Below are 54,317 nucleotides of genomic sequence, written 5' to 3' on the forward strand. Positions count from 1 at the left end.
TCGCCAGCGCCCGGCCCGGGGTGTCCTCGGGCAGGGTGTCGAGCTGGATCCAGAGGCATTCGGCCAGGTCGCGCGCGCCCACGCCCACCGGATCCATGCGCTGGATCTGGCGCAGCACCGCGAGGATCTCGTCGTCGTCCGGCGCGTCGGCCTGCAGTGCGGCGGCGATCTCCGAGAACGGCGCCCGCAGGTAGCCGTCGTCCTCGATCGCGTCGACCAGGACCGCGCCGATGCGCAGGTCGCGCGGCGACAGGTGCGACAGGTGCAGCTGCCAGGACAGGTGGTCGCGCAGGGTTTCGGACTGGACCATGCGGGTGGTCGGGTCGCCGCCGTCGTCCTCGCCGCCGCGGCCGCCGGCGCCGCCGGCGCTGGGGTAGTCGAGGCCGGCGTCGTCCGCCCAGGCGTCGGCGCCCGCGTCCCATTCGCGTTCGTCGCCGGCCGGCGGGTCCTCGCCGGCGGCGCCGGCCTCACCGGTCGCCGGTTCGCCCGGCAGGCCCTGCGACTCCTCGGCCCAGTCGAGCAGGGGATTGCTTTCGACCGCGGCCGAGATCTCGGCTTCCAGTTCCACCGCGGGCAGCTGCAGAAGGTGCAACGCCTGGCGCAGCTGTGGCGTCAGGACTAGGTGTTGGCCCAGCGATGTCTGGAGGCGTGGCTTCATCGTCCCGCGGTGTCCCCTGGACGACGTGCACGGCTACAGGCGGAAGGACTCCCCGAGGTAGACCCGGCGCACGTCGGGATTGGCCAGAAGCGTGTCCGGAGCCCCCTGCGCGAGCACGCTTCCCTCGTTGAGGATATACGCCCGGTCGCAAATGCCCAAGGTTTCGCGGACGTTGTGGTCGGTGATCAGCACCCCGATCCCGCGGTCCTTGAGGTGTTCGACGATGCGCTGGATCTCCCCGACCGAGATCGGGTCCACGCCGGCGAACGGCTCGTCGAGCAGGATCAGCCGCGGCCGCGCGGCCAGCGCCCGCGCGATCTCGACCCGGCGCCGCTCGCCGCCGGACAGGCTGGCGCCGATCTGGTCGGCGACGTGGCCGATCTGCAGTTCGTCGAGCAGCGATTCGAGTTCGCGTGCGCGGCCGGCGCGGTCGAGGTCCTCGCGCAGCTCCAGCACCAGCATGATGTTGTCGGCCACGCTGAGCTTGCGGAACACCGACGGCTCCTGTGGCAGATAGCCGACGCCGCGGCGCGCGCGCTGGTGCATCGGTTCGGCGGTGATGTCGTGGCCGTCGAGCACGATCCGGCCCTCGTCGGCCGGGACCAGGCCGACGATCATGTAGAAGCAGGTGGTCTTGCCGGCGCCGTTGGGGCCGAGCAGGCCCACGACCTCGCCGGCGTCGAGGCTCAGCTGGAAGTCGCGCACGACCTCGCGCTGGCGGTAGCGCTTGCGCAAGCCTTCGGCGACCAGCATCAGTCGTTTCCGTCGTCGCCGGCGTCGCGCTCGCCGGTGCGGTTGCGCGGCTCGAACTGCAGGGTCACCCGGCCGCCGTTCTCGCCGCCGCCGCCCTGCACCTGGCCGGTGCGCATGTTGTAGACGATGCGCTCGCCGGCGATGCTGCCGCGGCCGGGCTGCTGCACGACCGCGCCGCCGGTGAACACCACCGTGTCCTGGCGCAGGTCGTAGTCGACCTGGGCGGCGGTCGCGTTCATGGTGCCGCCGTTGTCCATCTCCTGGCGCAGCTTGACCGGCGAACCGGTGAGCCTGGCGCTCTGGATGTCGCCGTCGCCCTGGCGGATGTCGGCACGCGCGGCCTCGATCACCAGCGAGCCCTGGACGATGTGGACGTTGCCGGTGAGCACGCACGGGCCGCCGTCGGTGACCACGCAGTCGCTGCGGTCGGCCTGCACGCGCATGGTCTGCCGGCGGTCGGAGGACTTGGCCACGGCAGCGTGCGCGAAACACACGGCGGCGACCGCGAGGACCAGCTTAGCGGTGGTTCGGGTCATTGGTGAGGCTCACGTCGGACAGGAGCTGGATGCGCTTGCCGGCCAGGTCGGCCTCCATCCCGGTACCGCGCATTGTAGTGCCGGGGGTGGTGATGGTCACGACGGCGTCGGAACTGGCGCGGTTGTCCTGCGGGTACACGTCGAGCCGCTCGGTGCGCATCACGGTCGGGCGGCCGCCGTCCGCGGGGCTGTCGGCCACCACGTCGCCGCGCAGCTGTACCAGGGTGCTCTTCTCGTTGACCCGGCCGGTGCGCGAGCGCACCTCCCAGCGGCCGCCCTCGCGGTCGGGCATCAGGAACAGCGGCGTGGTCAGCTCGAGGGTGCGCGCGCCCGGGGTCTGGCGCAGTTCCGGCGCGCGCAGCGAGAACGACTCCCGTCCCCCGCTGTCGAGGGTGACCACCTCGAAGTCGCGGAGGATGAAGTCCGAGCGCAGGTCGGCCGCCGCGTCTCCGGCTTCCGCCGGGTCTTCCCCGCGCCACGCGAACCAGCCGCTGAGCAGGGCGCCGGCGAGCAGGACGAGGATGATGGCCAGGCGCCAGTTCATCGCGCCCCGGCCTCCAGCAGGGCGTCCACGCGTCCCTGCGCGTGCAGGACCAGGTCGCACAGCTCGCGCACCGCGCCCTCGCCGCCGCGCGAGGGCGTGACCCAGTGGACCGCGTCGCGGATCCAGTGGTGGACGCTGGCCGGCGCGACCGCGAGGCCGGCGATGCGCAGCACGCCCAGGTCGGGCAGGTCGTCGCCCATGAAGGCCACCTGTTCGCGTTCCAGGCCCAGGCGCTGGCGGATCCGTTCGACGCAGGCGACCTTGTCCTTCACGTTCACGTGCGGCTCGGCGCCGAGCTCGCGGGCGCGGGCGGCGGCGACCAGGCTGTCGCGCGCGGTGACGAAGGCGACCGTGATCCCGGCCTTGCGCAGCTGCACCAGGCCTTGGCCGTCGAGCACGTGGAAGGCCTTGGACTCGCGGCCGGCGTCGTCGAACCACAGCCGGCCGTCGGTCAGGGTGCCGTCCACGTCGAAGCAGGCCAGCCGCACCTTCGCGGCACGAGCCACCAGTCCGGCGGGGTACTCGGGTCGGAAATGCGGCAAGGACACATCCTCCAGTCGTCGCGCCGGACCGCCCGGCAGCCAGGGATCAGACCACGCGTGCCCGGAACAGGTCGTGCACGTTGAGCGCACCGACCACGCGCTGCGAGTCATCGAGCACCACCAGGGCGTTGATCTTGCGGGTCTCCATCAGCCGCGCGGCCTCGACCGCGAGCGCCTCGCTGCCGATCGTGACCGGATCGCGGGTCATCACCTCGCCGATGGTGGTGGCGTAGACGTCCACTCGCCGGTCGCCGAGGGTGCGGCGCAGGTCGCCGTCGGTGAACAGCCCGAGCAGGCGGCTGTCCGCGTCGACCACGGCGGTCACGCCCAGTCGCTTGCGGCTCATTTCCAGCAGCGCCTCGCCCAGCGATGCATCGGGGCCGACCCGCGGGATGTCGTCGCCGGTATGCATCACGTCGGAGATGTGCAGCAGCAGGCGGCGGCCGAGCGCGCCGGCCGGGTGCGAACGGGCGAAGTCGTCGGCGGTGAAGCCGCGCGCCTCCAGCAGCGCCACCGCCAGCGCATCGCCCATCGCCATCGAGGCGGTGGTGCTGGAGGTGGGCGCCAGGTGCAGCGGGCAGGCTTCCTCGGGCACGCTGATGTCCAGGTGCACGTCGGCGGCCCGGGCCAGGGTCGACTGCGGGCGCCCGGTCATGGCCAGCAGCACGTTGCCTTGCCGCTTGAGCACCGGCAGCAGCATCAGGATCTCGTCGGACTCGCCCGAGTAGGACACGGCGAGCACCAGGTCGGCGTCGGTCACCATCCCCAGGTCGCCATGGCCGGCCTCGCCGGGGTGCATGTAGAAGGCGGGGGTACCGGTGGAGGCCAGGGTGGCGGCGATCTTGCGCGCCACGTGCCCGGACTTGCCCATGCCCGTGCACACCACGCGCCCGGTGCAGTGGTAGGCCAGCCGGCAGGCCTCGGAGAAGGCGCCGTCCAGGCGTGCGGCCACGGCCTGCAGGGCGCTCGCCTCGATGTCGAACACGCGCCGGCCGCTGGCCGCGAGTGCACTGGGGTCGGGGAGCTCGCGGGGCGTGGAATCTGCGTTGGCCATATCCGGGGCGCGGGGTTTCCGATAATCTAAGCGGTTCATTTTAGGCGCTCGCCCGGCGTGAAAGCGCCCGCCGCCCCGCCGCGGCCGCCCGCCGGCTCATGCGCGCTTCAGTCAGGAATTCCCTTGAACCCAGATACCATCCGCGATCTGATCCTGCAGGGACTGCCCGGCGCCCGGGTCCAGGTCACCGGCGACGACGGGGTCCACTTCGAGGCCGAGGTGGTCAGCGAGGCCTTCGCCGGCAAGCCCCTGCTGGCCCGCCACCGCATGGTCTACGCCACCCTCGGCGCGCTCATGGGCCGCGAAATCCACGCCCTGGCGATCGTCCGGGCCCAGACCCCGGACGAGGCCGCGGGCGCCTGATGGACAAGATCGTCGTCACCGGCGGGGTCGCCCTCGAGGGCGAGGTCCGCATCTCCGGCGCCAAGAACGCGGTGCTGCCCATCCTCTGCGCCACCCTGCTGGCCGACGGGCCGGTGGAGATCGGCAACGTGCCCGACCTGCACGACGTGCGCACCACCGCGCGCCTGCTGCGCGGGCTCGGCGCCGAGGTCGAACACGCCGCGGACGCGGCCGTGGTCCGGGTCGATCCGCGTCCGGCCAGCGGCCACGTCGCGCCCTACGAACTGGTGCGCACGATGCGCGCCTCGGTGCTGGTGCTCGGGCCGCTGCTGGCCCGGCACGGCGCGGCCGAGGTGTCGCTGCCGGGCGGCTGCGCGATCGGCTCGCGCCCGGTGGACCTGCACATCCGCGCGCTCGAGACGCTGGGCGCGGAGATCACGGTCGAGCACGGCTACATCAAGGCGCGTGCCGGCCGCCTGCGCGGCGGCGAGGTGAAATTCGACATGGTCAGCGTCGGCGCGACCGAGAACGTGCTGATGGCCGCGACCCTGGCCGAGGGCACGACCACCATCGACAACGCCGCGCGCGAGCCCGAGATCGTGGACCTGGCCGCTTGCCTGGTGGCGATGGGCGCGCGGATCGAAGGCGCGGGCACGTCGCGGATCGTGGTCCACGGCGTGGATGCGCTGCACGCGGCGCGGCACCAGGTGATCGCCGACCGGATCGAGACCGGCACGTTCCTGGTCGCCGGCGCGATCACCCGCGGCCGCGTGGTGGCCACGCACGCACGCCCGGACACGCTCGACGCGGTGCTGGCCAAGCTGCGCGAGGCCGGCGCCGACATCGAGGTCGACGGCGACCGGATCGCGCTCGACATGCGCGGCCGCCGCCCGCGCGCGGTCGATATCGTCACCGAGCCGCACCCGGGCTTCCCGACCGACATGCAGGCGCAGCTGATGGCGCTCGACTGCATCGCCGAGGGGACCGGCACGATCGACGAGCGGATCTTCGAGAACCGCTTCATGCACGTGAACGAACTGATGCGCCTCGGCGCCCACATCGACATCGACGGCCATCGCGCCACCGTCACCGGCGTCGAGCGCCTGACCGGCGCCCCGGTGATGGCGACCGACCTGCGCGCCTCGGCCTCGCTGATCCTCGCCGGGCTGGTGGCCGAAGGCGAGACCACGATCGACCGCATCTACCACCTCGACCGCGGCTACGAACATATCGAGCGCAAGCTCTCGGGCCTCGGCGCGCGGATCCGGAGGATCGCGGCATGAGCGCCACCCCGCGTTGGCGGCTGTCGCCGCGGCGCAAGGCGCTGCTGGCGACCGTGCTGTTGGCGATGGTGGCGATGCTGGCGCTGCGCTGGATGGGCGTGGCCGGCTTCAACGGCACCCAGCCGCGGGAGATGGACTGGGACGAGGACGGCACCGCAACCCGCGCCGAGATCCTGCAGGGCTACACCATCGTCGGGGTGGAGGAGACGCGCGAAGGGCCGCGCACCTGCCGCCGCTATGCGCGCCTGGGGCGGCGCGACGAACCGTTCCGGGTCGAATGCCGGGTGGTGCTGGCGCCCGGCGCGGACGACGAGGACGGGCGCTAGCGTTCCCGGGCCGGGCGCGTCGCGCCGTGGCCGCTCAGTCAAACGAGCGCAGGGTCAGGTCGATGTGGTCGCGCCCGTCGCGCTGCTGGAGGATGCGCGCCGGCACCGGCAGGTCGTCGACGATCCACGCGGTGATGCTGCGCTCATCGTTCTTCCACGCCACCTTGGTCGCGGTGCGGGTTCTGCCGGCGACGGTGATCGATTCGGTGCCGACCGGGCGGAACACCTGCCTGCGCGCCCGCCCGTCCTCGACCAGCCGGTAGGACAGCGGCTTGCCGGCGCGGAAGTCGCGCACCAGGGCCAGGTTCATCAGCATCCCGTCGACGTCGCCCGGCTGCAGGCGCACCGGCCCGCGGCGGTCGTCCTTCACGTCGCCGTCCCAGGTCGCCTGGCCGCTGGCCCAGTCGTAGGTCGCGGTGGTCGTGCGCGGCTTGACCAGCATCGCCGCCAGCCCGGATTCGCCGCGCTGCGAATCGCGGCTCGACACCGGCCGCCACTGCTCGCCATCGGCCTCGAACACGGTGTTCTGCTCCAGCCGCGCGCCGGCGCCGCTCACCTCCAGGCTGTACTTCCAGCGGTTGCCGCCGGCCGGTTCCAGGGCCATGCGCCCGGTCGCCTGCAGGCCCATGTAGCGGGCGGCGTAGTCGGCGGTGAATGCTTCGACCGCGGCCGCCGGCGCGCTGGCCAGGGCGAACAGCACGGCGAAGGCGATGGCGGGCAGGGGGGCTCTCATGGGGCAGGTCCTCGAACGCGGGTTCATTGCAGGGTCCGGTACTCGACCAGGCGCAGGTCCACGGCGTCCTCGCCGTCTTCGCGCTGGAGGATGCGCACCGGGGTGGGCACGCCGTCGGCGACCCACAGGATGGTTTCGTCGTTGCCGCCGTTGGTGCGCTCCACGCGCAGCGCCTCGTAGCTCAGGCCGGCCACTTCCACCGGCCCGGTGGCGTCCGCGGCCCGGTAGACGTGGTCGCGCGCGCGGCCGCGGTCGACGAAGCGGTACTCGAGCGTGCGCCCCGGCGCGGCGTCGCGGACCACCGCCAGGTTGATCAGCAGGCCGCTCATGTCGCCGGGCCGGATCGGCACCGGTGCGCGCCGGGCCTTGCTGACGTCGCCGGTCCAGCGCGCGGCGCCGGAGTGCCAGTCGTAGGTGCCGGTGGTGCGGCGGTTGAAAAACAGCGCGGCCTTGCGGGTGGTGCTCTGGGCGAGCGGGCGGTACTCGCCGTCCGCCAGGTCGAACACCGTGCTCTGGTCGATGTTCAGGCCGACGATGCCGGCGAAGCCGCGGTCGCCGCGCACGCCCAGATCGATCCGCCAGCGGTTCGCCTCGTCGTGCACCAGCTGCATGGTCGCGGTGCCGGCCCGGCGGCCGTCGTACCAGGCTTCGTAGGTGGCCAGGAACGGCTCGAGCGCCCGCGGTGCCGGCGTGGCGTCGGCGGGCGCCGCGGCCGATTCGTCCGCCGGCGGCGCCTGCACCGCGGATTGCGCGCGCGCGGACGCGCCCGGAACCGGGGCGAGGGCGACGGCGGCGATCAGGAGCAGGGCATGGCGCATGGGCCGCACATCATGCAAACGCGTCGTTGCATGACAGCTGAAGCGGCGCGGTCAGCGGGCGTCCATCGAAGTGAACGCGGTCTTCACGCAACGCGATGCGTCCGGCCGCGAACAGGCGCAGCGTTTCCACCAGCAGCGGATGCTCGCGCGCCAGCACCCTTGCCGCGAGCGCGTGCTCCTCGTCGCCCGGCTGCACCGGCACGCGCGCCTGCGCGACCACCGGACCGCCGTCGAGGTCGGCGCTGACGAAGTGCACGCTCGCGCCGTGCTCGGCCACGCCGGCCTGTAGCGCCTGGCGGTGGGTGTGCAGGCCCTTGAAGGCGGGCAGCAGCGAGGGATGGATGTTGATCACGCGCCCGGCGCGCGGAGTGATCACGCCCGGGTCGATCAGGCGCATGTAGCCGGCGCACACCACCAGGTCGGGCCCGAGCGCGTCGACCGCCGCGAACAGCGCATCGTCGAACGCCGCGCGCGAGGCGAAGCCGCGCGGGGACAGCGCATGGGCCGGCACGCCCGCGGCCTGCGCGCGTTCGAGCGCCTGCGCCGACGCGCGATCGGAGAACACGCCCGCGACCTCGGCCGCCAGCCGCCCGCCGGCGATCGCATCGAGGATCGCCTGCAGGTTGCTGCCGCGGCCGGAGGCCAGTACGGCCAGGCGCAGGCGCCGCACCCCGGGCCCTCAGCCGATGCGCACGCGTGGCCCGTCGCCGGCGGCGACGACCTGGCCGATCCGCCAGTGGGCCAGGCCCAGGCGCGCCAGTTCGCCGCCGAGCGCGGCGACGCGGTCGCGATCGACCAGCAGCACGAAGCCGATGCCGCAGTTGAAGGTGCGCCACATCTCCTGCGGTGCGACGTTGCCCTCGCGCTGCAGCCAGTCGAACACCGGCGGCAGTGGCCAGGCGCTGGCATCGATGTCCAGGCCCAGGCCGTCGGGAACGACCCGGATGATGTTCTCGGTCAGGCCGCCGCCGGTGATGTGGGCCATGCCGTGGATGTCCGGGCCGAGGCTGCCGCGCAGCAGTTCCAGCACCGGCCTGACGTACAGCCGGGTCGGCGCCATCAGCGCATCGGCCAGGGCCACGCCGCCGACGTCCAGGTCGGCCGGCCGCCCGGCGCGGTCGTAGATGCGCCGGATCAGTGAATAACCGTTGGAATGCGGGCCGCTGGAGGCGATGCCGACCAGCACGTCGCCGGCGCGCACCGACGAGCCGTCGCGCAGCTCGGACTTCTCCACCGCGGCCACGCAGAAGCCGGCCAGGTCGTACTCGCCCGGCGGGTACATGTCCGGCATTTCGGCAGTCTCGCCGCCGATCAGCGCGCAGCCGGACAGCTCGCAGCCCCGGGCGATCCCGCCGACCACCGCGACGGTGGTCTCGACGTCGAGCTTGCCGGTGGCGAAGTAGTCGAGGAAGAACAGCGGCTCGGCGCCCTGCACCAGCACGTCGTTCACGCACATCGCCACCAGGTCGATGCCGATGGTGTCGTGGCGGCCGAGCTGCTGGGCCAGCTTGAGCTTGGTGCCGACGCCGTCGGTGCCCGAGACCAGGACCGGCTCGCGGTACTTGCCGGACAGGTCGAACAGCGCGCCGAACCCGCCCAGGCCGCCCATCACTTCCGGGCGCATGCTGCGCGCGACCAGCGGCTTGATGCGCTCGACGACTTCGTTGCCCGCGTCGATGTCGACGCCGGCGTCGCGGTAGGTCAGGCCGCTGGGGCCGGGAGGCGGGGTGGTCACGGGTGCTCACGAGGGGCCGGGCGGCCCGCGATTCTAGCAGCCGCGGCCCGCCGGGCGGCCGCGGGCGGCCAGCGCGCCGGGGCTTTGTGGCACCATTCGGCCTCTGCTTCTTGGCTGCACAGGGACACCGGATGCGCGGTTTGCGACGAGCGGGGCAAGGCCTGGCCTGGGCGCTGGTGCTGCTGCTGGCGGCGACGCCGGCGCTGGCGCAGCGGGTCGAGGGCGAGCGCGCCGTCGCCAGCGGGCTCTACGAGGCCGAGGTGCCGGTGCGCAGCCAGTCCGAGGAGGAGCGCCAGGCCGGCTTCGCGCGCGCGCTGGCCCAGGTCTTCAGCAAGCGTTCGGGCGACCGTTCGGTGGCCAACCGCCCGGGCGTGGGCCAGGAGCTGCGCCGCGCCGCCGACTACGTCGAGGGCTTCGACTACCGCCAGGACGAAAGCGTCGGCGCCAGCGGCGCGCCCAGGTTCCGCACCATGCTGGTGGTGCGCTTCAAGCCCGAGGCGGTGGATGCGCTGGCCGACGCCCTGGGGCTGCCGGAGTGGCCGCAGCCGCGGCCCAAGCCGGTGGTCTGGCTGGCGATCGACGACGGCAACGGCCCGCGCCTGGTCGGGCTGCAGCACAACAACGTCGCCCGTCCGCTGCTGCAGCGGGCGATCGAGCGCGGCTACCGCCTCGGCCTGCCCTCGGGCAGTGCCGCCGAGCAGGCCGCCGCGGCCGCGATCTGGCGCGGCGACACCGCCGCGATCGCGCGCCTGTCGGCGCGCTACAGCCCGCCGATGCAGCTGGTCGGCAAGCTCTACCGCAGCGAAGGCGGCTGGCAGGCGGACTGGATCTTCGTCGACGACGGCCGGGTGCTCGCGCGCTGGTCGGAGCGCGACGGCGATGCGCGCCGCGCCCTGGCCACCGGCGCCGACGGCGCGGCCGACGCGCTGGCCAAGCGCTACGCCAAGGCCACCGCGCCGCGGGAACCGGTCACCCAGGCGCTGGTGTTCACCGGCGTGCACGGCAGCCGCGACTACCTGCGGCTGGCGGCGGAGCTGCAGCGCATGTCGGTGGTGCGCGCGATCCGCCCGCAGCGGGCCAGCGAGGGCCGGCTGGAGGTGGAACTGGACCTGCTGAGCGGGATGGAGGGCTTCCGCCGCATGGTCGATGGCGAGGTGCTGCTGGAGGTCGAGGGCGCGGATGCGTTCGCGCGGCCGGTGTTCCACCTGCGCTGAGGGACGGCCGGACATGGACCAGGCGCCGCTGGATGCCAACGCCGACATCGCACGCTTCCTGCGCCGGCTGCAGTGGGGCCTGGCGGGGCTCGCGGCCCTGTGGCTGGTGGCCCTGCTCGGGCCGATCCTGACCCCGTTCGTGCTCGCTGCCCTGCTGGGCTGGCTGGGCGACCCGCTGGTCGACCGGCTCGAGCGCGCGGGCCGGTCGCGGCCGGTCGCGGTCACGCTGGTGTTCGTGCTGATGCTGATGCTGCTGGTGCTGGTGGTGCTGATCCTGGTGCCGATGGTCGAGCGCCAGGTGGTGACCCTGATCGAGGCGCTGCCGCAGTACCGGGCCTGGTTCATGGAGACCGCGCTGCCCTGGGTGGAGCAGCGCACCGGGATCGAGATCACCACCTGGCTCGACCCGCAGCGGCTGTTCGAGCTGGCGCGCAACCACTGGACCCAGGCCGGCGGCGTCGCCACGGCCCTGTTCGGCTACCTGTCCAGCTCCGGCTTCGCGTTCCTGGCCTGGATCGCCAACCTGGTGCTGTTGCCGATCCTGACCTTCTACTTCCTGCGCGATTGGGATCTGCTGGTCGAGCGGGTGGCGGTGATGGTGCCGCGCGACCATGTCGCCACGGTCGCCCGGCTGGCGAAGGAGTCGGACGAGGTGCTGGGGGCGTTCCTGCGCGGCCAGTTCATCGTGATGCTGGCGCTGGGCGCGATCTATGCGCTGGGGCTGACCCTGGTGGGGCTGAAGCTGGGCCTGCTAATCGGCATCATCGCCGGCCTGATCAGCTTCGTGCCCTACCTCGGCGCGGCGACCGGGATCGTGCTGGCGGTGCTCGCCGCGCTGGTGCAGGCGCAGGGCTTCGACCTGAAGCTGCTGGTGCTGGTGGGCGTGGTGTTCACCGTCGGCCAGCTGATCGAGAGCTACATCCTCACCCCGCGCATCGTCGGCGACCGCATCGGCCTGCATCCGGTGGCGGTGATCTTCGCGATCATGGCCGGCGGCCAGCTGTTCGGGTTCGTCGGCATGCTGATCGCGCTGCCGGTGGCGGCGGTGGGCAACGTGCTGCTGCGCTTCGCCCGCGAGCGCTACACGCAGAGCCGGCTGTACGCCGGCGACGGCCCGCGGATCGTGCTCGGCGAGCCGCGGCCCGCCGGCGAGGCGGCGCCCGGGGCCCAGGGGGACGAGGCCGGCCCGCGCGACGGCGGCGCCTGACCCCGATGCCGGCGCGGACACCGTCCCCGCAGCTGCCGCTGGCGCTGCGCTATCCCCCCGACCAGCGGCTGGAGACCTTCGCCGGCGACCGCGCGCTGCCGCTGCAGCTGCGGCAGTTCGCCGGCGGCGGGGCGGGGCGCACGCTGCTGCTGGTCGGGCCGGCGGGCAGCGGCAAGACCCATCTCGCCCTCGCCGCCTGCGCCGAGGCCGAGGCCGCGGGCCTGCGCGCCGCCTACCTGCCGCTGGCGACCACGCCGGGCCGGCTGCGCGAAGCCGTGGAGGCAATGCACGCCTTCGACCTGGTGGCGCTCGACGGACTCGAGGCGGTGGCCGGCGAGCCGGGCGACGAGCTGGCGCTGTTCGATTTCCACAACCGCATGCACGATGCCGGCCGGCGCCTGCTGTACACCGCGCGGGTGGCGCCCGATGCGCTGGGATTGCGGCTGCCCGACCTGCGTTCGCGCCTGGGCCAGTGCACCCGCGCGGTGCTCGAGCCACTGGATGACGCCGGTCGCCGGGACCTGCTGCGGCTGCGGGCCCGGCGCCGCGGGCTGCAGGTCGACGAGGCCGCGATCGAATGGCTGTTGCGCCGCGCCGACCGCGACCCCGCCTCGCTCACCCGCCTGTTCGAGCAGCTGGACGTGGCCGCGCTGGCCGCCCAGCGGCGGCTGACCGTGCCCTTCCTGCGCAGCGTGCTGGGCGGCGCAGGCGACGCCTGACCCGCGCCGCCGCGCGCCTGCGCCGCGGTGCGCGAGCCTCGCATCGACCCGGGTCCGGCGGTGCAGGCCGTGCCGTCATTCGCGGCGCCGCTCAGCCCGGCCGGATGCCTGCAGGGCCGCGCTGCGCCAGGGCGCGGTCCAGGGCCTCGAGCCGCTGCGGCGTGCCGACATCGGTCCAGGCGCCGTGGTGGTGTTCGCCGGTGACGGCGCCACGGGCCATGGCCGCGCGCAGCAGCGGGGCGAGGCGGAAGCGGGGCGGAACCTCGCCGGCGCCCGGCGCATCGCCGATGACCTCGCGCCAGCCCTGGAGCAGGCGCGGACGGTAGACGCCGATGCCGGCGAACGTGAGCCGCGGCCCTGCGTCGTCCTCACTGGCGAGCCTGCCGTCCGGGCGCAGTATGAAGTCCCCGCGTGGGTTGTGCGCCGGGTTGTCGACCAGCACCAGGTGCGCGTCGCCGGCGGGTTCGCGCGGCAGGCCGGCGAAGTCGAAGTCGGTCCAGATGTCGCCGTTGATCGCGATGAACGGGGCGTCGCCCAACAGCGGCAGCGCGTGCAGCATGCCGCCGCCGGTTTCCAGCGGCACCGCGCCCTCGTGCGACCAGGTGATGCGCAGGCCGAATGCGCCGCCGTCGCCGAGCGCTTCCGGGAACCGCTCGGCCAGCCACGAGACGTTGACCACCACCTCGTCCACGCCGATCGCCGCCAGCCGCTCCAGGTGCCAGGCGATGAGCGGCTTGCCGCCGGCGGCCAGCAGCGGCTTGGGCGTGGTGTCGGTGAGCGGGCGCATGCGCTCGCCCAGGCCGGCGGCGAAGACCAGCGCCTTCATCGCCCGGACGCGCGCTCAGGCATGGATGGCCACCGGTTCCAGCGCTGCCAGCGCCGGGCGCACGCGCCCTTCGATCAGCGCCGCCAGCGGCGCCAGCGACGGGTGGCGGGGCAGCACCGCGTCGAGATAGGCGACGAAGCGTGGCGCGTCGGCGACGTACTTCGGCTTGTCGTCGCGGTGCTTCAGGCGGGCGAAGATGCCCAGCACCTTGAGGTGGCGCTGCACGCCGATCAGGTCGAGGTCGCGGCGGAAGTCCTCCAGCGGCGGCACCGGCAGGCCCGCTTCGGAGGCCAGGGCGTGGTAGCGGGCATGCCAGCCGGCCACGCGCGCTTCCGGCCAGCTCAGGAACGCGTCCTTGAACAGGCAGGCCGGGTCGTAGCCGATCGGGCCGAGCACCGCGTCCTGGAAGTCGAGCACGGCGACGTCGTCGCCGCAGGGCATCAGGTTGCGCGGCATGTAGTCGCGGTGCACCAGCACCCGCGGCTGGGCCAGCGCCGCGTCCACCAGCACGCGGTACACGCCGTGCAGCGACTCGCGTTCGCCGTCGTCGAGCGCGATGCCCAGGTGCACGCCGAGGAACCATTCGTCGAACAGGCGAAGTTCGCGCAGCAGCAGGTCCGCGTCGTAGGCGGGGAAGCCGTCGGGCACGGCGATCGACTGCAGCTGGACCAGGCGCCGCATCGCGATCTCGAACAGCGCGTCCGCGCTGGCCTCGTCGAGGATGTGCAGGTAGGTCTGGCGGCCGAGATCCTCCAGCAGCAGGAAGCCCTGCGCGAGGTCGCGCGCGAGCACCGCCGGCACGCGCAGGCCGCCGGCCTCCAGCAGGTCGTGGATCTCCAGCCACGGACGCACGTCCATGAGCCCGGGCGGTGCGTCCATCAGCACCAGGCTGGGCTCGCGTCCGGTGGTGCGCCAGTAGCTGCGGAAATCGGCGTCGAACGAGGCGCGCTCGAGTCCGGTGTCCGGCTCGCCGAGCGTGCTACGTATCCATTCAATGCGCTGCCGGTCGCGCTCGCTGGAAGGGGGGTCGGTTGGGGCCATGGGTTCTCCGGCCGGCGGTGGCCGGCAGGCAAAGGGTAAACTGCCGCGCATTTCCGGGCGAGAGAGAGCATGAAGGTGCAGCCGGTGTTGTTGTCGGGTGGATCGGGGACGCGGCTGTGGCCGCTCTCGCGCGAGGCCTACCCCAAGCAGTTCCTGCCGTTGGCCGGCGAGCACACGATGCTCCAGGACACCTGGCTGCGCGTCGCGCCGCTGGCCGCGTCCGCGCCGATCGTGGTCGCCAACGAGGAGCACCGCTTCCTCGCCGGCGAACAGCTGCGCCTGGTGGGCGTGGAGCATGCCGACATCGTGCTCGAGCCGGTGGGCCGCAACACCGCCCCGGCGATCGCCGCCGCGGCGCTGCAGGCCACCGCGGGTGGCGACGATCCGGTGCTGCTGGTGCTGCCGTCCGACCACGTGGTGCGCGACGCCGACGGCTTCCGCGCCGCGGTCGCGCAGGCCCTGCCCGCGGCCGAGGCCGGCGCGCTGGTCACCTTCGGCATCGTGCCGTCCGCGCCGGAGACCGGTTTCGGCTACATCCAGGCCGGGCCGGGCGAGGGCGTCCGCCCGGTGCTGCGTTTCGTCGAGAAGCCCGACGCGGCCACCGCGCGCTCCTACCTCGACGCCGGCGGCTATTACTGGAACAGCGGCATGTTCCTGTTCCGCGCCTCGCGCTACCTGGCCGAGCTCGAACGCTTCCGTCCCGACATCCTGGCCTCGGTGCGCGCCGCGTTCGGCGCCGCCAGGCGCGACGGCGACTTCATCCGCCTCGACCGCGAGGCCTTCGCCGCCTGTCCGTCCGATTCGATCGACTACGCGGTGATGGAGAAGACCGACGACGCGCGCGTGCTGCCGGTCGACATCGGCTGGAACGATGTCGGCTCGTGGTCGGCGCTGTGGGAGGTCAGCGAGCAGGACGAACACGGCAACGCCCGCCACGGCGACGTGATCGCGGTCGATTCGCGCAACAGCTACGCCTACGCGCGGCGTCTGGTCGCCCTCGTCGGGGTGGACGACCTGGTCGTGGTCGAGACCGACGACGCGGTGCTGGTCGCGCACAAGGACAAGGTGCAGCAGGTCAAGGACGTGGTCGCGAAGCTCAAGTCCGACGAGCGCAGCCACGCGGTCCTGCACCGCGAGGTGCACCGCCCCTGGGGCAGCTACGACTCGATCGACCGCGACGACGGCTTCCAGGTCAAGCGGATCAAGGTCAAGCCCGGCGCGCGGTTGTCGCTGCAGTCGCACAAGCACCGCGCCGAGCACTGGATCGTGGTCCGCGGCACCGCGCGCGTGACCCGCGACAACGACGTATTCGAGCTGCACGCCAACCAGTCGACCTACATCCCGCTGGGCGCGAAGCACCGGCTGGAGAACCCGGGCACCGGGATGCTCGAGCTGATCGAGGTGCAGTCGGGCAGTTACCTGGGCGAGGACGACATCGTCCGTTACGAGGACGTGTACGGGCGGTCGTAGCGGCGCTGCGGACGACGGTGCGCCGCGGGGCGGCGCAGGCGCGGTGCCCGTACCGGCGGCGGGTCGCGGCTGAAGCCGCTCCTACGGTGCCCGGATCATGGCAGGAGCGGCTTCCGCGACCGGGCGCTGCGCGCTCAGCGCTGTCCCGGATACACCCGGTACTTCAGCAGCCGCACGCCGACCGCGTCGCCGGTGGCCGGGGTCGCCACGCCCGGCGCGGCGACCAGGTCGACCTCGAGCCTGCGCGACTGGCCCGGGAGTTCGAGCTCCACGGTGATGCGCCCGGCCTGGCGCGCGAGCGCGGCCACGCGCGCCTGCAGTCCGTCGCCCGGCGCCACGAACGCCGCGTCGTGCGGGCGCAGGTACAGGCTCGCGGGACCGTCGGCGACCCCGTCGGCCTCGAAGCCCGCCGCCTGGCCGTCGACCACGAACCGGCCGCCCTCGACCCGGCCCTCGACCACGCTGGCGCGGCCGATGAAGTCGAACACGTAGGGCGAGGCCGGCGCGCCGTAGATCTCGTCCGGGGTGCCGGCCTGCTCGATCCGGCCCTCGCGCAGCACCACCACGCGGTCGGCCAGTTCCAGCGCCTCGTCCTGGTCGTGGGTGACGAATACCGTGGTCTGGCCGGTCTGGTCGTGCAGGCGGCGCAGCCAGCGGCGCAGTTCCACCCGCACCTTGGCGTCGAGCGCGCCGAAGGGCTCGTCGAGCAGCAGCACGGTCGGGTCGATCGCCAGCGCGCGCGCCAGCGCGACGCGCTGCTTCTGCCCGCCCGACAGCTGTTCGGGATAGCGGTCGCCGTAGCCGGGCAGCTGGATCAGCGCCAGCAGTTCCTCGACCCGGCGCCGGATCGTGGCCCTGTCCGGGCGTTTCGCGCGCGGCCGGCTGCGCAGGCCGAAGGCGATGTTCTCGGCCACGGTCATGTGCCGGAACAGCGCGTACTGCTGGAACACGAAACCGACATTGCGCTCGCGCAGGCTGAGCAGGGTGGCGTCGGTGTCGCCGAACAGCACCCGGCCGCCGTCGGCGGGCAGCAGGCCGGCGATCACCCGCAGCAGGGTGGTCTTGCCGGATCCGGAGGGACCGAGCAGGGCGACCAGTTCGCCGGCGGCGATGTGCAGGTCCACGTGGTCGAGCGCCGCCGTGCCGCCGTAGCGCTTGGCGACGCCTTCGATCCGCAGGTCGACGCCGTGGCCGCGCGTGCCCATGGCGCGATCATCGCCGATTCCGCGGCCAGGCGCAGTGGAGGCTTCCGGATCGGCGACGGGGTGGGGGGTGTGCACGGCGTGGTCCTGGGTCAACAGCACGTTCGTGGTCTCCGTGGGAGTGGCGCCGGCCGCGGCGTGGGTGGCGCGGCCGGCGTGGCGGGCGGACGGGGGGGAAGCGGCGAGGGACGGGCTCATGCATGCCTCCGGTGCGAGGCGAGGCCGTCGCTGTGGCGGGACTCCAACCGCGCCCGACGTGCGCCAGGCGGCGGAGATGCTTCACCGCCGCCGCGGGCGATGGACGTGAAGCGCGTCATGCATGCCTCCGGTGCGAGGCGAGGCCGTCGTTGTGGCGGGACTCCAACCGCGCCCGACGTGCGCCAGGCCGCGGAGATGCTTCACCGCCGCCGCGGGCGATGGACGTCAAGCGCGTCATGCATGCCTCCGGTGCGAGGCGAGGCCGTCGCTGTGGCGGGACTCCAACCAGAACTTCAACACCAGCGTCACCAGCGCCAGCCCCGCCAGCAGCGAGGACACCGCGAACGCACCGGTGCTGTCGAACTCGTTGTAGAGGATCTCGATGTGCAGCGGCAGGGTGTTGGTCAGGCCGCGGATGTGGCCCGAGACCACCGACACCGCGCCGAACTCGCCCATCGCCCGCGCGCCGCACAGCAGCACGCCGTACAGCAGGCCCCACTTGATGTTGGGCAGGGTGACGCGGAAGAACATCGTCCAGGCGTTCGCGCCCAGCGAGCGCGCCACCACCTCCTCCTCGCTGCCCTGCTGCTGCATCAGCGGCACCAGCTCGCGGACCACGAACGGAAAGGTGATGAACAGCGTGGCCAGGACGATGCCCGGCCGCGCGAACAGGATCTTGACCTGGTGCTCGCGCAGGAAGTCGGCGAACCAGCCCTGCGAGCCGAACAGCAGCACCAGGCACAGGCCGGCGACCACCGGCGAGACCGCGAAGGGCAGGTCCACCAGGGCCAGCAGCGCGCGCTTGCCGCGGAACTCGAACCGGGTCAACGACCAGGCCGCGAACACGCCGAACACCGCGTTCACCGGGATCACGATCGCCGCGGTGAACAGGGTCAGCTTGAGCGCGGCGATCGCGTCGGGCGTGGTCAGCGCGTTCCACCACGTGGCGAAGCCCTTGCCGAAGGCCGACAGCAGCACCATCAGCAGCGGCAGCACCACCAGCAGCCCCATCACCAGCACCGCGGCGCCGATCAGCAGCCGGCGCAGCCACGGCGGGGTCTCCAGCCCGTGTCCTGCGTGCGCGTCAGCCATCGCGGCGGCTCCTGCGTTCGTGGCGGAACGCCAGCGGGATCAGGTTGATCGCCAGCAGGCAGGCGAACGAGGCGGCCAGCATCAGCGCCGCCAGCGCGATCGCGCCGTTGTAGTCGTACTCCTCGAGCCGGATCGTGATCAGCAGCGGCGCGATCTCGGTCTGGAACGGCTTGTTGCCGGCGATGAAGATCACCGAGCCGTACTCGCCCAGCGCACGCGCGAAGGCGAGCGAGAACCCGGTCAGCAGCGCCGGCAGCAGCTCGGGCAGCACCACCCGGCGCAGGGTGGTCAGTCGCGAGGCGCCGAGCGAGGCGGCGGCCTGCTCCTGCTCGTGGCCCAGGGACTCGAGGATCGGCTGCACCGTGCGCACCGCGAACGGCAGGCCGATGAACACCAGCGCGATCACGATGCCGGCGGGCTGGTAGGCCACCTGGATGCCGAGCGGCTCCAGGTACCGGCCGATCCAGCCGGTGGGCGCGTAGATCGCGGTCAGGGCGATGCCGGCGACCGCGGTCGGCAGCGCGAACGGCAGATCGACCAGCGCGTCGAGCAGGCGCCGGCCGGGGAAGCGGTAGCGCACCAGCACCCAGGCCACCAGTGCGCCGGCGAACAGGGCGACGAGCGCGGCGACGAACGCGGTGCCGAAGCTCACCTTCAGCGCCGACTGCACGCGCGGGTCCTTGAGCGCGCGCAGCCAGCCGTCGAGGCCTAGGCCCGTGGCGCGGAAGGTCAGCGCCGCCAGCGGCAGCAGCACCACCGCGCCGAGCCAGGCCATGCCGAGGCCGAGGCTGAGGCCGAACCCCGGCAACGGGCGGCGCCAGCGCGGGCGCGACAGGTAGGGAAGGGCGAGCGTGCTCATCGGTGCGGCGGGTCGGGCTCTCGTGGGGAGGTGGCGAGCATAGGCGGCGGGGGGGCGCGGCCGGGAGCGACGGACGCGCCCCCGGTCGCGGTTACGGACCGTAGATCCGGTCGAAGAAGCCGCCGTCGGAGAAGTGCAGCTTCTGCGCCTTCGCCCATCCGCCGAACGCGTTGTCGATGGTCACCAGCGGGATCGGCTTGAAGTGCGCGATCGCCGCCGGCGGCAGCAGTTCCGGCCGCGACGGGCGGTAGTGGTTGCGTGCGGCGATCGCCTGGCCCTCGGCCGAATACAGGTGCTGCAGGTAGGCCTCGGCCAGCTTGCGGGTGCCGCGGCGGTCGACGTTGCCGTCCACCACCGACACCGGCGGCTCGGCCTTGATGCTCAGGCTCGGGAACACGATTTCGAAGCGGTCGCGCACGTCCGGGTCGGACAGGGTCAGCAGGGCCTCGTTCTCCCACGCCAGCAGCACATCGCCGATGCCGCGCTCGACGAAGGTGGTGGTCGAGCCCCGGGCCCCGGTATCGAGCACCGGCACGTTGGCGAACAGCTTCCTGAGGTAGTCGAGCACCAGGTCGGCCTTGCGGTACTCGCGCGAGGCCCACGCCCATGCGGCCAGGTAGTTCCAGCGCGCGCCGCCGGAGGTCTTGGGATTGGGCGTGATCACGGCGACGCCCGGCCTGGCCAGATCGCCCCAGTCGCGGATCTGCTTCGGGTTGCCCTTGCGCACCAGGAACACGATGGTCGAGGTATAGGGCGAGCTGTTGTTCGGCAGCCGCGACTGCCAGTCCTTCGGAATCAGGGTGGTGTTCTCGACGATCGCGTCGATGTCGCCGGACAGGGCGAGGGTGACGACGTCGGCCTCGAGCCCGTCGATCACCGCGCGCGCCTGCTTGCCGGAGCCGCCGTGCGAGGCGCGCAGGGTCACGTCCTGGCCGGTCTCGGCCTTCCACTTCTTCCTGAACGCCTCGTTGAACTCCGCGTAGAGCTCGCGGGTCGGGTCGTAGGAGACGTTGAGCAGCTCGAGCTTCTGCGCCCACGCGGTGCCGCTGGCCGCGGACAGGCCGATCAGCAGGGCGACGAGGGTATTCCTGGTCGTGGTCTTCATGTGCATGGTCTCGGAAAGGGGGATCAGAACGCGAACTGGGCGCGCGTGAAGAAGGTTTTCTCGTCCTGCCGGTCGGCGTCACCGGGGCCGCCGCCGGTGAACGAGGTATGGCCGTAGCTTGCCGCGAGCTTGAGGTGGCCGGTGGGGTACCAGTTCAGGCCCAGGGCCCAGGCGCTGGCTTCGGAGGCCGAGGCCGACGGCGAGGCGAAGAGCGGGAACGCGGCGTCGTCGACGTCGAGCTCGCCATAGCGGGCGACCAGCTCGAACGCGCCCCAGCCGCCGTCGGCGCCCGGCGCGAACGGACGGTGGGGCTTCACGCCGCGGTGGCTGGCCTTCTCGCCGGTGACCACCCAGCGGCCGCTGAGGCTCCAGGCCGAGTGGTCGAGCGAGGCGCGCGCGGCGGTGGCGGTGTCGACCACCTCCTGCTTCGAGCGGATGTACTCACCGAGCAGGCCGACCGGACCGGCGTACCAGTACGCGTGCGGCGACCAGCGGGTGTGTTCGCCGTCGGCGACCACGGTGCCGAGGTAGCTGAAGAACGTGGCCTGGCCCTGGGTGCGGTAGCGCGGCAGGAAGCTGTTGCCGGCGCCTTGCTTGTCGCCGGTGCTGGCGCCGATGCCGAAGCCCAGGCCGGAGAGGGCGCCGTCGCTGCCCTTCCACGGCTCGAAGAGCAACCGGCCGGCGAACTCGAACTCGCCATCGGGATTGCTGGTCGGGCTGTCGCGCCCGTCCGGGGCGCCGTTGTACACGCCGACCACGTAGTTGACGCGCGACTGTGCCAGTGCGCCATGCAGCTGCACGCCGAGGTCGCGGTTGGGCGCCAGCTCGGTCGGGAAGCCGCGTTCGACCAGCGCGATCGCGCCGCCGCCCTGCAGGCGCTCCAGGCCCACGGGCCCCTTCACCTTGCCCGCGCGCACGGTGGCGGCCGGGCTGAACTTGAGGTCGACGTAGGCATCGACGATCGAGGCGCTGTCGCCGGCGAACTCGGGCGTGATCCGGAAGCCGACCAGCTCGCCCCAGCTGCCCTCCAGGGTCGGGCGGATGCGACGCCACAGGAAGGTGTCGTTCTGCGGCCGCTCGTCGTCGTCGATGAACACGCGGTGGTCGGCCTGGACCAGGGCGCCGAGCTTGAGCTGCACCTTGCCGTCGGCGCTGCGGATCGAGGCGCCCTTGTCGGCGGCGAGGGTGATCTCCGGCTGCGGCTTCGGCGCCGGCGCGGGCTGGCTCGCGGCGACCGCCTGCTGGCGGTCGCGCTCGTCCAGGCCCTGCTCGACCGCGCGCAGGCGACGGTCGAGTTCGGCCAGCCCGTCGGGCGCGGCGCCGTCCACCGGGGCGATGCCCAGCCGGCGTTCGACGATGCGCAGGCGCTCGGCGATCTGTTCGGGGGTGGGGGCGGCGTCCTGGGCCATGGTGGTGGCCGGGGCCAGGGCCAGGGCGAGCGCCAGCAGGTGGCGGCGCGGTGGTCTTACGGAGGCGGGGTGGGGCGATCGCATGGCGTTTCCTCGTGGAGTTCTCGGGAAGCGCCTCCGGTCGTCCGGTCGGCACCGTGGATGGGATGGGTGGATGGGCTGCAGGCCGAGGACATGGGCTCAGTCGTTCAGCCGCAGCTTCTGGCTGCGCGTGATCTGCACGATCCGCGACGAGTGCACCACCACCTCAACCTGGCCGTAGGCCAGGTCGCGGACGGCGTCGAGCACGGCGCGCTCGGCCTCGCTGATCGGATCCCCGCCGCCGCGCGGGTCGGCCGCAGGGGGCGTGGTGGCCGGAACGGCCGGGATGGGGGGGACGGGGGATCGGCTCATGGTGGCGATGCCCGTGGGGTGGGGATCAGGCGGCGTCCCGCGCGCCGTCCAGGCCGGCCAGCCAGTCGTCGTCCGAGCCCTCGTTGAGATGCGAGAACAGCGGCGTCGAGAAGTAGCGCTCGCCGGTATCGGGCAGGGTGGCCAGCAGCACCGAGCCTTCCGGCGCGCCGGCCGCGACCTTCAGCGCCGCGGCCACGGTGGCGCCGGCCGAGATGCCGACGAAGATGCCTTCCTCGGTGGCGAGGCGGCGCGCGGTGTCGATCGCCTCGTCGTCGGTCACCGGGACCAGCTCGTCGTGCACGTCGCGGTTGAGCACCTCGGGCAGGAAGTCCGGGGTCCAGCCCTGGATCTTGTGCGGCGCCCACTCCTTGCCGCCCAGCAGCGAGGCGGCGGTCGGCTCGGTGGCGATGATCTTCACCTCCGGGCGCGCGACCTTGAGCACCTCGCCCACGCCGGTGAGGGTGCCGCCGGTGCCCCAGCCGCTGACGAAGTAGTCCAGGCGCCGGCCGGCGAAGTCGCGCAGGATCTCGGCCGCGGTGGTCTGCCGGTGGTAGGCCGGGTTGGCCGGGTTGGCGAACTGCGAGGCCAGGAACCAGCCATGCTTCTCTGCCAGCTCGCGCGCCTTCTTCACCATCCCGGTGCCGCGCTCGGCGGCCGGGGTCAGGATCACCTTGGCGCCGTAGGCGCGCATCAGCTTGCGGCGCTCGATCGAGAAGGTCTCCACCATCACCGCCACGAACCGGTAGCCGCGCGCGGCCGCCACCTGGGCCAGGGCCACGCCGGTGTTGCCCGAGGTCGCTTCGACGATGGTGTCGCCGGGCTTGAGCAGGCCGCGCTGTTCGGCGTCGAGCACGATCGCCAGCGCCAGGCGGTCCTTCACCGAGCCGCCGGGGTTGAACGATTCGGCCTTGGCATACACGGTGGCGTGCGCGGGCGCGATGCGGTGCAGCTTGACGATCGGCGTGTTGCCGATGGTGTCGACGATGCTGTCGTAGATGGCCATGGTGGTTCCTCGGTGCGGGTGGAACGGTCAGGCGGCGTCCGCGAGCGGGGTCGCGGGAGCGCCGAGCGGGGCGGCGCCAAACCAGTGCAGGTCGCCGGCCAGCGCGGCCACCTCGCCGACGATCAGCAGGGCAGGCGACTGTACGGCGTGCCGCCGCGCCAGGTGTGACAATTCGGTTAGCCGGCCGCGAACGACGCGTTGTTCCGGGCGGGTGCCGTTCTCGACCAGCGCGAACGGGGTGTCGGGCGCGCGGCCGTGGGCCAGCAGCCGCGCCTGGACCAGCTCCAGTCGGGCCGCGCCCATGTAGAAGGCGAGGGTCTGGCGGTCGCGGGCCAGCGCGGCCCAGTCCAGGGTGTCCTCCGGCCCCTGGCAATGGGCGGTGACCAGGCGCACCGACTGCGCGTGGTCGCGGTGCGTGAGCGGGATGCCGGCGTACGCCGCGCAGGCCGCCGCGGCGGTGATCCCGGGCACCACCTCGTAGTCGATGCCCGCCGCGCGCAGCGCCTGGAGCTCTTCGCCGCCGCGGCCGAACACGAACGGGTCGCCACCCTTGAGCCGGACCACGTGGCGGCCGGCGGTCGCATGCTCGACCATCAGCGCGTGGATCCGCTCCTGCGGCACGGCATGGTGGCCGGCCCGCTTGCCGACCTCGATCCGGAGCGCGTCGCGACGGGCCAGTGCCAGCACCTCGGCGCTGACCAGGCGGTCGTGCAGGATCACGTCGGCGTCGTTCAGCAGCCGCAGGGCGCGCAGGGTGAGCAGGCCGGCATCGCCGGGGCCGGCGCCGACCAGGGCCACCCGGCCGCGGGCCGGTGCGTCGGGGGCGTCGAGCGCACGCTCGAGCTCGCGCGCGGCCTCGATGTGGCGGCCGCGACGCAGCAGCCCCGGCAGCGGGCCGGACAGCAGCCGCGCGACCGCGCGCCGGCGCGCGTCGGCGTCCGGCCAGCGCGCGAGCAGCCGCGCGCGCTGGCGCGCCAGCAGCGCGGCCAGCGCGCCCAGCGAGTGGTCGAACTGGCGTTCGAGCTGCTCGCGCACCAGCCGCGCCAGCATCGGCGCACCGCCGCCGCTGGAGATCGCGACCTGCAGCGGGCCGCGCTCGACCCGCGCCGGCAGGTGCACCCGCGCAAGTTCCGCGTCGTCGACCACGTTCACCCACACCCGGCGCGCCTGGCCGGCCTCGGCCACGGCACGGTTGACCTGCGGGTCGTCGGTGGCGGCGATTGCCAGCCAGGCGTCGTCCAGCGCCTCCGGGGCGAACGTCCCCGCGCGGTGGTCGATGCGCCCATCGGCCGCCAGGGGTGCGAGCGCCCCGCCGAGTGCCGGGGCAACCACGACGATGCGCGCGCCGGTGCCCAGCAGGGCCTCGACCTTGCGCGCCGCGACCAGCCCGCCGCCGACCACCACGACGGTCCGGTCGCGCAGGTCGGCGAAGAGCGGGAACAGCCGATTGTGGTCGGACTCGGGCATCTGGAGTGGCGGGGATGGCAGGCGGGAGCGTGGAGCACGACGCTAGCGACTGCGGGGCGGCCGGCGGAAATGGCGACGCGTGCTGCTCTTATGCCGCAAAGGCATAAGCCCGGCCGGCCGCGTGGACAGGCGGGCCGGGCGGCGGCTATGATCCACCAATCCATCTTTCAATCGCGATGGAAAGATGAAGTTGCGGCGGAAACCAGCGCCGCGGGACCGCTCCGGATGACCCTGACCCAGCTGCGCTATCTCGTTGCGATCGTCGACGCCGGGCTCAACATCACGCTGGCGGCCGAGCGCGTGCACGCGACCCAGCCGGGCCTGTCCAAGCAGCTCAAGCAGCTCGAGGACGAGCTGGGCTTCCAGCTGTTCGTGCGCAAGGGACGCAGCCTGGACGGGATCGCCCCCGCGGGGCGCAAGGTGATCGAGCACGCGCGCCGGGTCCTGGCCGAGGTCGCCAACATCCGCAGCTACGCTGCCAACGAGCGCGGCGAGCACAGCGGCCGCCTGCTGCTGGCCACCACCCATACCCAGGCCCGCTACGTGCTGCCACCGGCGATCGCGGGCGTGCGGCGCGAGTACCCGCAGGTGGACGTGGACCTGCAGGCAGCCAGCGACGCCGAAGTGCTGCAGCTGCTCAAGGACGGCGCCGACCTGGCGGTGATCAGCACCGCCGGCGGCACCCCCGAGGGCGGGCTGGCGGTGCCGCTGTACACCTGGCGCCGGGTGCTGCTGCTGCAGGCCACGCATCCGCTGGCCGGCCTCGACCGCGCGCCCACCCTGGCCGAACTGGCCCGCCACCCGCTGATCAGCTACGAGTCCTCGACCCGGCCCGACTCCTCGATGCGGCGCGCTTTCGCCGCCGCCGGGGTCGAACCGCAGCTGGCGATGACCGCGCGCGACGCCAACCTGATCAAGACCTACGTGCGCGCCGGGCTGGGCGCGGGCCTGCTGGCGGAGATGGCGGTCGGTCCGCGCGAGGACCAGGACCTGCGGATCCTGCCGGCGCCGGCGGAGATCCCCGAGTGCATCACCTGGGCGGTGATCCCGCGCGGCCGGGTGCTGCGCGAGTACGCGCTGCACCTGCTGCACCTGGTGGCGCCACAGATCGACCGGCGCGACCTGCGCCGGGTGCTGGAAGGCAACCTGGAGGCGGACTGGCCGGCGCCCCCGGGCTGGCAGGACCTGAGCCAGCCGATCACGTTCTAGGCCCGGTCGCGGCGCGCGCCGGCTGCGCGGGGCGCGCGCGGGCGCGCGATCACGCCTCGACGGCGGAGATGTAGGCGCCGGTGCTGACGATCTGGAAGGTCTCGCTGTCGACCCGGCGCACCGGGCTGCCGTCCTCGAGCGTGTAGACCATGCGCGCGCCGCCGTGGGCGTCCTCGCCCTCGGCCGCTTCCAGGCGCTGGATCACGCGGTGTTCGTTCCCCGCCTCGTCGCGGGCATAGAGGATCCGGGTCATGCAATGGCCTCCGTGGAGCCGATGGCCACACGCTAGCCGCGCGCGCGGAGCCTTGCGTGAAGGATTCACCAAGGCGTCGTTAACACAGTGCCCGTCCGGACCTTCACGGCGCTCGCGCAGGCACCGCGGCCACACTGCGCGTCCCGTTTGCAGGAGCAGGCCCATGGCGACGCCCGAGGAACTCGAACACCTGGCCAGGCTGATGGAGAAGATCGACATCGCCATGCTGACCACGCGCGGCGGCGACGGTCGCCTCTACAGCCGCCCGCTGTCCACCCAGTGCGCCGACTTCAACGGCGAACGGGTGTGGTTCATGACCTCCGCCGCAACGCCCAAGGTCGCGGAGATCGAGCAGCATCCGGCGGTCAACGTCGCCTATGCCTCGGCCGATGCCAATACCTACCTCTCGGTCGCCGGGCAGGCGCGCGTGGTGCGCGACCGGGCGCTGATCGAGCGCTTCTGGAACGATGCGATGAAGGCCTTCTTCCCCGGTGGCAAGGACGACCCGAACCTGGTGCTGATCGAGGTCGCGGTCGAGACCGTCGAGTACTGGGACGGCCCCGGCAGCTGGATCGGCAAGGCCGCCGCCTTCGCGGTGGCCCGGGTCACCGGCGACGACGAGGCCCTGGGGGAGAACCGGATCGTGGACCTGCGCAGCGGCGTGACCCGGGAACCGCCGGGCGGCCGCTAGAGCCAGCCGGCGTGCGCCGGGATGGCCTCCCAGTCGTCGTTGGCGCCGTCTTCGAGCCGCACCGGGGCGCGGTCCAGCGCCTCGAACGGCACGTCGTCCAGGCGGGCCACGTTGACGCACACGAAGGGTCCGCCCATCACCTCGAAGTCGGCGCGGCTGAAGGTGGTGGTGCCGCAGTTGCGGCAGAAGCAGTGCTCGATCGTGCCGCTGCCGAAGCGGTAGCGGCCGAGGCCGGCGCCTTCGAGCAGTTCGAAGGCCTCGGCCGGCACGTGCGCCTTCCAGATGCGGGTCTTGCGGCAGTAGCTGCAGGTGCAGCGCAGGTTGGTGGCGTACCAGGGGCCGGGCCGCAGCTGCGGTGAGCGTTCGCCCTGCGGCGCGAGGTCGAGCGTGCAGCGGAACCTGACCTGGCCGCAGTGGCAGCTGCCGTGGCGCGTCTCCAGCATGGGTGTTGCTCCGTCGTGGTCCTGCCCCACGACGAACGCGGGCGTGCCGGATCGACACGCCCGCCGGCCGTGTTACCGGCCTTCGTTTTCCGGGGCGTCCGGCGCCGGGCCCTTGTTCGCGGACGAGGCCGCTTCGTCGTGCACGTAGACCGCGTCGCGGAAGCGCTTGTGCAGGTCGGTGCCACCGGGCGGGATGTACTGGGTGAACAGGACCGCCACGATGTCGTTCTTCGGGTCCACCCAGAACAGCGTGTTCGCGAATCCGTCCCAGAAGAACTCGCCGACCGCGCCGGAGGCCTCGCCGGCGTGCGCCGGTGGCGAATGCCGGACCGCGAAGTCGATCCCGAAGCCCACCTGGCCCTTGCCCGGCAGCCAGGAGCGGTCGCCGACGGTGTCGGGCAGGTCGTCGCGCGCCATCAGCGCCACCGTTTCCGGGCGCAGGATGCGCACGCCGTCGAGTTCGCCGCCGTTGGCGAGCATGCGTGCGAAGCGCATGTAGTCGTCGAGCGTGGACGCCAGGCCGTAGCCGCCGGGGCTCATCGGCCATTCCCGGGTCGCGTTGTCGAGCCAGGGCGAGTCGGGCAGACGCTCGAAGCCGCCGCCGTCCTGCAGTTCGTACATCGCGGCGAGCCGGCCGCGGCGCCCCGGCTCCACGTACCAGCCGGTGTCATGCATGCCCAGCGGTTCTAGCACGCGCGCGTGCACCAGCTGCGCGAACGGCTGGCCGGCCAGCACTTCGGCCAGCCGGGCCTGCACGTCCACCGAGATGCCGTACAGCCAGCGCGTGCCCGGCGGGTAGGCCAGCGGCACGGCGGCGAGGCGGCGCGACATCTCCTCGAGCGTGATCTCGCGGCTGTCGATGTTCGCTTCGCGGTACAGGCGCGCGGGCGCGTCGTCCTCGAACGCGGCGGCGAAACCGGCGGTGTGGCGCAGGATGTCGCGCACCAGGATCGGCCGCTCCGGCGGCACCAGCACCGGCTGGCCGTCCGCATCCTCGCCCGCGTACACCTGCACGTCCGCGTACTCGGGCAGGTACCGGGACAGCGGATCGTCGAGCTGGAACCTGCCTTCCTCGTACAGCGTCATCAGCGCGACCCCGGTGACCGGCTTGGTCATCGAATGGATCTGGGCCACCGTGTCGCGCTGCATCGGCCGCCCGGCCTCGCGGTCGGCCATGCCGAAGGCGCCGAAGTAGGTCTCGCGCCCCCGCTCGTACACCAGGGCCGACACGCCCACGACCCGGTCCTGTTCGACCATGCCGCGCAGCACGCCGTCGATGTGCCCGGGATCCACCAGCGGGCGGGCCGGCGGATCGTCGGCGGAAGCCGCGCCGGCGTCGGGCGCGGTGGACGGGTTGGGCTGGCAGGCGGCCAGCAGCAGGCCGAGCGCGGCCGCGACGTATGCCTTCATGCAGGAGCTCCCCGTGATGTGGGCGGGCGCGCGCGGCGCCGCCGGCCCAGTATGGCGATGCCCGGCGTGCGGTGCCCGCTGCGGCGCAGCGTCGGGCGCGGACGGCGCGTCGCCCGCGCGCTAGCATCGGCCGGCCGGCGTTCCGTCCGCGCCCACTGGAGTTGCCATGCCGACCGCCCGCCTTCCCGCCTCGTCCGTCCCGGGCGCCCGGCGTCCCGATCCGGCCCGGGAGGCGCGGCGATGAGCGGCGACCGCCGGCTCGGGGTGGCCCTGTGCGGCCTGGGCATGCTCAGCGAACACCAGATCGCGCCGGCGCTCGAAAAGACCCGGCATTGCCGGCTCGCCGGGCTGGTCAGCGGGAGTCCGGACAAGGTGGCCCGGTTTCAGGCCCGCTACGGAGTGCCCGACGACGCGGTGTACGGCTACCACAACATGGCGCGCATGGCGGACAACCCGGACATCGACATCGTGTACGTGGTCACGCCCAACGCGCTGCACGCCGACCACGCGATCGCCGCCGCGCGCGCCGGCAAGCACGTGTTCTGCGAGAAGCCGCTGGAGGTCTCGGTCGAACGCTGCCAGGCGATGATCGACGCCTGCCGCGAGGCCGGGACGCTGCTGGGCACCGCCTACCGCTGCCACTACGACCCGCACCACGTCGAATGCATCCGCCTGGCCCGCGAGCGCGTGTTCGGCGCGCCGGTGGTGGTGCAGGCCGCGTTCTCGATCGACGTCGGCCGCGCGGACCAGTGGCGCCTGCGCCACGCGCTGGCCGGCGGCGGCGCGCTGGTGGATGTGGGCATCTACGCGCTCCAGGCCAGCCGCTACCTCACCGGGGAGGAGCCGGTCGAGGTCAGCGCGATGGCGAGCATCACCGACGCGGAGAAGTACGCCGAGGTCGACGAGACCCTGGTCTGGACCGCGCGCTTCCCTTCCGGCGTGCTGGCGCACTGTGCGACCAGCTTCCGGGCCGGCGGCATGCAGTCGCTGCGGGTCGACTGCGAGCGCGGCTGGTTCGAACTCGACCCGGCGTTCTTCTACGACGGCAACCACGGCCGGCGCAGCGACGGGGTCGAGATCCGGCATCCGCCGACCGACCTGTTCGCGGCCGAGCTCGACGACTTCGCACTGTCGATCCTCGAAGGCCGGCCGGCGCGGCTGCCGGGCGAGGAGGGCCTGCGCGACGTGCGGATCATGCAGGCGATCTACGAGGCGGCGCGCACCGGCCGCCGCGTGCGCCTGGGCGGCTGATCGCGGCCGCGCCGCCCGCGACGCGGGCGCCCGGCCCCCCTCGTGCAGTGGCCCCGTCACGGCCGGCCACCGGATCGGGGCGGTGTGTGTTGCCTACCGCCCTTGGCCGCCGCCGGCCCGCGCCTGCTGGTCGCGCACCCAGCGCATCTGGTTGCGGAAGGTGTCGGTCCAGTACAGGTGGCGGTTCGCGGCCAGGAACGCCAGCAGTTCCTCGTGCGCCTCGTTGCTGACCGGCAGGTGGTCGCCGCCGATGCCGTGGAAGGTGAAGTTGATCATCGTGCCGCGGCGCCCGGCTTCCTCGACCAGGGCGATCAGTTCCGCGCCGGTCGCGTCCACCGGCACCGTCACCGGGACCGCGGCGCGGTCCAGCGCCCACATGTCGGGCACCACGTCGCCGCCAACCAGCTTGATCCCGAGGAACATCGGCGCCACCGCGGCGATGTAGTCGCCGTCGGCTGCGGCGCGGTCGCCGCACGGCGCGGTGTAGGTGAACTCGGTGCTGCCGTCGATCGCGTGCAGCATGGTGTTGGCCACCGCCACCTGGGCCTGCATCCGGGCCACGGTGGTCGTGTCCAGGTCCTGCTCCGGCTTCACCCACTCGCGGCCGGCGCCGCGCGCCGAGCACTGGTGGAACAGGCTGTGGTTGCCCAGCTCGTGGCCGCTGCGCGCCGCCGCGCGCCACTCTTCCATGCGCTCGCGCACCGTGTCCGCGGCGAGGGTCAGGTAGAAGGTGCCCTTGAGCCCGTGCCGGTCGAGCGCCGGGATCGCGTGGTCGAGCTGCGAGGGCAGGGCGTCGTCGTAGGCCAGGCTGACCGCCGCGCGCTGGCCGTCGGGCCACGGGAAGGGCGGCGGGGTCGCCGCCGCGGTCGCGAGCGCCAGGGTCCCCGCCGCGAAGGCCGCGGCCAGCAGGTGTCGGATCCTCATGTGCATCAATCCCCTCTGGTGGAACGCACATGTTGCCCGATGCGCACCCTCGGGCGCAGCGCGCGGCCGCGGCGCCGGCTATGGTGTGGGGTCCCCACCCGCAGGCACGTCCTTGGCAGCCCACGACCCCCGCCGCGCGCAGCAGCACGCCACCCGTGCCGCGTTCTTCATCCCCGGCTTCACGATCGCCACCTGGGCGCCGCTGGTGCCGTACGCCAAGCTGCGCGCGGGCCTGGACGAGGCCGGCCTGGGGCTGGTGCTGCTGTGCCTGGGCATGGGCTCGCTGCTGGCGATGCCGATGGCCGGCGCGCTGGCCGGGCGCCAGGGCTGCCGGCGGGTGATGCTGGCCAGCACCGCGGTGATGGTGGCGTGCCTTCCGCTGCTGGCGCTGGTGTCCGACCCGCTCCTGCTGGGCCTGGTGCTGCTGGCGCTGGGAGCGGCGATGGGCGCGATGGACTGCACCATGAACATCCAGGCGGTAGTGGTGGAGCGCGAGGCCGGGCGGCCGATGATGTCCGGCTTCCACGCCTTCTACAGTGTCGGCAGCCTGGCCGGCGCCCTGCTGGCCACGCTGCTGCTGGGCAGCGGGCGTGGTCCGCTGGCCACCACGCTGGCGGTGGCCGCGCTGGTGGCGCTGCTGTGCGCCGGCGCCGCCGGCGCCTGGCGCCCCGACCGCGCGCCGCCGGGTGCGCGCATGTTCGCGGTGCCGCGCGGGGTGGTCGCGGTGGTGGGCACGGTGTGCTTCGTGAGCTTCCTGGCCGAGGGCGCGATGCTCGACTGGAGCGCGGTCTACCTGCACGAGGTGCGGGAGGTGGACGTGGCCCGCGCCGGATGGGGCTTCGTCGCCTTCAACGTGGCGATGACGCTTACCCGGCTGCTGGGCGACGGCGTGATCGCGCGCGTCGGCAGTGCGCCGACGGTCGCGTGCGGCGGCCTGCTCGCCGCGGCCGGGCTGGCGCTGGTGGTGCTGGCGCCGGACCTGCGTGCCAGCCTCGCCGGGCATGCGCTGCTGGGCATCGGCTGCGCCAACATCGTGCCGGTGATGTTCAGCCTCGCCGGCCGGCAGACGCGGATGCCGGTGCACCTGGCGATCCCGGCGGTCACCACGCTGGGCTATGCCGGCGTGCTCGCCGGGCCGGCGCTGATCGGCTTCGTCGCCCAGGGCGCGAGCCTGGCCGCGGCCCTGCTGGCGGTGGCCTTCGCGCTCGCCGCGGCGGCCCTGCTCGGCGCGCGGGTGGCCACCCGCCCCGGCGCGGCGTGACCGCGTGCGCGGTCGCGCGCACTGTCATCGCAGGGTCGGGAGGCGGCAACGCGGCGTCCACATCCGCGTCCCTACGATGCGCCTCCCCCGGCATGCGCGCGAAGGTGGACAGTGGAACAGGGCAGGATCCGGATCGAAGTCGGGCACGACCTGCGCGACGGTTGGACGGTGACCCGCGACCGCGTCGTCGACGGCTGCTTCGACAGCCTCGACGCCGCCTATGACTACGCCAGCACCTGCGCCCGGCGCGCGCACCGCGCCGGCCTGGCCGTGGACCTGGTGATGGCGCCGCCGTCGCGGCCGCGACAGGCAGCGGGCTGAGGGCGCCGGCCGCTCAGCCGTCGACGTCGATGCCGGTGGCGATGCCCGCTTCGTCCTCGGGCGTGGGTGGCTCGGGCCCGACCGGGTCGGGCGGCCCTTCCGGCTCCGGCTCCGGCGGGGGCGCGTTGCGCGGCGTCCCCGGCAGGTAGTAGGCCACCCGGTCGAACAGGCGCCGGTAGAAGTCGCGGTTCTGCACCGTGTTGCTGCCCACGCGCACCAGGTTGGCGTTGTTGCCGATGGGCACCGGCAGCGACACCGAGCCGATCATGCTCACCCCGACGCTGGCCGAACTCGACTGCGTCCGCAGCACGTGCCGGTCCTGGACCGCGTTGAGGAACACGATCGACCCGCCGTCGGCGCGTTCGACGCAGGTCGCCCGCAGGTTGAGCTGGGTGTGGAGGTCGGACTCGGGCTGGAAGACCTTGGTCGCCTCGAGCGTTTCGTCGTCCGCGCGCCCGATCACGTAGCCCTGGCCGAGCAGCGCCCGCCGCGCGGCCTCGCAGGCCACCGCGGGCGGCACCGGATACTCGCGCGAGTAGGTGTCTTCCGCGCCGAAGGTCTCGCCCAGCGGCGGGGCCTCGGCGCGGTGCACCCCGCGGCCGCCGCACGCGGACAGGGCCAGGGCCAGCAGCACGCAACCGGTGGCCAGGCCCCGGCGGCGTGCGCCGGGTGGAGGGGAGGGGAGGGAGTGGTACAACACGCGCCGGAGTCTAGTGCGCGCTGCATGCAAGGCGAATGAACGCAGGCCCCACGGGGGCTTGCGCGCCGGGCCGGGGCTGCATCACGAAACCGTTATGCCTGTGAACAGGATTGCGATTGGTCGCGGCCGGGCGCTGGTGCACCCTGTAGGGGAGGACGCGGGCGCGATCGACGCCCGCGGTGGAGGGAGGCTGGAGTGATCGCACGGACCCGGACCTGGCGGGGGTGGCTGTGGTGCGCGCTGCTGCTGGCGGCGCCCGCCACAGCGGGGCAGGACGCCGAGCGCGCGGCGCGCATCCAGGCGCGCGCCGAGGCCATGGCCGCGGAGATCGTCGCGCGCCTGGACACTGACGAGAAGCTCGGGCAGCTGCTCAACACCGCGCCCGCGATCCCGCGCCTGGGGATCCCCGCCTACAACTGGTGGACCGAATCGCTGCACGGGGCGATGGGTCCCCTGCCCACCACCAACTTCCCCGAGCCCATCGGCCTGGCGGCCACGTTCGATCCGGCGCTCGTGCAGCGCGTCGCGGCCGCGATCGGCACCGAGGTGCGCGGCCTGCATGCGCTGGCGCGCCAGACCGGCCGCACCGGACGCATCGGCACCGGCCTCAACACCTGGTCGCCGAACATCAACATCTTCCGCGACCCGCGCTGGGGCCGCGGCCAGGAGACCTACGGCGAGGACCCGTTCCTGGCCGCGCGCATGGGCGTGGCCTACGTGCGCGGCATCCAGGGCGACGCGCCGGGCCTGTACGACGTGATCGCCACGCCCAAGCACTACGCGGTCCACAGCGGGCCCGAATCGACCCGCCACCACGCCAACGTCTACGTCTCGCGCCGCGACCTCGAGGACACCTACCTGCCGGCGTTCCGCGCCGCGATCGTCGAAGGCGGCGCGGGCTCGATCATGTGCGCCTACAACCGCGTCGACGGCGTGCCGGCCTGCGCCAGCGACCTGCTGCTGCGCGACATTCTGCGCGGCGACTGGGGCTTCCGCGGCTACGTGGTGTCGGACTGCGACGCGGTCGGCGACATCCACCGCCACCACGCGTTCGCGCCCGATGCGCCCGCCGCGGTGGCCGCGGCGCTGCGCGCGGGCGTGGACAGCGAGTGCAACGGTGCCACGCTCACCGACACCGACGGGCTGACGCAGCCCTACCGCGAGGCGCTGGCGCGCGGCCTGCTCACCATGGCCGACATCGACCGCGCGCTGGTGCGCCTGTTCGCCGCGCGCCTGCGCAACGGCGACCTGCCGGGGCTGCGGCCGCTGTCGACCGAGACCGCCTCGCCGGCGGACGTGGGCGCCCCCGCGCATGGCGAGCTGGCGCTCGAAGCGGCGGAGAAGAGCCTGGTGCTGCTGAAGAACAACGGCGTGCTGCCGCTGCGGGGCGCGCCGAAGATCGCGGTGATCGGCCCGCTGGGCGACGCCACCCGGGTGCTGCGCGGCAACTATTCCTCGCCCCAGTCGGCGCCGCCGGTCTCCGTGCTCGAGGGACTGCGCCGGGCGATGCCGGATGCGCAGGTGCGCCATGTCCCGTTCGGTGCCACCTGGACCGATGGCGACCCGATTCCCACCAGCGCGCTGCGCACGCCCGACGGCGAGCCCGGCCTGCTGGCGCGCTACTTCAACGCCGCCGAGCGTCCGCCCGCGCGCTTCGCCCCCGGCGAGCTCGACGCCTGGATCGAGCGCACCGGCTTCGCCCGCGAACCGGTCGTCACCCGGGTCGAGCCCGACGTGAACTCGCGCAGCCTCGACCTGGCGCAGGTGCACGACGTGCACCGCGTGGAGTGGACCGGTTACCTGGTGCCGCCGGAGACCGGCACCTACCGGCTTGGCCTGGGCGGCTTCAACGGCGAACTCGAGTTCGACGGCAAGCCTTTCGTCGACCTGCGCGGCGCGTCCTGGAACAGCCTGCCCACGCTCAGGACGGTGCACCTGGAGGGCGGTCGCCGCTACCCGATCCGGGTGGTCACCGAGGCCCGCATCCTCACCGGCATCGGCCTGCTGTGGAAGCGGGTGTCCGACGCACCGCTCGACGAGATGCGCGCGGCCGCCGCCGAGAGCGACGTGCTGGTGGCCGTGGTGGGCCTGACCTCGGACCTCGAGGCCGAGGAGGCGCCGGTCGAGGTGCCCGGCTTCCAGGGCGGCGACAAGACCTCGCTCGACCTGCTCGCCGACCAGCAGGCACTGCTCGAAGCCGCGCGCGCCACCGGCAAGCCGCTGGTGGTGGTGCTGATGAACGGCAGCCAGGTCAACCTGGCATGGGCGCGCGAGCACGCCGACGCGATCATCGAGGCCTGGTACCCGGGCCAGTCCGGTGGCCTGGCGGTGGGCAACGCGATCGCCGGCCACCTCAACCCGGGCGGGCGCCTGCCGCTGACCTTCTACCGTTCGGTGGATGACCTGCCGCCGTTCGGCGACTACGACATGCGCGGCCGCACCTACCGCTACTTCGACGGCACGCCGGTCTACCCGTTCGGGTACGGGCTGAGCTACACCAGCTTCGAGTACGCGCCGCTGGAGATCGCCGCCGCGCGCGGCGGGGCGGCGGACGGGCTGCGTGTGACCACGCGGGTCCGCAACACCGGCACCCGCGCGGGCGACGAGGTGGCGCAGCTCTATCTCGGGTTCCCCGAGGGCGAGGGGCTGCCGCGGCTGGCGCTGCGTGGTTTCGAGCGGGTGCACCTGCAGCCGGGCGAGGAGCGCACCCTGGTGTTCGAACTCGATGCGCGCGACCTGAGCGCGGTGGACGCGGCCGGCACGCGCCTGGTGATGGCCGGTGAGCACCGCGTCTGGGTCGGCTCCGGCCAGCCCGGGACCGGGGTGCCGGTCCAGTCCGCGTCCTTCCGCAACGATCGGCCGCGGCCGGTGCCGCGGTGAGCCGTTGCCGGCGCGGGGAGGCGCGCCGGCCCCCTCCAACGTCAATGTCCCAAGGGAGCAACGACATGACTTCGAGCACGACCCGAACGCGCGGCCACGGCCGCATCCACCGCTGGTGCCTGGCCCTGGCCGCCGGCAGCCTCCTGGCGTGGGCCGGCGCCGCCGTGGCGCAGGACGACACCATGGTGGCGATCGAGACCCCGGCGCAGCCCGATGCGATCCCGCTCGGCACCGGCCCGCTGCCCGGCGCGACCCATCCCGAGAGCTGGCACCGCCAGTACGAGCGCGTGTTCGCCCGCAACGTCACCGAGGCCACGCTCACGCCGTTCCTCCCCGACCCCGACAAGGCCACCGGCGCCGCCGTGATCGTGGCCCCCGGCGGCGGCTTCCGCTCGCTGTCGATGGAGAACGAGGGCTGGGACGTGGCGCGGGCGCTCAACAGGCACGGCGTGGCCGCGTTCGTGCTCAAGTACCGGCTCAACCAGACCCCGGCCGACCTCGACGGCTTTGCCGAGTCGATCCGGCAGATGCTGTCGGGCCCGCGCCCGCCGCGCGACCCGGGCGCGGCCGATGCGGCGAAGATGCTCGAGCCGCAGCTGGCCGACGCGCGCGCCGCGTTCGCGCTGGTGCGCAGCCGCGCCGCCGAATGGAACATCGATCCCGACCGCATCGGCATGATCGGGTTCTCGGCCGGCGCCATGCTCACCCTGACCACCGCGCTGCACGGCGAGGACGCCAGGCCGGCCTTCATCGGCAACATCTACGGGCCGATCTCGGCGGTCAACGACGTGCCGGCCGACGCGCCGCCGATGTTCGTCGCCCTGGCCGCCGACGACGGCCTGTTCAGCAACCAGGGCTTCGGCATCGTCGAGAGCTGGCAGAAGGCGGGGCGTCCGGTCGAGTTCCACTACTACGAGCAGGGTGGCCACGGCTTCGGCATGTACCAGAAGGAAACCACCAGCACCGGCTGGTTCGATGCCTGGGTGAGCTGGCTGCGGATGCACGGCTACCTGTCGCGCGCCAAGTAGGCCCCTGGCCGTGTTTCCCCACGCGGCGCCGCCGTCTCCCGGCGGCGTTCGCGTTTCCGCCCCCGCAGGAGCGGCTTCAGCCGCGACCGGCCTTCCCGGGATGCCCGCCTCCATCGCGAGGCGGTCGATGCCCGCGTTTCCAGGCACCCCGTGGCCGCACACACCGGCGGTACCATCCGCCCACCGCGTTCGCGCTTCTTCCGTCACGGCCATGCACGCCGCCCCCGACCGCTGCTGGTGGCTCTACCTGCTCGAATGCGGCGACGGCACCTGGTACGCCGGCATCAGCAACGACCTGCCCGCGCGCCTGCAGGCGCATGCCGACGGCACGGGTGCGCGCTACACCCGCGGGCGCGGTCCGCTGCGGCTGCTGGCCAGCCGCGCGTATCCGGATCGCGCCAGCGCTTCGCGCGCGGAGTGGCGGCTCAAGCAGCTGCCGCGCCGGCGCAAGCTGGCCTTCTTCGCCGCCGGGGACGAGGGCTGACGGCCCGTCCCGGGCGTCGCCGCGCGCCGCTGGTCTATAGTGCGGCGCCCACTCCGCGTCGCCGCGCCATGCCGTCACCCGCCGTCCCCCGCGCCACGATCGCCCTTGCCGCCGGCGGCACCGGCGGCCACCTGTTCCCGGCCGAGGCGCTGGCGCGCGAGTTGCTCGCGCGCGGCCACGACGTGGTGATCCATACCGAACGCCGCGGCGCGCAGTACACCCGGGCGCTGGACGGCCTGGCGCACGTGGTGCTGCCGGCCAGTTCGCTCGAGGGCGGGATCGCGGCAAAGCTGCGCGCGGTGCTGGCCATCCTGCGCGGCGTGCTTGGCTCGCGCCGGGACCTGCGCCGGCGCCGCGCCGCGCTGCTGGTCGGGTTCGGCGGCTATCCCAGTTTCGCCCCCGCACTGGCAGCGCGCAGCCTCGGCCTGCCGCTGGTGCTGCACGAGCAGGCCACGCGGCTGAGCAAGGCCAATGCGCGCCTGCTGCGGTTCGCATCCGCGCTCGCGACCTCGTTTCCGACCGTGGAGGGCGCGGATGGTTTCGATCCGGCGCGGATCGTGCAGACCGGCAACCCGGTGCGCCAGGCGATCCTCGATGCACGCGGCGACTATCCGCCGCTGTCGGCCGACGGCCCGCTGCGCCTGCTGGTGGTGGGCGGCAGCCAGGGCGCGGCGGTGTTCGGGCGGGTGGTGCCGCCCGCGCTGCAGCAGCTGCCGGAGGACCTGCGCCGCCGCCTGCACGTGTCGTTGCAGTGCCGGGGCGACGATCCCGAGGTGCTGCACGCGCAGCTGAGCGGCGCCGGCATCGACGCCCAGGTGCAGCCGTTCTTCCATGACATCGGCGACCGCCTGCGCGAATCGCACCTGGTCATCACCCGCGCCGGCGCCAGCACCGCGGCCGACCTGCTGGTGATCGGCCGCCCCGCCATCTTCGTGCCGCTGCCGCACGGCGGCTCGCGCGAGGAGCAGCGCCGCAACGCTCAGACCCTGGCCGACGCCGGCGCGGGCTGGCACGTGCCGGAGCCGGAATTCACGCCCGAGGCGCTGGCACGGCTGCTGGGCGGACTGTTCGCCTCGCCCACGCGGCTTGCAGAGGCCGCGCGCGCCGCTTCCGCGCTGGGGCGTCCGGATGCGGCCGCGCGCCTGGCCGACCTGGTCGAACGCGTCCTCGCCGGCTGAGGCCTGCCGCATCGCCCTACAATCGGGCGATGCGGGAAGACTCCGGACTCCAATCCGCGCCGCTGCGCGACGATGCCGACGTGCTCGTGGTCGGCGGCGGGCACAACGGCCTGGTCTGCGCCGCCTACCTCGCGGCGGCCGGGCTGACGGTCACCGTGCTCGAACGCCGGGGCGTCGTCGGCGGCGCGGCGGTGACCGAGGAATTCCATCCGGGCTTCCGCAATTCGACCGCCAGCTATACCGTCAGCCTGCTGGACCGGTCGGTGATCGCCGACCTGCAGCTGGCGCGACACGGCTTGCGCGTGGTCGAGCGCCCGTTCTCCAACTTCCTGCCGCTGCCCGACGGCCGCGCGTTCCGCCTCGGCGGCGAGCGCGGCCTGCACGAAATCGCCGCCTGGTCGCCGCGCGATGCCGAGCGCATGCCCGCGTACGAGGCGATGCTCACGCGCGTGGTCGCCGTGCTGCGCGAGCTGGCGCGGCGCACGCCGCCGGACGTGGGTGGCAGGCTGTCGCTGTCGGACTGGCTCGCCTCCTGGGACGTGGCGCGCCGCCTCGGCCGCCTCGATCTCGAAGGCCGGCGCGACCTGCTGGAACTGTTCACCCGTTCGGCCGGCGAGCTGCTCGACCAGTGGTTCGAAAGCGAACCGCTCAAGGCGGCGCTGGGCTGGGACTCGGTGGTCGGCAACTTTGCCAGTCCGTACACGCCCGGCAGCGCCTACGTGCTGCTGCACCACGTGTTCGGCGAGGTCAACGGCAAGCAGGGCGCCTGGGGCCACGCGATCGGCGGCATGGGCGCGATCACCCAGGCGATGGCGCGCGAATGCGCGGCGCGCGGCGTGCGCATCCACACCGGCGCCGCGGTCGAGCGCGTGCTGGTACGCGGTGGCCGCGCGGTAGGCGTGGCGCTGGAGGACGGCCGCGAACTGCGCGCGGCCACCGTGGTGTCCAACCTCAACCCGAAGCTGCTGTACACGCGCCTGGTGCCGCGCGAGCACCTCGACGGGGACACCGCGCGCCGGATCGCCAGCTACCGCTGCGGCTCGGGCACGTTCCGCATGAACGTGGCGCTGTCGGAGCTGCCCGATTTCATCGCCGCGCCCGGCACGCAGCTGCAGCCGCACCACCAGAGCGGGATCCTGGTCGGGCCTTCGCTGCAGTACTTCGAGACCGCGTACTTCGACGCGAAGTCGCGCGCCCACAACCCCGGCTGGGCGCGCGCGCCGATCGTGGAGCTGGTGATCTCCTCCACCCTCGACGACACGCTGGCGCCGCCCGGGTGCCATGTCGCCAGCCTGTTCTGCCAGCACGTGAACCCGGAGCTGCCCGACGGCGGCTGGGACGCGCACCGCGAGACGGTGGCGAAGCTGATGATCGACACGGTCGACGCGGTGGCGCCGAACTTCGCGCGCAGCGTGCTCGGCTACCGCGCGCTCACGCCGCTCGACCTCGAGCGCGAGTTCGGCCTGGTCGGCGGCGACATCTTCCACGGCGCGCTCGGCCTCGACCAGATGTTCAGCGCCCGCCCGCTGCTGGGGCAGGGGCGCTATCGCGGCGCGTTGCCCGGCCTGTACCTGTGCGGGTCCGGGACCCATCCCGGCGGCGGCGTCACCGGGCTGCCGGGACGCAACGCCGCGCGCGAGATCCTGCGCGACCTGCGGCGGCGTCCGCGGCCGCGCTAGCGCCCCACGGCACCGCGCTGCGTCGTCTGGAAACGTTTGCAGCACGGGTCCGCCAGCGCGGACGGGTCCGTCGCGTTATTGAACCGCCCGGTACTGTTTTGCGCTGCAGCGTGCATCCTGGCTCACGAATCGTTCACGATGGCTCCGCACCCGACGTGGGGGAGGGAGCAAAGCCCGCTGGCAGGCAACTGCAAGCGGGCTTTTTTTATCCGCGCCTCCCTCCATGGCCGGCGCCGTGCGCCTCCGGCCCGTGCGTCGTCCACGCAGCCTGCATCGGCGATCGCGTCGGCATGAGCGGTCGAAGGCCCACCCGGCCCGCCGGACGCCCGGGCCGGGTGCCACAATCCGGGCATGGACCCGCACCGCCAGGACCTCGACGCGTTCGTGGAACGCGCACTCGCCCGGATCGACGGGCTGCCCGACGACCCGGACCTGCGCCAGCGCCTGCGCCGGGTCGCGATCGCCAGCGACTTCGCCATCGACACCCTGGTGCGCCAGCCGGACCTGCTGGCCGTGCTCGCCGACGGCGACGGCGCCGTGCCGCTGCCGCCGCCGGTCCTCGAGCCCGGCCGCGGCGAGGAGTGGCCGCGCCAGCTGCGCCGTTACCGCGCTGCCGAGTCCACCCGCCTGGTCTGGCGCGACGTCCTCGGGCTGGACGGCATCGACGCCACCCTGGCCGCCACCACCCACCTGGCCGAAACCTGCCTGCGCCTGGCTCTGGACGCGGTCGAGGAGGACTTCGCCCGCCGCCACGGCCGCATCCACGGCCCCGACGGGCAGGTCGTGCGACTGGTGGTGTTCGCCATGGGCAAGCTCGGCGGCGGCGAACTCAACTTCAGTTCCGACATCGACCTGGTCTACGGATACGAACACGGGGGCGAGAGCCGGGGCGAGTCGATCCGTCCGCTGGCGGCCGAGGACTACTTCGCCCGCCTCGGCCAGCAGCTGGCGCGCCTGCTCGACGAACGCACCGTCGACGGTTTCTGCCATCGCGTGGACCTGCGCCTGCGGCCGTTCGGGAACGCCGGGCGGGTGGCGGTCAGCTTCGCGGCGCTGGAGGCCTATTTCCAGCGCGAAGGCCGCGACTGGGAGCGTTACGCCTGGCAGAAGGCACGCCCGGTGGCCGGCGACCTCGAGGCCGGGCAGCGGTTCCTGGAGGCGCTGCGCCCGTTCGTCTACCGCCGCTACCTCGACTTCGGCGCGCTCGACGGCCTGCGCGCGATGAAGGCGATGATCGCCGCCGAGGTCGCGCGCAAGGAGCTGGCCGACGACATCAAGCGGGGGCCTGGCGGCATCCGCGAGATCGAGTTCCTGGCCCAGGCGCTGCAGCTGATCCGCGGCGGCCGCGAGCCCGCGCTGCGCGAGCCGCGGCTGCTGCCGGCGCTGGCGGCGCTGCAGGCCGGCGGCCACGTCGAGCCGGCCACCGCCGCCGCGCTCGCCCAGGACTACCGGTTCCTGCGCCGGCTGGAAAACCGCCTGCAGATGCTGCGCGATGAACAGACCCACCTGCTCCCGTCCGCGCCGCTGGACCGCGAGCGGATCGCGCGCGGGCTGGGGCACGACGGCTGGGACCGCCTGGCGCGCGACATCGCACGCCACCGGGCGCGCGTGACCCGCGAATTCGAGGCCCTGCTGTCGCAGCGCGAGCAGCAGCCCGCGGTGGCCGGCGACATCGCCGGCTACTGGCGCGCGCTGCCCGAAGGCGGCAGCGCCGACACGCTCGCGGCCGCCGGCTTCCAGTCCGCGGCGGAGGTCGACGCGGCGCTGCGCGACTTCGTGCGCACGCCCAGCGTGCGCGAGCTGTCGGATGCCTCGCGCGCGCGCCTGGACCGGGTGATGCCGGTGCTGCTGCAGGCCTCGGCCCCGGCCACGCGCCCGCTGCAGGCGATCCGGCGGCTGCTGGCGATGCTGCACAACATCCTGCGCCGCGCCAGCTACCTGGCCTTGCTTGACGAGCACCCGGCCGCGCTGGCGCGGCTGGTGGACCTGGTCACCCGCAGCGCGCTGCTGGCCGAACGCCTGGCCGCGCACCCGCTGCTGCTCGACGAACTGCTCGACGTGCGCGCCAGCGGGCCGCTGCCGCAGCGCGAGCAGCTGGCCGAGGCCTGCACGCCCCCGCTGGACATGGACACCGAGGCGGCGCTGTTCGCCCTCAACGAGGTCCGCCAGCAGCTCAGCTTCCGCATCGGCCTGGCCACGCTCGACCGGCGCCAGCCGGCCTGCGACAGCACCCGGCAGCTGGCCTGGCTGGCCGACGCCGTGGTCGCCAGCGTGCTGGCGCTGGCGCGGCGCGAACTCGAGCACGCCCATGGCGCCATCGCCGGCGCCGGGTTCGCCGTGCTCGGCTACGGCAGCCTGGGAGGCGAAGAACTGGGTTTCGGTTCCGACCTGGACCTGGTGTTCCTCTACGACGCGCCGCCCAACGCGTACTCCGACGGTGCCCGGCCGCTCGACGCCCCGCGCTGGTTCGCGCGCCTGGCGCAGAAGATCGTGTCGCTGCTGGGTGCGGTCACCGGTGGTGGCCGCCTGTACGAGGTCGACGTGCGCCTGCGCCCGGACGGCGGCAAGGGCCTGCTGGTCTCGTCGCTGGCCAGCTACGACGAGTACCAGCGCGACCGCGCCTGGACCTGGGAGCACCAGGCGCTGGTGCGCGCCCGCTGCGTGGCCGGCGACGCGCCGTTGTGCGCCGCGTTCGAACGCATCCGCACCGCCACCCTCGCTCGCGGGCGCGACCCCGGCCGGCTGCGCGCCGACGTGCTGTCGATGCGCCAGCGCATGCGCGAAGAACTCGACCGCAGCGACGGCGCGCTGTTCGACCTCAAGCAGGGCGAAGGCGGGCTGGTAGACCTGGAATTCCTGGCCCAGTACCTGGTGCTGCGTGAAGCCGCGCAGTGTCCCGACCTGCTGCAGCCGCGCGCCACGCGCCCGCTGCTGGAGGCGATGGCCGCGGCGGCGGTGCTGCCCGAGGAGGTCGCCGCGGGCCTGGGCCGGGCGCATGCGGCGCTGGTGGCGGCGGGCCTGGACTGTACGCTCGACCGCCGTCCGCGCCTGGTGCCGCACGACCCGGCGCTGGACGCCGCGCGCGCGACCATCATCGAGGCCTGGCACGGCCACGGTCCCGGCGGCTGAGGCCGGCGCGCGGACCGGCGGGGTATATTGCCGGCACCCGATGCACCACTTCCCAGGGGGAATACTGCCCATGGCCCAGGCCCAGCCGGACCTGCTCGAGGCGATCGAACGCGAAACCGGACCCGCGCCGCGGTGGAGCGTGGTGTGGCTGCACGGCCTGGGCGCGGACGGCAGCGACTTCGTCCCGATCCTGCCCGAACTGGTGCGGCGCGACTGGCCCGCGATGCGCTTCGTGTTCCCGCACGCGCCGGTGCGCCCGGTGACGATCAACAACGGCATGCGCATGCGTGCCTGGTATGACATCCGCGATTTCGACTTCGACGCGGTCGACCGCGCCGACGACGCCGGCGTGGAGGAATCGGTGGCCCAGGTCGAGGCGCTGATCGCGCGCGAGGTCGAACGCGGAACCCCCGCCTCGCGCATCTTCCTGGCCGGGTTTTCCCAGGGCGGCGCGATCACCCTGGCCGCGGGCGTGCGCCGGCGCGAGCCGCTGGCCGGGCTGGTCGGGCTCTCGACCTACCTGCCGTCGCCGCGGCGCGCGGCCGACACCCTGGCCGATGCCGCGCGCGCGCAGCCGCTGTTCATGGGCCACGGCACCCAGGATCCGGTGGTGCCGTTCCAGGCCGGGGAGCGCAGCGCGCAGTGGATGCGCGGGCAGGGCTTCGAAGTCGAGTTCCGCGGCTATCCGATGCCGCATTCGGTCTGCCTCGAGGAGATCCGCGACCTCGGCGACTGGATGTCGCGGCGGATCGCCGCGGACTGAGCCATGCCCGGGGCGCCGCGCGGGGAGCCGTGGCTGCCGGACCTGTGCCGGCCACCGCGCATCGCGGCGATGCTCGGCCTGGCGCAGCTGGCGGTGGTGGTCGCGGCACTGGTCCCGGTCGGCGGCCGCGGCTGGGATGCCCACGGCTTCCTGATCGCCAGCAGCTACGCGCTGTGGCTGGCGCTGTCGGTGACCGCCCTGCTGTGCGTGCTGCGCGAGCGCCTGTCGCTGCTGCCCGGGCGCAGCGGTGCGCTGGCGGCGGTGGCGCTGGCGCTGGTGGTGGCGGCGGTCGCGGCGGCGATCGTGCACGGCCTGTTCGCGAGCGTGGACACCTCCGGCGCCTTTCCCGGGTTCTGGCGGTTCACCGGGGGGAGCGCCGCGGTGGTGGGGCTGCTGTCGGCGCTGGCGCTGCGCTACTTCTACGTGATCGACCGCTGGCAGGCGCAGGTGGAAGCGCATGCGCGGGCCGAAGCCGACGCGCTGCAGGCCAGGATCCGGCCGCACTTCCTGTTCAACAGCATGAACATGATCGCCGGCCTGCTGCGGCGCGACCCGGCGGTGGCCGAACGCGCGGTGCTCGACCTGTCCGACCTGTTCCGCGCCGCGCTGGTCGCCGGCGAAGGACGCTCCTCGCTGCGTGAGGAGCTCGACCTGGCCGAACGCTACCTGGCGATCGAACAGCTGCGGCTCGGCACGCGCCTGCAGGTGGAATGGCGGCGCCGCGAGCCGTTGCCGCTGGACCTGCCGCTGCCGCGGCTGGTGCTGCAGCCGCTGCTGGAGAACGCGGTGCTGCACGGCATCTCGCGGCTGCCGTCAGGGGGCACGATCGAGATCGAGGTCGCGGCCGCCGACGGCCTGCTGGCGCTGCAGGTCCGCAACCCCGCGCCGCCGCCGGAAGAAGCCGGCATGCACGGCGCCGGCCACGCGCTGCGCAACATCCGCCATCGCCTGGGCTATATGTTCGGCCGCGACGCCGACATGGTGTCCGGATGGGACGGGGGCTACTATGCCTGCAGGATCGTGCTTCCGCTGGAGCCGGTGTCCAGGTGAAGATCGTCATCGCCGACGACGAGCCCCTCGCCCGCGAGCGCCTGCGCCAGCTGCTCGCCGACGAGGCCGGGGTCGAGGTGGTCGCCGAGGCCGGCGACGGCCAGGAGGCGTTGCACGCCTGCGCCGAGCACGACCCCGACCTGCTGCTGCTGGACATCGCCATGCCCAGGATCGACGGGCTCGAGGTCGCGCGCCACCTCAAGGACTTCGAGCGCCGCCCGGTGGTGGTGTTCTGCACCGCCTACGACGCGCACGCGCTGTCGGCCTTCGACGCCGAGGCGGTGGACTACCTGGTCAAGCCGGTGCGCCAGGAACGCCTGGCCTCGGCGCTGCAGCGCGCCCGGGCGCTGGCCGCGGCGCGCGGCGACGGCACGGCGCCGGCGGCGGCGGGCAAGCGCCGCACCCACCTGTGCGCCCGGCTGCGCGGCAGCCTGCGGCTGATCCCGATCGACGAGGTGCGCTACCTGCAGGCCGAGGAGAAGTACGTCGTGGTCCACCACGCCCGCGGCCAGGACCTGATCGAGGAGTCACTCAAGTCGCTGGAGGAGGAGTTCGGCGAGCGTTTCGTGCGCATCCACCGCAACTGCCTGGTGGCGCGCGACGAGCTGGTCGAGCTCAGGCGCTCGATCGACGGCCAGGTGCACGCGATCCTGCGCAACGGCGACCGGCCGCTGGACGTCAGCCGCCGCTGCGTGGCCCAGCTGCGCGCGACGATCCGCAACCTGTAGCGCGGTTCCGGCGCCGGGGCCGCGGCTGCGGGATAATGCCGGCATGGAACGACTGCGCATCGCCACCCGCAAGAGCCCGCTCGCCCTGTGGCAGACCGAGCACGTCGCCGCGCGGCTGCGTGCGGCGCACCCGGGCCTGGAGGTCGAACTGCTGCCGCTGAGCACCCGCGGCGACGAGATCCTGGATCGCTCGCTGGCGGCGATCGGCGGCAAGGGTCTGTTCCTCAAGGAGCTGGAGCTGGCGATGCAGCGCGGCGAGGCCGACTGCGCGGTGCATTCGCTCAAGGACGTGCCGATGGAACTGGAGCCGGGTTTCGTGCTGCCCGCGATCCTGCCGCGCGACGATCCGGCCGACGCCTTCGTCAGCAATGCCTTCGACGGGCTCGACGCGCTGCCCCGCGGCGCCCGGGTGGGCACCTCGTCGCTGCGGCGGCAGGCGCAGCTGCGCGCGGTCCGCCCGGACTTGCGGTTGCTCGACCTGCGCGGCAACGTGAACACCCGCCTGGCGCGGCTGGACGCCGGCGATTACGACGCGATCGTGCTGGCCTGCGCCGGTCTGCGGCGGCTGGGCTTGGAGGCGCGGATCCGTGCCCGCCTGGCGCCGCCGCGGTGGCTGCCGGCCCCGGCGCAGGGCGCGATCGCGGTCGAGTGCCTGGACGGCGACGCCCGCACCGCGCGCCTGCTGGCGGCGCTGGACGATGCCCCCACGCGGCGCTGCGTGGGCGCCGAGCGGGCGATGAACCGGGCCCTGCACGGCAGCTGCCACGTGCCGGTGGCGGCCTTCGCCGAGGAAGCGGGCGCCGGCCTGCGGCTGTCGGGCCTGGTCGGGAGCGCCGCCGACGGGCGCGCGGTGCGGGTGGAGGTCGCCGGGGACGAGCCCGAGGCGCTGGGGCGCGAGGCCGCGCGCCGGCTGCTGGAGGACGGGGCGGGTGACCTGCTCGGCCAAGCCGGCTGAGGCGGGGGACGCCTGCACGGGCACGGACGCGGCGGGGGCGCCGGTCCGGCGGGATCAGAAGGCGTAGCGCAGCCGCAGCGAGCCTTCGCGGTCGGTGCGGCCCTCGCCGCCGTTGCCGGCGGTGTCGTGGCGCAGTTCCACGTCACCCAGCAGCGACCACTGCGGGTCCAGCCGCAGGTCCAGGCCGATGGTCTGGCGCACGAAGGCGTGCTCGCGACCACGTTCGATCCGCACCTGCTGGTTGAGCGCCGCGCGCTCGCCCAGGCGCTGGTTCCAGCGCATCAGGCCCGAGGCCACCAGCCCCTGGTCGGCGGCGCCCCAGTCGGCGTAGGGCTGCAGCCGGTAGCCGGTGCCGAACTCCAGCTGCACCCGGGTGTCCGGATTGCGCACCGCCTCCACGCCGTAGCGGGCCGCGAACAGCGCATGGCTGCCGGTGGAAGAGAACCAGTCACGGCGCGAGGCCGGCGAGTGCAGCCCGATATAGCGCCGCGAGGCCAGCTGCGGCAGGCGCATCGCCCGGATCCGGTCCACCGCCCCGGGCGCGCGCTGCGCGTCCACCACCCGCGGCAGCAGCCCCTGCCACTCGGCGTCGGCGCACACCAGCCGCAGGCACGGCTGGCGCAGCGACACCTGGCCGGACGCGACCGCGAGCGCCGCCGGCAGTTGCGGCGCTTCGGGCATCGGCTGCAGGAAGACGGGCAGGCCCACCAGGGCCAGCCACCACCCGGCGAGCATGGGGGACTCCGGTGCGTGGAAGCGGCAGGCAAGCCATTGTGCCGCAAGCGGTCATGCTTGCCCAGCGCGTCCGGCCCCGTGCACGGGCGCCGGAGGCCTGGCCGGCCACGCCGCCAGGCTTCCGGCGAAGGAGGCGATGGCCACCACCCAGAGCCAGCCGGTGATCCCGCCCACGCCCAGCGAGGCCGTGGCCAGGGCCAGGCCCGGGACCCCCGCCAGCAGCAGCCACGGCCACCAGGCCGGACGGCCGGCCGGCCCTGCCGCCGCCCGCCCGTCGCGGCGCGCGTGGCGGCCGTCGAGCCATTGGGTCGCGGCCGCCAGCACGCCCAGGACCAGCAGGATGGTCAGCATCCGGAACCCGCCCCCGCCCACGGCCAGCAGCCCGGAGAGCAGGGCGAACATCAGCGCCAGCCCGGTCAGCAGCGCCGCCAGCAGCCGCGCCGGCACGGCCAGGGGCGGCAGTGTCGCGGGCGCGCCCTGCATGGCATCGGCCACCGCATCGGCGGTCACCGCGCCGAATGCGGCGCCGGCCAGCGACATGCCGGCGAAGCTCAGGGCCAGGACCCGGCCGGCCCCGCCCTGGCCCGGGGTCAGCAGCACGCCCGTGGCCAGCGCCAGTACCACCGCGATCGCCACCAGCAGGTTCCTGCGGCGTTGCCAGGGCGTGGCCGCGCGCAGCAGCTCGCGCGCGGCGCGCGGCCGGGCCCCGGCCAGCGCGCTGCCCGCCGCGGCGCACAGCAGCCCCAGGGCCAGCAGCAGCGCCCACATCTGCGGCGCGCGCAGCGCGGCCATGCCGGTGCCGTGCGGCAGCACCGCCACCGACACTCCAAGCCACAGCAACAGGCCGAATCCGGCGGCCGACAGTACGGCCGGCAGCGCGCCCGGCGCAGGTCGCATGCGTTTCCCCTTCCCCTGGCTCCCGCCCCAGCGTGCCATGGCCGCGCGCGCGCGGGAAGCGCACCGCATCACGCTCCGGGCCGGATCAGAACGGGAAGTAGCGCGGGATCAGCACGATCGCGGCGGTGCAGAACAGGATGTTGAGCGGGATGCCCAGGCGCACGAAGTCGGAAAACCTGTAGCCGCCGGCGGTGAAGACCATGGTGTTGGTCTGGTAGCTGATCGGGGTGGCGAAGCTGGTCGAGGCGGCGAAGGCGACCGCCACCAGCATCGGCTTGGGGTCCACGCCCAGCGACTCGGCCGCGGCCAGCGCGATCGGCACCACCAGCACCGCCGAGGCGTTGTTGCTCATGAACTCGGTGGCCACCGCGGTGATCAGGTAGACCGCGGCGAGCGCGGCCAGCGGCCCGAACTGGCCCAGGTTGGAGATGATGAAGTCGGCCGCCAGCGCCGCGCCCCCGGACTTCTGCAACGCCACGCCGAGCGGGATGATCCCCGCCAGCAGCAGGATCACCCGCCAGTCGATCGCCCGGTAGGCCTCGTCCGGCTCCATCAGCCGGAACACCAGCAGCGCGGCGCAGCCGACCAGCGCCGCCTGCACGATCGACAGCCAGCCCAGCGCCGCGACCGCGATCGTCGCCGCCATCACCAGTGCCGACAGGCTGGCGCGGCGCACGTCTACCTTGGCTTCCTTGCGGGTGCCCAGCACGATCATGCCCTTGTCCGCGCGCAGGTCCTCGATCGCCGTCTCCGGGGCATCGATCAGGAGCACGTCGCCGAGGCTGAGCTGGACCTGGTCGAGCGGCTGGCGGATGTCGAGCAGGCGCCGGTGGATGCCGTGCACCCGGGCGCGGTACATGTGCGCGAAGCGCATCCCGGCCAGGGTGTTGCCGATCAGGTGCGAACCGGGCGAGACCATCGCCTCGACCTGGACCCGCTCGACGTCGTCGTCCAGTTCGCCCGCGACGTGGTCGAAGCGCAGCCGCCGGGCCTTGCGCACCGCGCCGATCGCGCGCCATTCGCCCCGCACCAGCAGCCGGTCGCCGGCCTGCACGACCGCGTCCGGGTCGGTGAGCGGGCGCCGCCGGCGCAGGATCTCGAGCACCACCGCGTCCTCGACGCTGCCCGGCACCAGCTGGTCGCGACGCAGGCCGATCGCCTCGGAGTCCTCCGGCACCAGCAGTTCGGCCACGTAGCGGCCCACGTGCTCGGTCTCCTCGCTGCCGGGCACGCCGCGCTCGGGCAGCAGCCAGTGGCCCACGGTCAGCAGGTAGGCCATGCAGATGCCGACGAACACGATCCCCAGGGGCGCGAATTCGAACAGGGTGAAGCCAACGCCCACGGCCTCGCGGCCCATCGCGTCCACCAGCAGGTTGGTCGAGGTGCCCACCAGGGTGCACACGCCGGCGGCCTGGGACATGTACGACAGCGGGATCAGGAACTTCGAGGGCGCCCAGCGGTTGGCGGTGCTCGCGGCCAGCACCAGCGGCAGGAACACGGCCACGGTGGCAGTGTTGTTGACGAACGCGGCCAGCCCCGCCACCAGCACCAGCATCACCAGCAGGAACAGCCACTGCCAGCGGATCCGCGACAGCACCTCGCCCACGGCCACCAGCGCGCCGTTGCGCTGCAGCGCCCCGCTGAGCACGAACATGGCCGCGACCATGACCGTGGCCTGGCTGCTGAAGCCCGAGAGGGCCTCGGGCACGGTGATCACCCCGCTGACCATCAGCGCGGTCATCACCAGCAGCGCCACCACGTCGACCCGGAGCTTTTCGGTGACGAACAGGGCGATGGCCCCGGCCAGGATGGCGAGCGTCAGCCACAGGGCCATGCCGGCCTCCCGCTGGCGGGGCGATGCCCCGAGGGGCGGGGCGTGCCCCGTCCGCGTGCTGGTGCGATGCTGCTGGCCACGTGCTGGTCGTGTGCGCCTTGTCCGAACCGGCGCACATGGTGCGGTCGCGGCCGCGCCGCTGCAAATCCCCGCCGGGCCGGGGGCCCTGGCCGCGACCCGGGCCAGGCGGCGCGCGGGGGCGCATAATCGGGGCCATGGACCGATACGAACGCATCCTCTCCCTGCACCGGATCCTCAAGACCGCGCGCTACCCGGTCACGGTGGCGCGCCTGCGCGAGGAACTCGAATGCTCCCGGGCCACGGTCTACCGCGACCTGGCGTTCCTGCGCGATGCGCTGATGGCGCCGGTGGTCGGCGACGGCGAGGCCGGGTTCCGCTACGACGCCGAGGAGGCCGGGCGCTTCGAACTGCCCGGCCTGTGGCTCAATTCCGACGAGCTGCACGCGCTGCTGGCCGCCCAGCAGCTGCTCGCGCGCAGCGGCGGCGGGGTGCTGTCGAGCGCGCTGGCGCCGCTGCAGGCGCGGATCGAGAAGCTGCTCGACGAGCATTCGGCGGGCAAGCGCTGGCCGGTCGAGCGCGTGCGGGTGATCCCGCACCGCGGCCGGCGCATGGACGAGCAGGCGTTCCGCACCGTGTGTTCGGCGGTGCTGCAGCGCCGGCAGCTGGCGTTCGACTACCGCGCCCGCTCGACCGACGAGAAGACCCGGCGCACGGTCTCGCCGCAGCGGGTCACCCACTACCGCGACAACTGGTACCTCGATGCCTGGGACCACGATCGCGAGGGCCTGCGCAGCTTCTCGGTCGACCGGATCAGCGCCGCGCGCGTACTCGACGCCACGGCGCGCGACCTCGACGAGGCGGAGCTCGACCGCCAGCTGGCCGGCAGCTACGGCATCTTCTCCGGCCCGGCCCGGGGCGTGGCCACGATCGTGTTCAGCGCCAAGGCCGCGCGCTGGGTGGCCGACGAACACTGGCATTCGCAGCAGCAGGGCCGGCACCTGCCCGACGGCCGCTACGAGCTCAAGGTGCCCTTCAGCGCCTCGCGCGAACTGCTGATGGACGTGCTGCACTACGGCGCCGACGCCGAGATCGTCGATCCGCCGGCGCTGCGCGAGCAGGCCAAGTCGCTGCTGCAGCTGGCGTTGTCGAACTACGAGCGCTGAGCGTGGCGGCGGCCGGGGGCGGGGTCCGCATCGCGCCGCGCGGCGAGCCGATCGCCCTGGTGCTGGGCGCTGGCGGGGCGCGCGGCCTGGCCCAGATCGGGGTGATCGAAGTGCTGGAGGAGCGTGGCTTCCGGATCGAGGCCGTGTGCGGCTCCTCGAGCGGGGCGCTGGTGGGCGGCATCTTCGCCACCGGGCGCCTGCGTCAGTTCCACCAGCGCCTGCGGACGATGTCGCGACGCGACTTCCTGCGCCTGCTCGACCCGGGCTGGCGCCGCTCCGGCGTGCTGCGCGGCGCGCGCCTGGTGGACGCGATGCGCGAGGTGGTGGGCGACCCGCCGATCGAGTCGTTGCCGGTTGCGTTCACCGCGGTCGCGGTGGACCTGGAGCGCCAGCGCGAGGTCTGGATCCGCGAGGGCCGGCTGTGGGACGCGCTGCGTGCCTCGTTCGCGATCCCCGGCCTGTTCACCCCGCACCGGGTGAACGGCCGCGCGCTGGTCGACGGCGGGCTGCTGGCGCCACTCCCGATCGCGGCCACGCGCCTGTCGGACGCGCACCGGCTGGTCGCGGTGGACATGCACGGCTGGCCGCGCCGTCCGCCCGGCGAGCCGGCCCGCGCGCAGCCGGAGGACGGCGGGCCCACGATCACCAGCCGGCTCGGCCAATGGCTCGAGCGCGCGGCCGGCGGCGACGAGGGCGATGCCATGCGCATGGGCCTGCCCGAGATCATGGCGCGCTCGCTGGACACGATGCAGGCGCAGATCTCGCGCGTGCAGCTGGCGCTGGATCCGCCCGAGCTGCTGATCCGGATCCCGCGCGACGTGTGCTCGTTCTACGAGTTCTGGCGCGCGGCCGAGCTGATCGATGTCGGCCGGGCGGTCGCGACCAGGGCGCTGGACGCCGCCGGCTACTGAGCGCGGCGCGGCGTCGCAGCCCCTGAGATGGCCGCCGTGGACCCTGTGGCCAAGCCCGGGAGCCACCGCCATGACACGATCCGCCAACCTCCAGACCTCCACCGATCCGCTGCGCCTGGTCGAGGCCGCGCTGCTCGGCCTGCTGTTCCTCGCCGCCGTCGCGGTGCTGTCGCTGCCCGCAGCGCGCACGGCCAGCGCGCAGCTGGGCTGGGTGTCGCTGTGGCTGCTGGGGCTGCCCGCCGCGGCACTGGCCATGGCCCGGTGGCTGGCCTGGTCCCGGCTGCGTACGGTCGATACGCCCGCGCCGGCCGCAATGGCGCCCGCACGCCGCCGGCGCGCTTCGGTCGTGCCCGCGCGCCGGCGCGCCGCACCGCGCCGCCAGGCGCGGCCACTGGCGGTGGGCCTGTCGCGCTGATCCGCCGTCGGCGCCGCGCGCCAGGCGCGGGCGCCGCCGGGGACCTCAGCGCAGCACCTGCGGCGGTTCGCCGCCGACGATCACCACGTCCGCCGGGCGGCGCGCGAACAGGCCCACGCTGACCACGCCGGGGATCTGGTTGAGCCGCTCCTCCATCACCACCGGATCGACGATCTGCAGGCCATGCACGTCGAGCACCCAGTTGCCGTTGTCGGTGACCACGCCCTCGCGCCACACCGGCTGGCCGCCGGTGATCGCCAGGATCTCGCGCGCGACCAGGCTGCGCGCCATCGGGATCACCTCCACCGGCAGCGGGAAGCGCCCGAGCACCGGCACCTGCTTGGCCGGGTCGATGATGCAGATGAAGCGGTCGCTGGCCTGGGCGATGATCTTCTCGCGGGTCAGCGCGGCGCCGCCGCCCTTGATCAGCCTGCGGTGCGGATCGCACTCGTCGGCGCCGTCCACGTACAGCCGCAGCGGCCCGACCGCATTGAGGTCGAGCACCTCGATGCCGAGCGACTTCAGCTGGCGCGTGCTCTGCTCCGAGCTCGACACCGCGCCCGCGATCCGGTCGCGGATCCGGCCGAGCGCCTCGATGAAGTAGGCCACGGTGGAACCGGTGCCGACGCCGACGACGCTGCCGTCCTCGACGAATTCGATGGCCTTCTCGCCGGCCAGGCGCTTGAGTTCGGACATGTGCGTGGGTTCGGGGGCGGGGCGGCGGGCGCCGCCGGGACGGCCGGTTCGCGGCCGCGGCTCGCGCGGCTCAGGCCTTTTCCAGGCCCAGCAGCAGTTTCCATTGCGCCGCGGTGACCGGCATCACCGACAGCCGCGATCCCTTGCGGACCAGCGCGAACTCCTCGCCCAGGGCGTCGGCGTGGGCGCGGATCTCCTCCAGCGGCACGGGGCGCGCGAGCTTGCGCACGAACCGCACGTCCACGAGGTCCCAGCGCGGCTGCTCGCGCGTGGCCTTGGGGTCGAAGTACTTCGATCTCTTCTGGAACTGGGTCGGGTCGGGGTAGGGCGTGCTGGCGACCTCGGCGATGCCGTAGATGCCCGGCACCTGGGTGTTGGAGTGGTAGAACAGCACGCCGTCGCCGACCTGCATCTGGCGCATGAAGTTGCGCGCCTGGTAGTTGCGCACCCCGGTCCACGGCTCGGTGACCACGCGTTCGAGGTCGTCGATGGAGAAATCCGTGGGTTCGGACTTCATCAGCCAGTAGCGCTTGCGGGTGCTCATCTCAGGATGTCGGGAGGAAGGTGTCGGTGTCGGTGCAGACCGCGTCCAGGGCCACGTCCCAGGCTTCGGCCGGGATCGGGCCGGTCTGCTGGAACGCGAAGCCCGCGCCCACCAGGTACGGTGGCGCGGGCCGCGTGGCGCGGAACGCGAAGCTGCGATCGTACCAGCCTCCCCCCATCCCGATGCGGTGGCAGCGCGTATCGAAGGCCACCAGCGGCACCACCACCAGGTCGAG

56 protein-coding genes (2 of these 56 cut by a window edge) are annotated in these 54,317 nt (G+C 73.5%); 25 read left to right on the forward strand and 31 right to left on the reverse strand.

The features are described 5' to 3' along the window. The 6 genes in view from FQY79_RS09600 to FQY79_RS09625 are tightly spaced (at most 46 nt apart) and all read right to left on the reverse strand, a layout consistent with a single transcriptional unit that may run on beyond the window. Positions 1-658, reverse strand: partial view of an RNA polymerase factor sigma-54 gene (locus FQY79_RS09600; RefSeq protein ID WP_146312697.1) — the 5' end (the start) only. The gene continues 785 nt to the left of window position 1, outside the view; only the first 658 of its 1,443 coding nucleotides appear in the window; the start codon lies at positions 656-658; the stop codon falls past the left edge of the window. Between the two features lie 33 nt (positions 659-691). Then, entirely contained in the window at positions 692-1,411 is a 720-nt protein-coding gene (lptB, locus tag FQY79_RS09605) for an LPS export ABC transporter ATP-binding protein (protein WP_146312698.1), read from the reverse strand. Next, positions 1,411-1,947, reverse strand: a complete 537-nt coding sequence (gene lptA / locus FQY79_RS09610; RefSeq protein ID WP_146312699.1) for a lipopolysaccharide transport periplasmic protein LptA — start codon at positions 1,945-1,947, stop codon at positions 1,411-1,413. Before lptA ends, lptB begins: the two co-directional genes overlap by 1 nt. Then, complete coding sequence (gene lptC, locus FQY79_RS09615) at positions 1,928-2,491, reverse strand: LPS export ABC transporter periplasmic protein LptC (RefSeq protein ID WP_146312700.1); 564 nt, start codon at positions 2,489-2,491, stop codon at positions 1,928-1,930. Before lptC ends, lptA begins: the two co-directional genes overlap by 20 nt. Then, positions 2,488-3,033 carry a KdsC family phosphatase gene (locus FQY79_RS09620; protein ID WP_186759918.1) on the reverse strand — a complete coding sequence of 182 codons (546 nt, stop codon included), beginning with the start codon at positions 3,031-3,033 and terminating at the stop codon, positions 2,488-2,490. Before FQY79_RS09620 ends, lptC begins: the two co-directional genes overlap by 4 nt. A 46-nt stretch (positions 3,034-3,079) precedes the next feature. Beyond that, complete coding sequence (locus tag FQY79_RS09625; RefSeq protein ID WP_146312702.1) at positions 3,080-4,087, reverse strand: KpsF/GutQ family sugar-phosphate isomerase; 1,008 nt, start codon at positions 4,085-4,087, stop codon at positions 3,080-3,082. Between the two features lie 123 nt (positions 4,088-4,210). Here FQY79_RS09625 and FQY79_RS09630 point away from each other — a divergent pair, with 123 nt between their 5' ends. Genes FQY79_RS09630 through FQY79_RS09640 form a run of 3 tightly spaced genes read left to right on the forward strand, consistent with a single transcriptional unit; the run spans position 4,211 to position 6,038 of the window. After that, positions 4,211-4,450, forward strand: coding sequence for a BolA family protein (locus tag FQY79_RS09630; RefSeq protein WP_146312703.1), 240 nt, complete (start codon positions 4,211-4,213; stop codon positions 4,448-4,450). Continuing rightward, complete coding sequence (gene murA, locus FQY79_RS09635) at positions 4,450-5,712, forward strand: UDP-N-acetylglucosamine 1-carboxyvinyltransferase (RefSeq protein ID WP_146312704.1); 1,263 nt, start codon at positions 4,450-4,452, stop codon at positions 5,710-5,712. Before FQY79_RS09630 ends, murA begins: the two co-directional genes overlap by 1 nt. Further along, entirely contained in the window at positions 5,709-6,038 is a 330-nt protein-coding gene (locus tag FQY79_RS09640) for a hypothetical protein (RefSeq protein WP_146312705.1), read from the forward strand. Before murA ends, FQY79_RS09640 begins: the two co-directional genes overlap by 4 nt. Positions 6,039-6,072: 34 nt before the next feature. Here the strand turns inward: FQY79_RS09640 and FQY79_RS09645 are convergent, their stop codons facing one another. The 4 genes from FQY79_RS09645 to purM are packed head-to-tail and all read right to left on the reverse strand — an operon-like array spanning position 6,073 to position 9,324. Next, positions 6,073-6,771, reverse strand: coding sequence for a DUF3108 domain-containing protein (locus FQY79_RS09645; protein WP_246123075.1), 699 nt, complete (start codon positions 6,769-6,771; stop codon positions 6,073-6,075). 23 nt (positions 6,772-6,794) lie between these two features. Further along, a complete protein-coding gene (locus tag FQY79_RS09650; RefSeq protein WP_146312707.1) occupies positions 6,795-7,589 on the reverse strand; it encodes a DUF3108 domain-containing protein in 795 nt (264 codons plus the stop codon). 10 nt (positions 7,590-7,599) lie between these two features. Further along, positions 7,600-8,259 (reverse strand): phosphoribosylglycinamide formyltransferase, encoded by a 660-nt coding sequence (gene purN / locus FQY79_RS09655; protein ID WP_246123076.1) that lies wholly within the window; start codon positions 8,257-8,259, stop codon positions 7,600-7,602. 9 nt (positions 8,260-8,268) lie between these two features. Beyond that, the gene (gene purM, locus FQY79_RS09660) at positions 8,269-9,324 is read right to left on the reverse strand and encodes a phosphoribosylformylglycinamidine cyclo-ligase (protein ID WP_146312708.1); all 1,056 of its coding nucleotides are present in this window, start codon (positions 9,322-9,324) and stop codon (positions 8,269-8,271) included. A gap of 131 nt (positions 9,325-9,455) precedes the next feature. Between purM and FQY79_RS09665 the strand changes: the two genes are divergently transcribed. From FQY79_RS09665 to hda, 3 genes are read left to right on the forward strand one after another with little or no spacing between them, the layout of a single operon-like run. Further along, on the forward strand, positions 9,456-10,538 hold the full coding sequence (locus tag FQY79_RS09665; protein WP_146312709.1) for a DUF2066 domain-containing protein: 1,083 nt from the start codon (positions 9,456-9,458) through the stop codon (positions 10,536-10,538). 13 nt (positions 10,539-10,551) lie between these two features. Further along, the gene (locus FQY79_RS09670; RefSeq protein ID WP_146312710.1) at positions 10,552-11,745 is read left to right on the forward strand and encodes an AI-2E family transporter; all 1,194 of its coding nucleotides are present in this window, start codon (positions 10,552-10,554) and stop codon (positions 11,743-11,745) included. A gap of 5 nt (positions 11,746-11,750) precedes the next feature. Continuing rightward, a complete protein-coding gene (gene hda, locus FQY79_RS09675) occupies positions 11,751-12,464 on the forward strand; it encodes a DnaA regulatory inactivator Hda (protein ID WP_146312711.1) in 714 nt (237 codons plus the stop codon). A 91-nt stretch (positions 12,465-12,555) separates the two neighbouring features. Here hda and murU read toward each other — a convergent pair whose 3' ends face one another. Then, positions 12,556-13,290 carry an N-acetylmuramate alpha-1-phosphate uridylyltransferase MurU gene (gene murU, locus FQY79_RS09680; protein WP_146312712.1) on the reverse strand — a complete coding sequence of 245 codons (735 nt, stop codon included), beginning with the start codon at positions 13,288-13,290 and terminating at the stop codon, positions 12,556-12,558. Positions 13,291-13,305: 15 nt separating this feature from the next. Further along, a complete protein-coding gene (locus tag FQY79_RS09685; protein ID WP_146312713.1) occupies positions 13,306-14,331 on the reverse strand; it encodes an aminoglycoside phosphotransferase family protein in 1,026 nt (341 codons plus the stop codon). Between the two features lie 69 nt (positions 14,332-14,400). Here FQY79_RS09685 and FQY79_RS09690 point away from each other — a divergent pair, with 69 nt between their 5' ends. Further along, positions 14,401-15,801, forward strand: a complete 1,401-nt coding sequence (locus tag FQY79_RS09690; RefSeq protein ID WP_146312714.1) for a mannose-1-phosphate guanylyltransferase/mannose-6-phosphate isomerase — start codon at positions 14,401-14,403, stop codon at positions 15,799-15,801. A 134-nt stretch (positions 15,802-15,935) separates the two neighbouring features. Here the strand turns inward: FQY79_RS09690 and FQY79_RS09695 are convergent, their stop codons facing one another. From FQY79_RS09695 to cysG, 8 genes are all read right to left on the reverse strand, one after another. Next, positions 15,936-17,006 (reverse strand): sulfate/molybdate ABC transporter ATP-binding protein, encoded by a 1,071-nt coding sequence (locus FQY79_RS09695; RefSeq protein ID WP_146312819.1) that lies wholly within the window; start codon positions 17,004-17,006, stop codon positions 15,936-15,938. A 429-nt stretch (positions 17,007-17,435) separates the two neighbouring features. After that, the gene (cysW, locus tag FQY79_RS09700) at positions 17,436-18,293 is read right to left on the reverse strand and encodes a sulfate ABC transporter permease subunit CysW (protein ID WP_146312715.1); all 858 of its coding nucleotides are present in this window, start codon (positions 18,291-18,293) and stop codon (positions 17,436-17,438) included. Further along, positions 18,286-19,152 carry a sulfate ABC transporter permease subunit CysT gene (gene cysT / locus FQY79_RS09705; RefSeq protein WP_146312716.1) on the reverse strand — a complete coding sequence of 289 codons (867 nt, stop codon included), beginning with the start codon at positions 19,150-19,152 and terminating at the stop codon, positions 18,286-18,288. Before cysT ends, cysW begins: the two co-directional genes overlap by 8 nt. A gap of 91 nt (positions 19,153-19,243) precedes the next feature. Continuing rightward, positions 19,244-20,257: a sulfate ABC transporter substrate-binding protein gene (locus FQY79_RS09710; RefSeq protein WP_146312717.1), complete on the reverse strand. Its 1,014-nt coding sequence runs from the start codon at positions 20,255-20,257 to the stop codon at positions 19,244-19,246. 23 nt (positions 20,258-20,280) lie between these two features. Next, entirely contained in the window at positions 20,281-21,750 is a 1,470-nt protein-coding gene (locus tag FQY79_RS09715) for an OprO/OprP family phosphate-selective porin (RefSeq protein ID WP_146312718.1), read from the reverse strand. A gap of 96 nt (positions 21,751-21,846) precedes the next feature. Further along, positions 21,847-22,059, reverse strand: a complete 213-nt coding sequence (locus FQY79_RS09720; protein ID WP_146312719.1) for a YezD family protein — start codon at positions 22,057-22,059, stop codon at positions 21,847-21,849. Between the two features lie 25 nt (positions 22,060-22,084). Continuing rightward, complete coding sequence (gene cysK / locus FQY79_RS09725) at positions 22,085-23,062, reverse strand: cysteine synthase A (protein WP_146312720.1); 978 nt, start codon at positions 23,060-23,062, stop codon at positions 22,085-22,087. Between the two features lie 27 nt (positions 23,063-23,089). Then, positions 23,090-24,529 (reverse strand): siroheme synthase CysG, encoded by a 1,440-nt coding sequence (gene cysG, locus FQY79_RS09730; RefSeq protein ID WP_146312721.1) that lies wholly within the window; start codon positions 24,527-24,529, stop codon positions 23,090-23,092. Between the two features lie 225 nt (positions 24,530-24,754). On the opposite strand from cysG, the gene FQY79_RS09735 reads away from it, so the two are divergent. Continuing rightward, the gene (locus FQY79_RS09735) at positions 24,755-25,738 is read left to right on the forward strand and encodes a LysR family transcriptional regulator (RefSeq protein WP_146312722.1); all 984 of its coding nucleotides are present in this window, start codon (positions 24,755-24,757) and stop codon (positions 25,736-25,738) included. A 49-nt stretch (positions 25,739-25,787) separates the two neighbouring features. Here the strand turns inward: FQY79_RS09735 and FQY79_RS09740 are convergent, their stop codons facing one another. Further along, complete coding sequence (locus FQY79_RS09740; protein WP_146312723.1) at positions 25,788-25,991, reverse strand: hypothetical protein; 204 nt, start codon at positions 25,989-25,991, stop codon at positions 25,788-25,790. A 163-nt stretch (positions 25,992-26,154) separates the two neighbouring features. Here FQY79_RS09740 and FQY79_RS09745 point away from each other — a divergent pair, with 163 nt between their 5' ends. After that, positions 26,155-26,682: a pyridoxamine 5'-phosphate oxidase family protein gene (locus FQY79_RS09745; RefSeq protein WP_146312724.1), complete on the forward strand. Its 528-nt coding sequence runs from the start codon at positions 26,155-26,157 to the stop codon at positions 26,680-26,682. Here the strand turns inward: FQY79_RS09745 and FQY79_RS09750 are convergent. After that, positions 26,679-27,125, reverse strand: coding sequence for a GFA family protein (locus tag FQY79_RS09750; RefSeq protein WP_146312725.1), 447 nt, complete (start codon positions 27,123-27,125; stop codon positions 26,679-26,681). The two genes, FQY79_RS09745 and FQY79_RS09750, sit on opposite strands and share 4 nt — an antisense overlap. Before the next feature lie 72 nt (positions 27,126-27,197). Then, complete coding sequence (locus FQY79_RS09755; protein ID WP_146312726.1) at positions 27,198-28,535, reverse strand: serine hydrolase domain-containing protein; 1,338 nt, start codon at positions 28,533-28,535, stop codon at positions 27,198-27,200. A gap of 240 nt (positions 28,536-28,775) precedes the next feature. Between FQY79_RS09755 and FQY79_RS09760 the strand changes: the two genes are divergently transcribed. Then, positions 28,776-29,786, forward strand: coding sequence for a Gfo/Idh/MocA family protein (locus FQY79_RS09760; protein WP_186759919.1), 1,011 nt, complete (start codon positions 28,776-28,778; stop codon positions 29,784-29,786). 93 nt (positions 29,787-29,879) lie between these two features. Here FQY79_RS09760 and FQY79_RS09765 read toward each other — a convergent pair whose 3' ends face one another. Continuing rightward, positions 29,880-30,710 carry a polysaccharide deacetylase family protein gene (locus FQY79_RS09765; RefSeq protein ID WP_146312728.1) on the reverse strand — a complete coding sequence of 277 codons (831 nt, stop codon included), beginning with the start codon at positions 30,708-30,710 and terminating at the stop codon, positions 29,880-29,882. A 112-nt stretch (positions 30,711-30,822) separates the two neighbouring features. Here FQY79_RS09765 and FQY79_RS09770 point away from each other — a divergent pair, with 112 nt between their 5' ends. Together FQY79_RS09770 and FQY79_RS09775 are read left to right on the forward strand one after the other, a co-directional pair. Then, positions 30,823-31,971: an MFS transporter gene (locus FQY79_RS09770; RefSeq protein ID WP_246123077.1), complete on the forward strand. Its 1,149-nt coding sequence runs from the start codon at positions 30,823-30,825 to the stop codon at positions 31,969-31,971. A gap of 111 nt (positions 31,972-32,082) precedes the next feature. Next, positions 32,083-32,292: a hypothetical protein gene (locus FQY79_RS09775; RefSeq protein WP_146312730.1), complete on the forward strand. Its 210-nt coding sequence runs from the start codon at positions 32,083-32,085 to the stop codon at positions 32,290-32,292. Between the two features lie 13 nt (positions 32,293-32,305). Here FQY79_RS09775 and FQY79_RS09780 read toward each other — a convergent pair whose 3' ends face one another. Further along, positions 32,306-32,992 carry a DUF2242 domain-containing protein gene (locus FQY79_RS09780; protein ID WP_246123078.1) on the reverse strand — a complete coding sequence of 229 codons (687 nt, stop codon included), beginning with the start codon at positions 32,990-32,992 and terminating at the stop codon, positions 32,306-32,308. A gap of 195 nt (positions 32,993-33,187) precedes the next feature. Between FQY79_RS09780 and FQY79_RS09785 the strand changes: the two genes are divergently transcribed. The 10 genes from FQY79_RS09785 to hemC all read left to right on the forward strand — a co-directional run bounded on the left by FQY79_RS09785 (position 33,188) and on the right by hemC (position 46,866). After that, positions 33,188-35,872: a glycoside hydrolase family 3 protein gene (locus tag FQY79_RS09785; RefSeq protein ID WP_246123079.1), complete on the forward strand. Its 2,685-nt coding sequence runs from the start codon at positions 33,188-33,190 to the stop codon at positions 35,870-35,872. A gap of 65 nt (positions 35,873-35,937) precedes the next feature. After that, positions 35,938-36,900, forward strand: coding sequence for an alpha/beta hydrolase (locus FQY79_RS09790; protein ID WP_146312731.1), 963 nt, complete (start codon positions 35,938-35,940; stop codon positions 36,898-36,900). Positions 36,901-37,111: 211 nt separating this feature from the next. Continuing rightward, the gene (locus tag FQY79_RS09795; RefSeq protein WP_027071575.1) at positions 37,112-37,384 is read left to right on the forward strand and encodes a GIY-YIG nuclease family protein; all 273 of its coding nucleotides are present in this window, start codon (positions 37,112-37,114) and stop codon (positions 37,382-37,384) included. A gap of 68 nt (positions 37,385-37,452) precedes the next feature. After that, complete coding sequence (locus FQY79_RS09800; RefSeq protein ID WP_146312732.1) at positions 37,453-38,562, forward strand: UDP-N-acetylglucosamine--N-acetylmuramyl-(pentapeptide) pyrophosphoryl-undecaprenol N-acetylglucosamine transferase; 1,110 nt, start codon at positions 37,453-37,455, stop codon at positions 38,560-38,562. Between the two features lie 29 nt (positions 38,563-38,591). Next, entirely contained in the window at positions 38,592-40,241 is a 1,650-nt protein-coding gene (locus tag FQY79_RS09805; RefSeq protein ID WP_146312733.1) for a phytoene desaturase family protein, read from the forward strand. Between the two features lie 351 nt (positions 40,242-40,592). Beyond that, positions 40,593-43,370, forward strand: a complete 2,778-nt coding sequence (glnE, locus tag FQY79_RS09810; protein WP_146312734.1) for a bifunctional [glutamate--ammonia ligase]-adenylyl-L-tyrosine phosphorylase/[glutamate--ammonia-ligase] adenylyltransferase — start codon at positions 40,593-40,595, stop codon at positions 43,368-43,370. A gap of 70 nt (positions 43,371-43,440) precedes the next feature. Next, complete coding sequence (locus tag FQY79_RS09815) at positions 43,441-44,133, forward strand: alpha/beta hydrolase (RefSeq protein ID WP_146312735.1); 693 nt, start codon at positions 43,441-43,443, stop codon at positions 44,131-44,133. A 3-nt stretch (positions 44,134-44,136) separates the two neighbouring features. Beyond that, on the forward strand, positions 44,137-45,183 hold the full coding sequence (locus tag FQY79_RS09820; protein WP_146312736.1) for a sensor histidine kinase: 1,047 nt from the start codon (positions 44,137-44,139) through the stop codon (positions 45,181-45,183). Beyond that, positions 45,123-45,911 (forward strand): LytR/AlgR family response regulator transcription factor, encoded by a 789-nt coding sequence (locus FQY79_RS09825; RefSeq protein WP_186759920.1) that lies wholly within the window; start codon positions 45,123-45,125, stop codon positions 45,909-45,911. The genes FQY79_RS09820 and FQY79_RS09825 overlap by 61 nt, the downstream gene beginning before the upstream one ends. 43 nt (positions 45,912-45,954) lie before the next feature. Continuing rightward, positions 45,955-46,866 (forward strand): hydroxymethylbilane synthase, encoded by a 912-nt coding sequence (gene hemC / locus FQY79_RS09830; RefSeq protein ID WP_146312738.1) that lies wholly within the window; start codon positions 45,955-45,957, stop codon positions 46,864-46,866. A 54-nt stretch (positions 46,867-46,920) separates the two neighbouring features. Here the strand turns inward: hemC and FQY79_RS09835 are convergent, their stop codons facing one another. From FQY79_RS09835 to FQY79_RS09845, 3 genes are all read right to left on the reverse strand, one after another. Beyond that, positions 46,921-47,601, reverse strand: coding sequence for a DUF481 domain-containing protein (locus FQY79_RS09835; protein ID WP_146312739.1), 681 nt, complete (start codon positions 47,599-47,601; stop codon positions 46,921-46,923). Between the two features lie 51 nt (positions 47,602-47,652). After that, positions 47,653-48,498, reverse strand: coding sequence for a hypothetical protein (locus tag FQY79_RS09840; protein ID WP_146312740.1), 846 nt, complete (start codon positions 48,496-48,498; stop codon positions 47,653-47,655). Between the two features lie 85 nt (positions 48,499-48,583). Beyond that, positions 48,584-50,332, reverse strand: a complete 1,749-nt coding sequence (locus tag FQY79_RS09845) for an SLC13 family permease (protein ID WP_146312741.1) — start codon at positions 50,330-50,332, stop codon at positions 48,584-48,586. Between the two features lie 215 nt (positions 50,333-50,547). Here FQY79_RS09845 and FQY79_RS09850 point away from each other — a divergent pair, with 215 nt between their 5' ends. The 3 genes from FQY79_RS09850 to FQY79_RS09860 all read left to right on the forward strand — a co-directional run bounded on the left by FQY79_RS09850 (position 50,548) and on the right by FQY79_RS09860 (position 52,842). Beyond that, positions 50,548-51,516: a helix-turn-helix transcriptional regulator gene (locus tag FQY79_RS09850; RefSeq protein WP_146312742.1), complete on the forward strand. Its 969-nt coding sequence runs from the start codon at positions 50,548-50,550 to the stop codon at positions 51,514-51,516. A 2-nt stretch (positions 51,517-51,518) separates the two neighbouring features. Beyond that, positions 51,519-52,427, forward strand: coding sequence for a patatin-like phospholipase family protein (locus tag FQY79_RS15385; RefSeq protein ID WP_186759921.1), 909 nt, complete (start codon positions 51,519-51,521; stop codon positions 52,425-52,427). Between the two features lie 70 nt (positions 52,428-52,497). Continuing rightward, on the forward strand, positions 52,498-52,842 hold the full coding sequence (locus FQY79_RS09860; protein WP_146312744.1) for a hypothetical protein: 345 nt from the start codon (positions 52,498-52,500) through the stop codon (positions 52,840-52,842). Between the two features lie 45 nt (positions 52,843-52,887). On the opposite strand, the gene rpiA is transcribed toward FQY79_RS09860, so the two are convergent. From rpiA to FQY79_RS09875, 3 genes are all read right to left on the reverse strand, one after another. Continuing rightward, on the reverse strand, positions 52,888-53,538 hold the full coding sequence (gene rpiA / locus FQY79_RS09865; RefSeq protein ID WP_146312745.1) for a ribose-5-phosphate isomerase RpiA: 651 nt from the start codon (positions 53,536-53,538) through the stop codon (positions 52,888-52,890). A 70-nt stretch (positions 53,539-53,608) separates the two neighbouring features. Then, complete coding sequence (locus FQY79_RS09870) at positions 53,609-54,082, reverse strand: EVE domain-containing protein (RefSeq protein WP_146312746.1); 474 nt, start codon at positions 54,080-54,082, stop codon at positions 53,609-53,611. Between the two features lies 1 nt (position 54,083). Further along, a protein-coding gene (locus FQY79_RS09875; protein ID WP_146312747.1) for a 5-formyltetrahydrofolate cyclo-ligase crosses the window boundary here: on the reverse strand, positions 54,084-54,317 show its final stretch. It continues 348 nt past the right edge of the window; only the last 234 of its 582 coding nucleotides appear in the window; its start codon lies off the right edge, out of view; it ends in the stop codon at positions 54,084-54,086.

Origin of the sequence: Luteimonas wenzhouensis (genome assembly GCF_007859305.1) — a bacterium.
Taxonomy (GTDB): domain Bacteria; phylum Pseudomonadota; class Gammaproteobacteria; order Xanthomonadales; family Xanthomonadaceae; genus Luteimonas; species Luteimonas wenzhouensis.

Bases quoted from the DNA above. Each gene is read 5' to 3' on its own strand.
- FQY79_RS09790 (WP_146312731.1), top strand. From the start codon at position 35,938: ATGACTTCGAGCACGACCCGAACGCGCGGCCACGGCCGCATCCACCGC.
- FQY79_RS09690 (WP_146312714.1), top strand. From the start codon at position 14,401: ATGAAGGTGCAGCCGGTGTTGTTGTCGGGTGGATCGGGGACGCGGCTG.
- FQY79_RS09685 (WP_146312713.1), bottom strand. From the start codon at position 14,331: ATGGCCCCAACCGACCCCCCTTCCAGCGAGCGCGACCGGCAGCGCATT.
- cysW (WP_146312715.1), bottom strand. From the start codon at position 18,293: ATGGCTGACGCGCACGCAGGACACGGGCTGGAGACCCCGCCGTGGCTG.
- FQY79_RS09745 (WP_146312724.1), top strand. From the start codon at position 26,155: ATGGCGACGCCCGAGGAACTCGAACACCTGGCCAGGCTGATGGAGAAG.
- FQY79_RS09815 (WP_146312735.1), top strand. From the start codon at position 43,441: ATGGCCCAGGCCCAGCCGGACCTGCTCGAGGCGATCGAACGCGAAACC.
- FQY79_RS09755 (WP_146312726.1), bottom strand. From the start codon at position 28,535: ATGAAGGCATACGTCGCGGCCGCGCTCGGCCTGCTGCTGGCCGCCTGC.
- lptA (WP_146312699.1), bottom strand. From the start codon at position 1,947: ATGACCCGAACCACCGCTAAGCTGGTCCTCGCGGTCGCCGCCGTGTGT.
- FQY79_RS09805 (WP_146312733.1), top strand. From the start codon at position 38,592: ATGCGGGAAGACTCCGGACTCCAATCCGCGCCGCTGCGCGACGATGCC.
- FQY79_RS09840 (WP_146312740.1), bottom strand. From the start codon at position 48,498: ATGCGACCTGCGCCGGGCGCGCTGCCGGCCGTACTGTCGGCCGCCGGA.
- FQY79_RS09695 (WP_146312819.1), bottom strand. From the start codon at position 17,006: ATGGGCACGCGCGGCCACGGCGTCGACCTGCGGATCGAAGGCGTCGCC.
- FQY79_RS09720 (WP_146312719.1), bottom strand. From the start codon at position 22,059: ATGAGCCGATCCCCCGTCCCCCCCATCCCGGCCGTTCCGGCCACCACG.
- FQY79_RS09820 (WP_146312736.1), top strand. From the start codon at position 44,137: ATGCCCGGGGCGCCGCGCGGGGAGCCGTGGCTGCCGGACCTGTGCCGG.
- FQY79_RS09640 (WP_146312705.1), top strand. From the start codon at position 5,709: ATGAGCGCCACCCCGCGTTGGCGGCTGTCGCCGCGGCGCAAGGCGCTG.
- FQY79_RS09845 (WP_146312741.1), bottom strand. From the start codon at position 50,332: ATGGCCCTGTGGCTGACGCTCGCCATCCTGGCCGGGGCCATCGCCCTG.
- FQY79_RS09765 (WP_146312728.1), bottom strand. From the start codon at position 30,710: ATGAGGATCCGACACCTGCTGGCCGCGGCCTTCGCGGCGGGGACCCTG.
- murA (WP_146312704.1), top strand. From the start codon at position 4,450: ATGGACAAGATCGTCGTCACCGGCGGGGTCGCCCTCGAGGGCGAGGTC.
- FQY79_RS09740 (WP_146312723.1), bottom strand. From the start codon at position 25,991: ATGACCCGGATCCTCTATGCCCGCGACGAGGCGGGGAACGAACACCGC.
- FQY79_RS09825 (WP_186759920.1), top strand. From the start codon at position 45,123: ATGGGACGGGGGCTACTATGCCTGCAGGATCGTGCTTCCGCTGGAGCC.
- murU (WP_146312712.1), bottom strand. From the start codon at position 13,290: ATGAAGGCGCTGGTCTTCGCCGCCGGCCTGGGCGAGCGCATGCGCCCG.
- FQY79_RS09645 (WP_246123075.1), bottom strand. From the start codon at position 6,771: ATGAGAGCCCCCCTGCCCGCCATCGCCTTCGCCGTGCTGTTCGCCCTG.
- hemC (WP_146312738.1), top strand. From the start codon at position 45,955: ATGGAACGACTGCGCATCGCCACCCGCAAGAGCCCGCTCGCCCTGTGG.
- FQY79_RS09760 (WP_186759919.1), top strand. From the start codon at position 28,776: ATGAGCGGCGACCGCCGGCTCGGGGTGGCCCTGTGCGGCCTGGGCATG.
- FQY79_RS09795 (WP_027071575.1), top strand. From the start codon at position 37,112: ATGCACGCCGCCCCCGACCGCTGCTGGTGGCTCTACCTGCTCGAATGC.
- FQY79_RS09715 (WP_146312718.1), bottom strand. From the start codon at position 21,750: ATGCGATCGCCCCACCCCGCCTCCGTAAGACCACCGCGCCGCCACCTG.
- FQY79_RS09750 (WP_146312725.1), bottom strand. From the start codon at position 27,125: ATGCTGGAGACGCGCCACGGCAGCTGCCACTGCGGCCAGGTCAGGTTC.
- lptB (WP_146312698.1), bottom strand. From the start codon at position 1,411: ATGCTGGTCGCCGAAGGCTTGCGCAAGCGCTACCGCCAGCGCGAGGTC.
- cysT (WP_146312716.1), bottom strand. From the start codon at position 19,152: ATGAGCACGCTCGCCCTTCCCTACCTGTCGCGCCCGCGCTGGCGCCGC.
- rpiA (WP_146312745.1), bottom strand. From the start codon at position 53,538: ATGTCCGAACTCAAGCGCCTGGCCGGCGAGAAGGCCATCGAATTCGTC.
- cysG (WP_146312721.1), bottom strand. From the start codon at position 24,529: ATGCCCGAGTCCGACCACAATCGGCTGTTCCCGCTCTTCGCCGACCTG.
- FQY79_RS09860 (WP_146312744.1), top strand. From the start codon at position 52,498: ATGACACGATCCGCCAACCTCCAGACCTCCACCGATCCGCTGCGCCTG.
- hda (WP_146312711.1), top strand. From the start codon at position 11,751: ATGCCGGCGCGGACACCGTCCCCGCAGCTGCCGCTGGCGCTGCGCTAT.
- FQY79_RS09710 (WP_146312717.1), bottom strand. From the start codon at position 20,257: ATGAAGACCACGACCAGGAATACCCTCGTCGCCCTGCTGATCGGCCTG.
- FQY79_RS09870 (WP_146312746.1), bottom strand. From the start codon at position 54,082: ATGAGCACCCGCAAGCGCTACTGGCTGATGAAGTCCGAACCCACGGAT.
- FQY79_RS09850 (WP_146312742.1), top strand. From the start codon at position 50,548: ATGGACCGATACGAACGCATCCTCTCCCTGCACCGGATCCTCAAGACC.
- lptC (WP_146312700.1), bottom strand. From the start codon at position 2,491: ATGAACTGGCGCCTGGCCATCATCCTCGTCCTGCTCGCCGGCGCCCTG.
- FQY79_RS09800 (WP_146312732.1), top strand. From the start codon at position 37,453: ATGCCGTCACCCGCCGTCCCCCGCGCCACGATCGCCCTTGCCGCCGGC.
- glnE (WP_146312734.1), top strand. From the start codon at position 40,593: ATGGACCCGCACCGCCAGGACCTCGACGCGTTCGTGGAACGCGCACTC.
- FQY79_RS09670 (WP_146312710.1), top strand. From the start codon at position 10,552: ATGGACCAGGCGCCGCTGGATGCCAACGCCGACATCGCACGCTTCCTG.
- FQY79_RS09835 (WP_146312739.1), bottom strand. From the start codon at position 47,601: ATGCTCGCCGGGTGGTGGCTGGCCCTGGTGGGCCTGCCCGTCTTCCTG.
- FQY79_RS09650 (WP_146312707.1), bottom strand. From the start codon at position 7,589: ATGCGCCATGCCCTGCTCCTGATCGCCGCCGTCGCCCTCGCCCCGGTT.
- FQY79_RS09735 (WP_146312722.1), top strand. From the start codon at position 24,755: ATGACCCTGACCCAGCTGCGCTATCTCGTTGCGATCGTCGACGCCGGG.
- FQY79_RS09625 (WP_146312702.1), bottom strand. From the start codon at position 4,087: ATGGCCAACGCAGATTCCACGCCCCGCGAGCTCCCCGACCCCAGTGCA.
- cysK (WP_146312720.1), bottom strand. From the start codon at position 23,062: ATGGCCATCTACGACAGCATCGTCGACACCATCGGCAACACGCCGATC.
- FQY79_RS09665 (WP_146312709.1), top strand. From the start codon at position 9,456: ATGCGCGGTTTGCGACGAGCGGGGCAAGGCCTGGCCTGGGCGCTGGTG.